General features: G+C 70.6%; 43 protein-coding genes (2 of these 43 cut by a window edge). 13 read left to right on the forward strand and 30 right to left on the reverse strand.

All coding sequences use genetic code 11. From position 1 onward, the window contains the following. Both ABZ345_RS08470 and ABZ345_RS08475 read right to left on the reverse strand, forming a co-directional pair. Positions 1-1083, reverse strand: the 5' portion of a protein-coding gene (locus tag ABZ345_RS08470; protein WP_359844335.1) for a histidine kinase. Its footprint begins 60 nt before the window's first position; only the first 1083 of its 1143 coding nucleotides appear in the window; it begins with the start codon at positions 1081-1083; the stop codon falls past the left edge of the window. Between the two features lie 246 nt (positions 1084-1329). Beyond that, entirely contained in the window at positions 1330-1686 is a 357-nt protein-coding gene (locus tag ABZ345_RS08475; protein WP_359844337.1) for a hypothetical protein, read from the reverse strand. Positions 1687-1725: 39 nt separating this feature from the next. On the opposite strand from ABZ345_RS08475, the gene ABZ345_RS08480 reads away from it, so the two are divergent. Then, positions 1726-3216: a tetratricopeptide repeat protein gene (locus tag ABZ345_RS08480; protein ID WP_359844339.1), complete on the forward strand. Its 1491-nt coding sequence runs from the start codon at positions 1726-1728 to the stop codon at positions 3214-3216. Here the strand turns inward: ABZ345_RS08480 and ABZ345_RS08485 are convergent. Continuing rightward, on the reverse strand, positions 3213-3905 hold the full coding sequence (locus ABZ345_RS08485) for a hypothetical protein (protein ID WP_359844341.1): 693 nt from the start codon (positions 3903-3905) through the stop codon (positions 3213-3215). The two genes, ABZ345_RS08480 and ABZ345_RS08485, sit on opposite strands and share 4 nt — an antisense overlap. Before the next feature lie 64 nt (positions 3906-3969). Here ABZ345_RS08485 and ABZ345_RS08490 point away from each other — a divergent pair, with 64 nt between their 5' ends. Genes ABZ345_RS08490 through ABZ345_RS08500 form a run of 3 tightly spaced genes read left to right on the forward strand, consistent with a single transcriptional unit; the run spans position 3970 to position 6475 of the window. Beyond that, positions 3970-4536 (forward strand): hypothetical protein, encoded by a 567-nt coding sequence (locus ABZ345_RS08490; RefSeq protein WP_359844343.1) that lies wholly within the window; start codon positions 3970-3972, stop codon positions 4534-4536. Beyond that, positions 4533-5327 (forward strand): alpha/beta hydrolase, encoded by a 795-nt coding sequence (locus tag ABZ345_RS08495; protein WP_359844345.1) that lies wholly within the window; start codon positions 4533-4535, stop codon positions 5325-5327. Before ABZ345_RS08490 ends, ABZ345_RS08495 begins: the two co-directional genes overlap by 4 nt. Next, a complete protein-coding gene (locus tag ABZ345_RS08500) occupies positions 5324-6475 on the forward strand; it encodes a SpoIIE family protein phosphatase (protein ID WP_359844346.1) in 1152 nt (383 codons plus the stop codon). Before ABZ345_RS08495 ends, ABZ345_RS08500 begins: the two co-directional genes overlap by 4 nt. Here the strand turns inward: ABZ345_RS08500 and ABZ345_RS08505 are convergent. Together ABZ345_RS08505 and ABZ345_RS08510 are read right to left on the reverse strand one after the other, a co-directional pair. Beyond that, positions 6442-7101, reverse strand: a complete 660-nt coding sequence (locus tag ABZ345_RS08505) for a response regulator transcription factor (RefSeq protein ID WP_359844348.1) — start codon at positions 7099-7101, stop codon at positions 6442-6444. The genes ABZ345_RS08500 and ABZ345_RS08505 overlap by 34 nt on opposite strands. Then, on the reverse strand, positions 7098-7910 hold the full coding sequence (locus ABZ345_RS08510; RefSeq protein WP_359844350.1) for a histidine kinase: 813 nt from the start codon (positions 7908-7910) through the stop codon (positions 7098-7100). Before ABZ345_RS08510 ends, ABZ345_RS08505 begins: the two co-directional genes overlap by 4 nt. A 103-nt stretch (positions 7911-8013) precedes the next feature. On the opposite strand from ABZ345_RS08510, the gene ABZ345_RS08515 reads away from it, so the two are divergent. Genes ABZ345_RS08515 through ABZ345_RS08525 form a run of 3 tightly spaced genes read left to right on the forward strand, consistent with a single transcriptional unit; the run spans position 8014 to position 13250 of the window. Then, positions 8014-8706, forward strand: a complete 693-nt coding sequence (locus ABZ345_RS08515) for an ABC transporter ATP-binding protein (protein ID WP_359844352.1) — start codon at positions 8014-8016, stop codon at positions 8704-8706. After that, a complete protein-coding gene (locus ABZ345_RS08520) occupies positions 8703-11027 on the forward strand; it encodes an ABC transporter permease (RefSeq protein WP_359844354.1) in 2325 nt (774 codons plus the stop codon). The genes ABZ345_RS08515 and ABZ345_RS08520 overlap by 4 nt, the downstream gene beginning before the upstream one ends. A gap of 9 nt (positions 11028-11036) precedes the next feature. Next, positions 11037-13250, forward strand: coding sequence for a penicillin acylase family protein (locus tag ABZ345_RS08525; RefSeq protein WP_359844356.1), 2214 nt, complete (start codon positions 11037-11039; stop codon positions 13248-13250). On the opposite strand, the gene ABZ345_RS08530 is transcribed toward ABZ345_RS08525, so the two are convergent. Beyond that, positions 13247-13999: an SDR family NAD(P)-dependent oxidoreductase gene (locus ABZ345_RS08530; RefSeq protein WP_359844358.1), complete on the reverse strand. Its 753-nt coding sequence runs from the start codon at positions 13997-13999 to the stop codon at positions 13247-13249. The two genes, ABZ345_RS08525 and ABZ345_RS08530, sit on opposite strands and share 4 nt — an antisense overlap. Before the next feature lie 99 nt (positions 14000-14098). On the opposite strand from ABZ345_RS08530, the gene ABZ345_RS08535 reads away from it, so the two are divergent. Then, complete coding sequence (locus ABZ345_RS08535) at positions 14099-14938, forward strand: helix-turn-helix transcriptional regulator (protein ID WP_359844360.1); 840 nt, start codon at positions 14099-14101, stop codon at positions 14936-14938. 386 nt (positions 14939-15324) lie between these two features. Here ABZ345_RS08535 and ABZ345_RS08540 read toward each other — a convergent pair whose 3' ends face one another. Together ABZ345_RS08540 and ABZ345_RS08545 are read right to left on the reverse strand one after the other, a co-directional pair. After that, the gene (locus ABZ345_RS08540) at positions 15325-15798 is read right to left on the reverse strand and encodes a GNAT family N-acetyltransferase (RefSeq protein ID WP_359844362.1); all 474 of its coding nucleotides are present in this window, start codon (positions 15796-15798) and stop codon (positions 15325-15327) included. Then, positions 15798-16820, reverse strand: a complete 1023-nt coding sequence (locus ABZ345_RS08545; protein WP_359844364.1) for an alpha/beta hydrolase-fold protein — start codon at positions 16818-16820, stop codon at positions 15798-15800. The genes ABZ345_RS08540 and ABZ345_RS08545 overlap by 1 nt, the downstream gene beginning before the upstream one ends. A 53-nt stretch (positions 16821-16873) precedes the next feature. Here ABZ345_RS08545 and ABZ345_RS08550 point away from each other — a divergent pair, with 53 nt between their 5' ends. The 5 genes from ABZ345_RS08550 to lnt all read left to right on the forward strand — a co-directional run bounded on the left by ABZ345_RS08550 (position 16874) and on the right by lnt (position 22918). Further along, positions 16874-17455: a TetR/AcrR family transcriptional regulator gene (locus ABZ345_RS08550; protein WP_359844366.1), complete on the forward strand. Its 582-nt coding sequence runs from the start codon at positions 16874-16876 to the stop codon at positions 17453-17455. Between the two features lie 47 nt (positions 17456-17502). Further along, complete coding sequence (locus ABZ345_RS08555) at positions 17503-18270, forward strand: SDR family oxidoreductase (protein ID WP_359844368.1); 768 nt, start codon at positions 17503-17505, stop codon at positions 18268-18270. 98 nt (positions 18271-18368) lie between these two features. Beyond that, entirely contained in the window at positions 18369-19955 is a 1587-nt protein-coding gene (locus ABZ345_RS08560) for a sigma-70 family RNA polymerase sigma factor (protein WP_359844370.1), read from the forward strand. Between the two features lie 103 nt (positions 19956-20058). Next, a complete protein-coding gene (gene mptB / locus ABZ345_RS08565; RefSeq protein WP_359844476.1) occupies positions 20059-21462 on the forward strand; it encodes a polyprenol phosphomannose-dependent alpha 1,6 mannosyltransferase MptB in 1404 nt (467 codons plus the stop codon). Continuing rightward, positions 21449-22918 carry an apolipoprotein N-acyltransferase gene (gene lnt, locus ABZ345_RS08570; RefSeq protein WP_359844372.1) on the forward strand — a complete coding sequence of 490 codons (1470 nt, stop codon included), beginning with the start codon at positions 21449-21451 and terminating at the stop codon, positions 22916-22918. The genes mptB and lnt overlap by 14 nt, the downstream gene beginning before the upstream one ends. A gap of 88 nt (positions 22919-23006) precedes the next feature. Here lnt and ABZ345_RS08575 read toward each other — a convergent pair whose 3' ends face one another. The 22 genes from ABZ345_RS08575 to ABZ345_RS08680 all read right to left on the reverse strand — a co-directional run. Beyond that, complete coding sequence (locus ABZ345_RS08575; protein ID WP_359844373.1) at positions 23007-23984, reverse strand: helix-turn-helix domain-containing protein; 978 nt, start codon at positions 23982-23984, stop codon at positions 23007-23009. A gap of 46 nt (positions 23985-24030) precedes the next feature. Further along, positions 24031-24468 (reverse strand): peptidase inhibitor family I36 protein, encoded by a 438-nt coding sequence (locus ABZ345_RS08580; RefSeq protein ID WP_359844375.1) that lies wholly within the window; start codon positions 24466-24468, stop codon positions 24031-24033. Between the two features lie 99 nt (positions 24469-24567). After that, complete coding sequence (locus ABZ345_RS08585) at positions 24568-26004, reverse strand: phenylacetate--CoA ligase family protein (protein WP_359844377.1); 1437 nt, start codon at positions 26002-26004, stop codon at positions 24568-24570. Next, entirely contained in the window at positions 26004-32924 is a 6921-nt protein-coding gene (locus ABZ345_RS08590) for a type I polyketide synthase (RefSeq protein WP_359844379.1), read from the reverse strand. The genes ABZ345_RS08585 and ABZ345_RS08590 overlap by 1 nt, the downstream gene beginning before the upstream one ends. Positions 32925-33136: 212 nt before the next feature. After that, positions 33137-33385, reverse strand: coding sequence for a hypothetical protein (locus ABZ345_RS08595; protein ID WP_359844381.1), 249 nt, complete (start codon positions 33383-33385; stop codon positions 33137-33139). Between the two features lie 10 nt (positions 33386-33395). Further along, entirely contained in the window at positions 33396-35819 is a 2424-nt protein-coding gene (locus ABZ345_RS08600) for a caspase family protein (protein WP_359844383.1), read from the reverse strand. A 28-nt stretch (positions 35820-35847) separates the two neighbouring features. After that, positions 35848-38697 (reverse strand): AAA family ATPase, encoded by a 2850-nt coding sequence (locus ABZ345_RS08605; RefSeq protein ID WP_359844385.1) that lies wholly within the window; start codon positions 38695-38697, stop codon positions 35848-35850. A gap of 1 nt (position 38698) precedes the next feature. Continuing rightward, on the reverse strand, positions 38699-40141 hold the full coding sequence (locus ABZ345_RS08610) for a hypothetical protein (RefSeq protein ID WP_359844387.1): 1443 nt from the start codon (positions 40139-40141) through the stop codon (positions 38699-38701). A 29-nt stretch (positions 40142-40170) separates the two neighbouring features. Beyond that, on the reverse strand, positions 40171-42849 hold the full coding sequence (locus tag ABZ345_RS08615) for a CHAT domain-containing protein (RefSeq protein ID WP_359844389.1): 2679 nt from the start codon (positions 42847-42849) through the stop codon (positions 40171-40173). Positions 42850-42886: 37 nt separating this feature from the next. Further along, positions 42887-43843: a hypothetical protein gene (locus ABZ345_RS08620; protein ID WP_359844390.1), complete on the reverse strand. Its 957-nt coding sequence runs from the start codon at positions 43841-43843 to the stop codon at positions 42887-42889. Positions 43844-44124: 281 nt separating this feature from the next. Beyond that, on the reverse strand, positions 44125-44757 hold the full coding sequence (locus ABZ345_RS08625) for a 4Fe-4S single cluster domain-containing protein (protein WP_359844392.1): 633 nt from the start codon (positions 44755-44757) through the stop codon (positions 44125-44127). Between the two features lie 88 nt (positions 44758-44845). Further along, the gene (locus tag ABZ345_RS08630) at positions 44846-46006 is read right to left on the reverse strand and encodes a hypothetical protein (protein WP_359844394.1); all 1161 of its coding nucleotides are present in this window, start codon (positions 46004-46006) and stop codon (positions 44846-44848) included. Positions 46007-46033: 27 nt separating this feature from the next. Beyond that, positions 46034-46627: an FHA domain-containing protein gene (locus ABZ345_RS08635; protein ID WP_359844396.1), complete on the reverse strand. Its 594-nt coding sequence runs from the start codon at positions 46625-46627 to the stop codon at positions 46034-46036. Further along, a complete protein-coding gene (locus tag ABZ345_RS08640; RefSeq protein WP_359844398.1) occupies positions 46624-48546 on the reverse strand; it encodes an AAA family ATPase in 1923 nt (640 codons plus the stop codon). The genes ABZ345_RS08635 and ABZ345_RS08640 overlap by 4 nt, the downstream gene beginning before the upstream one ends. A gap of 1 nt (position 48547) precedes the next feature. Continuing rightward, entirely contained in the window at positions 48548-49867 is a 1320-nt protein-coding gene (locus ABZ345_RS08645) for a hypothetical protein (RefSeq protein WP_359844400.1), read from the reverse strand. 35 nt (positions 49868-49902) lie between these two features. Beyond that, positions 49903-52197 (reverse strand): protein kinase, encoded by a 2295-nt coding sequence (locus ABZ345_RS08650; RefSeq protein ID WP_359844402.1) that lies wholly within the window; start codon positions 52195-52197, stop codon positions 49903-49905. 4 nt (positions 52198-52201) lie between these two features. Further along, positions 52202-53389, reverse strand: coding sequence for an OmpA family protein (locus ABZ345_RS08655; RefSeq protein ID WP_359844404.1), 1188 nt, complete (start codon positions 53387-53389; stop codon positions 52202-52204). Continuing rightward, positions 53386-54252, reverse strand: coding sequence for a hypothetical protein (locus tag ABZ345_RS08660; protein WP_359844406.1), 867 nt, complete (start codon positions 54250-54252; stop codon positions 53386-53388). The genes ABZ345_RS08655 and ABZ345_RS08660 overlap by 4 nt, the downstream gene beginning before the upstream one ends. Continuing rightward, complete coding sequence (locus ABZ345_RS08665; RefSeq protein ID WP_359844407.1) at positions 54249-54686, reverse strand: hypothetical protein; 438 nt, start codon at positions 54684-54686, stop codon at positions 54249-54251. Before ABZ345_RS08665 ends, ABZ345_RS08660 begins: the two co-directional genes overlap by 4 nt. Next, complete coding sequence (locus tag ABZ345_RS08670) at positions 54683-55471, reverse strand: hypothetical protein (protein WP_359844409.1); 789 nt, start codon at positions 55469-55471, stop codon at positions 54683-54685. The genes ABZ345_RS08665 and ABZ345_RS08670 overlap by 4 nt, the downstream gene beginning before the upstream one ends. Then, positions 55468-56250 carry a hypothetical protein gene (locus ABZ345_RS08675; RefSeq protein WP_359844411.1) on the reverse strand — a complete coding sequence of 261 codons (783 nt, stop codon included), beginning with the start codon at positions 56248-56250 and terminating at the stop codon, positions 55468-55470. Before ABZ345_RS08675 ends, ABZ345_RS08670 begins: the two co-directional genes overlap by 4 nt. Before the next feature lie 47 nt (positions 56251-56297). Then, positions 56298-57671, reverse strand: the final stretch of a protein-coding gene (locus ABZ345_RS08680; protein WP_359844413.1) for a CHAT domain-containing protein. 1860 nt of this gene lie beyond the right edge of the window; 1374 of the gene's 3234 nt are visible here — the last part of the coding sequence; the start codon falls outside the window, past its right edge; its stop codon occupies positions 56298-56300.

Raw genomic sequence — 57671 nt, forward strand, 5'->3', positions numbered from 1 at the left:
CGGCCGTGCCCCCGCTACCAGTGTGCCGCCGTAGAGCGCCGCGCGTTCCTGCATCGAGGTGTGACCGTGCCCCGGCGCCGTTTCCCGGTGGACCTGACCGTCGTTCTCCACCACGACCGTGAGCTGACGGACGTCGCCGCGGACGAGCACCCGCGCACGGCTCCACGGCGAGTGTTTCAGCACGTTCGTCAGCGCTTCCTGGACCACCCGGTACGCGCACAGCTGCAGTCCGGGTGTGAACGCGTCCGGGTCGGGCACGCTCATCCCCAGCGTCACCTTCACCCCGGTGGTGCGGACCCGGTCGACGAGCTGCGGCAGATCTGAGAGGCCCGGCGCCGGGTCGTGGCCGGGACCCTCGTAGTCGGGAGCGTCCGAGTCGACCCGCAGCAGCACGAGCAACCGCCGCAGTTCGTGCAGCGCCTCTCTGCTGATGGTCGAGATCGTGTCGACGGCGGCGCGGGACGTCGGCGGGTCCGCGTCGAACACGTACCCGGCGAGCCCGGCCTGCACGGAGATCACCGACAGGTGGTGCGCGATGACGTCGTGCAGCTCGCGGGCGATGTGTACCCGTTCCTGCGCCACGGCGAGCGCCGCCCGTGCCTCCTGCTCCGCGCGCAACCGGTCCGCCACGTCGGCGAGCTCGCCGTTGCGCTGGGACAGCTTGTAGGTGACCGCGCCGAAGAAGCACGCGAGGCTCGGGAACAGCACGGACTCCACCAGCCCGAGCCCGACCGACATGCCGGGCACCAGCCGTGACGACCAGAACATCGCGACGACCGTGATCGCCCAGCACGCGACGACCGCCCGGCGCGGCCGCAGGGACGCCGCCGAGTACAGGGCTAGCAGCGGGCCCCAGTAGTTGAGGTTCAGCTGGTCGTAGCCCGCCGCCAGGTACACCAGCAGCGCGAGCGAGCTGGTCAGCGACACCAGGACCGGCCACCGGCGGCGCACCGCGAGCGGCAGGAAGATCAACGCGGTCAGCGCGTACGCGAGTGGCGAGAAACCCCAGCCGTGCGGGAAGTGCTCGCTGCCGACCCAGAGCGCGGCGACGGTGAGCAGCACGGCGACCGCGGGCTCGGTCATCCGCGGATTCCACATCCGGTGCATCACGACACCGTATTGATCACTGGGCCGTGCGGCGTCAACCGAGTGGTGTATTCGCCGCTGCCACAAGGGTCTACCCGGACTTCAACTCCGCGCCCGACGACGCGCGCAGGCTGCGTTCGTACCGTTTTCCGTGCCGGGCAACGGTTCCGGCGAACGAGGGAGAAGGTGGCCCTGGGGGGAGCCTGTTGGCCAGGACCTGGTCAACAGGCTCCACACGTGTTGCTAGACCACGATCTTCTGGTACTGCTCGCGATCCATGTCGTGCACCTCGAGCGTGAGCTGGGTGGGCAGGCCCTCGACCGGCTTGAGGTGTTCCCGGACGAGCCCGATGCTCACCCGCCCCACCTCCTGCTTCAGCTCGGCCGGACGTCCCGACAGCAGGCCGACCCGCACGTGGATCATCGCGCCGGGAACCCCTTCCCCGATCACGGACTCCTCGATCTGCCTGAACCGCGTCTTGAACGCGGCCACGTCCGAGCTGACCAACGGCGAGAGCGTCTGGTGCAGCGCGAGGGCGAAGGCGCGGCGGTCGAACGCGTCGCTGAGCTCGCCGGAGTACTCGACGGTGATCTGTGGCATGCGCCCACGCTACCGCCGATCTCCTGCGACAGTGGGGGTGTGGACTTCGAAGAGCTGGTGGCGACGCAGGAACGGGCCAGGGCGCACCACCGCGCCGGCGACTACCTCGACGCGTTCCGGTTGCACGACGAGGTCCTCGCGGCCGTCGTCGAACTCGTGGGCCCTGACCACCACGTCACCGTCTCCGCGCTGACCGCGCTCACCGAGGCGTGGTTCGCCGGCTGGTCCGCGGACAAGCGCCCGGACCTGGCGGTCAGGCTCTGGGAGCTCACCGCCGCCGAGTGGCAGCGGGTCGTGGGTCCCGAAGACGCGAACTCGCTCATCGCGCGCAACGACCTGGCGTTGGTCTACCTGAGCGCCGGCCAGCAGGTGCGCGCGATGAAGATGCTGGACCAGTTGCTGGTCGACGCCCGCACGGTCCTGGGGGCTGACCACGACGTCACGCGGCTGGTCCAGGAGAACGTCGGCGACCTCGCGCCGTTGCGGTCGCTGAGCCCGGACGCGGTGTCCGCGGAGACGATCGCCTCCGCCTTCGCCGACGTGCTGGGGCTGGAAGCGGTGGTGGCGGGCGGGCGGGTCAGCGTCGAGATCGCGGCGATCGGCGAGACGTTGCACGTGCCGGTCTGCGACGTCAAGCGCGTCACGAAGAGCTTCACGCCGATGGGAGACCCGGCGCTGGAGTTCGTGATGGTCGAGAACGACGACGTCCTGCCGTTGATCGTGATGGCCGACAACGTCGTGTTCGCCCCCGAGGACCCGGTCGCGCTCCTGCACTCGCCGATCCCCGTGGTGATCTCCGACGCGCAACCGCTGACCAGCTACGCCGAGATGCTCACGGCGGCCGACCGGTTCGCGGTCGAGCCCGCGCCCGGCATGTGCGTGTACCTGCGTTGCGTGATCGCGGGCGCGCTGCGGTTCGGGCTGCGGTCACTGCCCGCCGTCGCGCGCTGGAACCAGGGCTGGCAGGCGCTCGAACCGGTGTGGGACCTGCCGCCGTTCCCGATGGACCCGGTGTGGGATCACCTGTCCCGGTGCGCGCCCGTCCTGCCGTTGCCGGTCGCGGTGGCAGACGATCCGGTCGCGGAGGTGACGGCCGCGGACTTCGCGCGGCTGTCGATCGCCCAGCTGGACGCCGAGTTCGTCGCGCTGTGGAAAGCGCTGATCCCGTTGCACCCGGCCGAGTTCGCCGACGTGCTGCTGTTCCGCCTGGACGGCCGTCCCGACGTCACCCTCTACCCGGACGGCACGGGCAGCGTCGACCTGGTGATCCGCGACGGCGACGAGTTCCGCGCGTTGCTGCAGCTGCGGTTCGACCTGCGAGCGCGCGTGATGGACATCGACGAGCTCCGCATCGCCGAGACCGCCAGGGGAGCCGGCCTGTTCCAACGCCTGCAGTACAACGCCGAACAGCTGGCCCGCGCGCTGGGCCTGGGCAGCGTGAACATCCTGGCCACCGGTATCGGCAGCTACGCCTTCGCCAAGGCGCGCTTCCCGCAGGACCCGGAGCTGCACGCGAAGATCTTCCCCTAGGACACCAGCTTCCGACGAAGGCTCGCCATCGCCTCGGGACCCACGGCCTCGCGGGTGGCGTCCAGCAGCTGCCCGCAGATCTCCCCGACCTTGCGCAGGTCGTCCCTGGCCGCCGCGATCTCGGCTTTCACGACCGGCACGTGACGCGGATCGACCGCGGCGCTGAGATCCCGCACCTCGGTGGCCCTGGCGGAGCGCACGCCGTCGGACACGGCGAGCACGAACTCGGTGGGGTCGTCGTCCAGCCCGACCCCGATCACGCGGTCCAGCGTGCCGCCGGGCAGGAAGAACAACGTCGTGGTCGACAACGTGCTCAGCGCGGCCTGCTGGCCCCACCGCGTCATCAGGCCTGACTTGCGGTCCAGGAACGGCATCAGCTCCAGGTAGACGCCCGCGTCCACGGTCGCCAGCAGCTCCCTGCCGGACTCGAGCGACGACTGCAGCTCCTCGATCTTCCTGGCCTGCAGCCTCACGAGACCTGTGAACTCGTCCGCGTCGCCCGCCCCGTCGACGAGCTGCCCGGCCAGGACCAGCAGGCGTTCGCCGCGCACGCACAGGTCCTGCAGCGCGGTGACGCCGCGGATCAGGACAGTCGCCACGTCGGTGTCCTTGGCCGAGCGCTGGAAGGACACGAACAGGCCGCCGAACTTGGCGAGGATCTCCGCCAGCTGGGTGAGCATCGCGAACACGACGACCAGTATGCCGTCAACGCATCGGTTGACGAATACAACGTCAACGGATACGTTGACGAGTGTGAGCGAGCCGAACGAGTCGTTGAGCGCGTTGCGGATGATGCCGTGGGCGAGAGAAGCCGTCGAACAGGCCGAACGGGTCCTGATCGAGTCCGTCATGGACAGCGGCTGGACCTGGGAACAGCTGGGCGCGGACTACGGCGAACGCTCCAAGCAGGCCATGCAGCAGCACTACAAGCGGCGAGGCGGGCAGCGCACCTGGTCGAGGCGGACCGGCGCGGTCCGGCCGGACGTGGCGGCGGTCCGGGACGCGATCACCAGGCTGCTGTTGAACTTCCGCGCCACCGACGAGGCGCTGACCCGCACGATGCGCGACGCGTCGTGGAACGAGAAGGACCCGGTGCAGGAGGCGAAGCGGCGCCAGTCGTGGGTCCAGCGGCTCAACGACAGCCTGGACAGCCTGCACGACTTCGTGAACAACAGGGTCCAGGGCGAAGAGCAGGAGACCGCGATCGACAAGGTCCTCGAACGGATGCGGCGGCACCGCGCCGAGGTGGACGTGGCGATCGAGGAGCTGCACCGCCGCAGAACAGAGCTGAGCGGATCCGGCCTAGGATCCTCGAAGTGAGCGTGCGGAGCAGGAACAACGTCGTCGTCACCGGGTCCGGTCCGACCGTGCTCCTCGCCCACGGCTTCGGCTGCGACCAGAACCTGTGGAGCCGCGTCGTCCCGATGCTCGCCGAACGGTGCCAGGTCGTGCTGTTCGACCACACCGGGTGCGGACTGTCGGACAAGACCGAGTGGGACGCCGTCCGCTACAGCGAGCTCGACGGGTACGCCGACGACGTCCTGGCCATCTGCCGCGAGCTCGACCTGCGCGACGTCGTGCTGGTCGGGCACTCGGTCAGCGCCATGATCGCGGTGCTGGCGGCCAACAAGGAGCCGGAGCGGTTCGCGCGGCTGGTGTTGCTCACGCCGTCACCGCGTTACGTGGACGACGACGGCTACCGCGGCGGGTTCAGCCGGGACGACATCGACGAGCTGCTCGCCGCGCTGGAGTCCAACTACCTCGGCTGGTCCGCGGCGATGGCACCGGTCATCGCGGGCAACCCCGACCGGCCGGAGCTGGGCGAGGAGCTGCGCAACAGCTTCTGCCGCACGGATCCGGAGATCGCGCGGGTGTTCGCCAGGACCACGTTCCTGTCGGACAACCGGGACGACCTGCGGCGCGTGACCGTGCCGACGCTGGTGGTCCAGTGCAGGGTCGACGCCATCGCACCGCCCGAGGTCGGTCAGTTCACACACGAGCAGATCGACGGCAGCCGGCTCGTGACGCTGGACGCGATCGGGCACTGTCCGCAGCTCAGCGCGCCGGAGATCACCGCGGAGGCGATCCTGGAGTTCGTGGGCAGCCGATGAGGCCCGCACTCGAGGAGACCGCCGAGGACCTCTACGACAACGCCCCGTGCGGCTACGTGTCGACGTTGCTGGACGGCACGATCGCGAAGATCAACGCGACGCTGCTGGGCTGGCTCGGTTACTCCGCCCGCGATGTCGTCGGCAAGAAGCGTTTTCCCGACCTGCTCACGGTCGGCGGGCGCATCTACTACGACACGCACTTCGCGCCGTTGCTGCACATGCAGGGCGAACTCGGCGGGGTCGCGCTGGAGATGAAGGCCGCGGACGGCACGCGACTGCCGGTGTTGCTGACGTCGAAGGTCCGCGACGGGCTGCTCATCCGCACCACGGTGTTCGACGCCCGCGACCGGCGTGCGTACGAGGAGGAGCTGTTGCGGGCCCGGCAGCAGGCCGAACAGGAACGCGACAAGGCTCAGCGGCTGGCCCGGACGTTGCAGCAAACGCTGCTGCCGCCGGTGCTGCCCGACGTGCCCGGCGTGGAGGTGGCGGCCTACTACCACCCCGCGTCGCTCGACCTGGTCGGCGGCGACTTCTACGACCTGTTCCCGCTGCCCGGCACCAGGTGGGGATTCTTCCTCGGCGACGTGTCCGGCAAGGGCGCGGACGCGGCGGTGGTGACGTCGCTGGCGCGCTACACCCTGCGGTCGGCGGCGATCGACGACCAGGAGCCAGCCGGCGTGCTCCAGCACCTCAACGCCATGCTCAACCAGGCGCACCCACGGCTGTGCACCGTGATCTACGGCCGCATCCGGCCCGACAGCACCGGTGCGACCATCACGATGGCGACCGGCGGCCACACCCCGCCGTTGCTGATCCGCGCGTCCGGCGCCGCGGAGTTCGTGCGCATGCCGGGCGGGCAACTCGTCGGTGTGCTGCCGAACGCGCGTTTCACCACCACGACCGTCCATCTTGGACCGGGTGACACGCTGCTGTTCTACACCGACGGGCTGACCGAGGCGCGCGTCGACGCGGACACCCGTTACAGCGAGGAAGAGCTGCTGGACGACCTGAGCGGCCCGGCGACCGCGCGGTCCGTGATCGCCGCAGCGGCCGCGCTGCTCGCGGGCTTCGGTGACGGCGTCGAGGACGACACGGCGTTGTTGGCGTTGAGTGTTCAGCTGCCCGGCGCGACCAGCCCGGTCTCGTAGGCCAGCACGACGGCCTGGGCCCGGTCGCGCAGCTCCAGCTTGGCGAAGATCCGCGCCACGTGGGTCTTCACGGTCGCCTCGCTGAGCGTCAGGTCGTCGGCGATCTCCGCGTTGGAACGCCCCTGCCCGACCAGCGTCAGCACCTCCCGTTCCCTCGGGGTCAGCGCCGCGATGTCCCCGTGCACGACCGGGCCCCGCGCCACCGGGGAAGCGAACTGTTCGACCAGCCGGCGGGTGATCGACGGCGCCAGCAGAGCGTCACCCGTCTCGACGAGGCGCACGGCGGCCACGAGGTGCTCGGCCGTCACGTCCTTGAGGAGGAACCCGCTGGCACCGGCCGAGAGGGCGTCGTAGACGTAGCGGTCGAGGTCGAACGTCGTCAGCATCAGCACCCGGCAGCCGGGCGACTCGCGCACGATGCGGCGGGTGGCTTCGAGACCGTCCATGGTGGGCATGCGGATGTCCATCAGCACGACGTCCGGCTTCAGGTCGCGCACGGCCGTCACCGCCTCGGCGCCGTCCGCCGCCTCGCCCACGACGTCGATGCCGCCCGAGGTCAGGATCATGCGGAACCCGATGCGCACGTACGCCTGGTCGTCGGCGATCACCACCCGTGGCGCGGTCACAGCGGAATCCTCGCCCGGACGCGGAACCCGCCGCCGAGCCGCCGGCGCGCGTCGAGGTCGCCACCGAGCACGGCCACGCGCTGACGCAACCCGAGCAGCCCGCGGCCCTCGCCGTCCTTTGTGGACACCGGCTCGCCGGACAGCACGCTGGGACCGGTGTTGAGCACCTCGACGCGCAGGTAGTGGTCGGCGTAGCGCACCGTCACGTCCGCTTTGCCCCCGTCGCCGTGCTTGAGCGCGTTCGTCAGGGCTTCCTGGACGATCCGGTACGCCGTGAGGTCCACTCCGGACGGCAACGGGCGCGGCTCGCCCGAGATGCGGACCTCGACCGGCAGGCCCGCGAAGCACATCCGGTCGACCAGCGAGCTGAGTCTGCTCAGACCCGGTTGCGGCGACAGCAGGTCCTCGCCGTCGGCCGACGGCGCGAGCAGGCCGAGCATGTGCCGCAGTTCGGTCATCGTGTCGCGCCCGGCAGACTCCACGGCCAGCAACGCGCCGGCGGCGTCCGCGGCCTCGGTGGCGAGCACCCGGCGCGCGGCTCCGGCCTGCACCACCATGACGCTGACGTTGTGGCTGACGATGTCGTGCAGCTCCCTCGCGATCCGGGCGCGTTCGGCGTCCACGGCTCCACGCGCGGCGCTGTCCCGTTCGCGTTCGAGCAGCCAGCCGCGTTCCTCCATCGCACGGGTGTACGCGTGCTTCGCCATCGCCAGCCGCACCGCGAAGAACACGGCGACCAGGCAGGCTGCGACGGCCACGATCAGCTCCCACACACGATCACCCTCCCAGAGCGCGAGGTGTGCGCGCATCACACCCGGGATGCAGCCGCTACATCCCCAGGATGACCCCGTCCGGCAGGTTACCTCCCGGGACTGATGTCCGGCCCGGCGTCAGGCGAACAGGATGGCCGCCATGAACAACGACGTCGTCGTCGAAATAACGGACCTGCGCAAGGAGTACAGCGACTCGACCGCACTGGACGGGTTGTCGCTGACCGTGCGGGCAGGCGAAGCGGTCGCGGTGATGGGACCGTCCGGCAGCGGCAAGTCCACGCTGCTCAACATGATCGCGGGCCTCGACCGGCCGACCTCGGGCTCGGTCGTCGTGCAGGGCACGGACCTGGGGGCGCTGGACGAGACCGGCCTCGCCCTGTTCCGACGGCGGGGGATCGGCATGATCTTCCAGTTCTTCAACCTGCTCGACGACCTGTCAGCGCTGGACAACGTGGCGCTGGCCGCCCAGCTCACCGGTACCGCGGCGGGGCAGGCGCGTAAACGAGCGCTGGAGCTGTTCGGCGAGCTCGGCATCGAGAACCGCAAGGACATCTACCCGGCCCGGCTCAGCGGCGGCGAACGGCAGCGCGTTGCGGTCGCACGGGCGTTGATGAACCGGCCCGCGCTGCTGCTCGCCGACGAACCGACCGGCGCGCTCGACAGCAGGTCCGGCGAGCAGGTCATGGACCTTCTGCTCGACCTCAACCAGTTCGGCCAGACGTTGCTGCTGGTCACGCACGACGAACGGCTCGCGACCCGGTGTGCCAGCAGGGTGGTCGAGGTCGTCGACGGCCGGATCGCGCGCGAGCAGAGCCTGGAGCGCACCCCGTGAGCGCGGTCTGGACCGCGGCGTGGGCTGCGGTGCGGCGGCGGATGCTGCAGACGATTGTGATCGGCGTTGTCGTGTGCGCCTCCACCGCGACCATCGTCATGGCCCTGGGGCTGCTCGAATCCTCCGCGGCACCATTCGACAAGGCCTTCGCCACCCAGCGCGGCGCACACCTCGCCACGGCGTTCGACTCCGCCAGAACCACCGCGGACCAGGTGAAGCAGGCGGCGGGGCAGACCGAGTACGCGGGCCCGTTCGCACAGGCCACAGTGGACACATCGACCAGCCCGGTCTTCCTGGGCACGCTCACCGTGGCGGGCCGGCAGGATCCGGGCGGCCCGGTCGACCGCCTGACCGTCTGGCAGGGCCGCTGGGCCACCGCACCCGGCGAGATCGTCCTGAACCGCGCGCCGGGCGAAGAGGGCCCGAACGGCCACGGCCTGGAGATCACCGCCGCCGGACTGCCCAAGCTGACTGTTGTCGGGTTCGCGCACTCCGTCACCGGCTCTGCCGACGCGTGGGTGACTCCCGAGCAGGTCAAAGCGTTGCACCCGACCGCGTGGCAGATGCTCTACCGGTTCCCGGACGCCGGCACCGCGGCCAAGGTGGCCGAGGACCAGAAGACGGTCACCCAGGGCCTTCCCGAGGGCGCGGTGCTGGGCAGCCTGTCGCACCTCACGGTCAAGGACAAGGTCACGTCCGAGCTGGGCGTGTTCATCCCGTTCCTGATGATCTTCGGAATTCTCGGTCTCGTCGTGGCCGTGCTGATCGTCGCCAACGTCGTGAGCGGCGCGGTGGTCGCGGGCTTCCGGCACACCGGCATGCTCAAGGCACTCGGGTTCACACCGGGCCAGGTCATGGCGGTGTACCTGGTGATGGTCTCGATCCCGGCGGTCGCGGGCTGCGTGCTCGGGACGCTCGCGGGCAACTTCTTCGCCAAACCGATCGTGCAGGACGCGGTCCAGGGATTCGGTGTGACCGAGATGAGCTTCGCGCCGTGGGTGAACGCGGTGGCAATGCTGGGAATGCCCGCACTCGTGATCTCGGCCGCGTTCGTCCCGGCACTGCGAGCCCGCAGGCTTCCGGCCGCCAGGGCGATCAGCGCGGGCACCACCACGCACACCGGTCGCGCGCTGAGGATCCAGCGGTGGCTCACCGGAACGCCGTTGCCGCGCTCGGTCAGCCTCGGCCTCGGCGTGCCGTTCGCCCGCGTGGGCCGCAGCGCGCTCACCCTGGCGTCGGTCGTGCTGGGCGTCATGACCGTGACGCTCGCCGCGGGCGTGATGATGTCGGTGACGGGCTACAACAACGCGGTCCGCCCGTCCTACGCCGACCGCGTCGAGGTCCTGGCCGGACGGACACAAGGGCTTCCGCCCATGATGAACCCGGCAGTGAGCGAGCCGCCCAACGCGACGTTGAGCGACGCCGACGACGAGAAGATGTTGCGCTCGTTGCCCGGCACGGACGCGGTGCTGGCGATCTCCCAGCTGGAGACCGAGGTCGCGGGCGGCACCCAGAACGCCACGATCTTCTTCTACCGCGGCGACACCGGCGCGCTAGGCCCGCGCGTGCTGACCGGGCACTGGCCGGACGCACCCGGCCAGGTCGTCGTGCCGTCGAGGTTCCTCAACCAGCGCGGACTCGCCGTCGGCGACACGATCACCGTGCAGGCCAAGGAGAACCGGACGGCGCTGAAGATCGTCGGGGTCGTGCTCACCAACAACGACGACCAGATCTTCGCCGACTGGAGCGCCCTGAGCGTTCTCGCACCGGGGACCCGCGCGCACTCCTACCAGGCCAGGTTCACGAACAGCACGGACCGGGCGACCTACACGGCCGCGATCACGAAGGGAGACTCGGGCCTGCGCGTCATGCCACCGCGCGACGGCTCGTCGTCGACCGGCGTGATCATCGTCAGCGCCTCGATCACGCTGACGCTGGTCCTGGGGGCGGTGGCGGCGCTCGGCGTGTTCAACACGGTCGTCCTCAACGCCCGCGAGCGCCGCCGCGACCTCGGGATGCTCAAGTCGATCGGCATGACCCCGCGCCAGGTCACGGCGATGCTGGTGACCTCCATGGGCGCGCTGGGCGTGGTCGGCGGACTGGCCGGGGTGCCTCTCGGCGTGGCGGCACACCAGCTCGTCGTGCCCGCCATGGCGCACGCGGGCCAGGCCGACGCCGTCGACGTCCTCATGGAGGTCTACCACGCGCCCGCGCTCGCCCTGCTGGCTCTCGCGGGAGTCGTGATCGCCGTGCTCGGCGCGCTCGTGCCGGCCAGGGGAGCCGCACGCCTGTCGATCGCCACCGTGCTGCACAACGAATGAGGGGGAAGCATGTTCAGGCTGATCGCTTTATGCCTCACGCTTTTGCTCACCGGTCCTGCCGTGAGCCACGCCGGAGCCGGCGTCACGATCCGGCGGACGTCCTACGGAATCCCGCACATCCGCGCGGCCGACTACCAGGGTTTGGGGCTGGGCCTCGGTTTCGCGTTCGCCGAGGACAACGTCTGCATGATGGCGGACATCGTCGTGACGACGTCGGCGCAGCGCTCGCGGTGGTTCGGGCCGGACGCGCCCGCGGAGTCCGGTGACAGGAACCTCGTCAGCGATCTCTACCACCAGCGGCTCAACCAGTCAGGCGTGATCGAACGCGCGGTGCCGCAACAGTCGCGGCAAGCCCGTGACCTCGTGCGCGGTTATGCCACGGGCTTCAACCGCTACCTGGCGAAGACCGGTGTGGCCCACCTGCCCGACGATCGGTGCCGGGGCGCGGGCTGGGTGCGGCCGATCACCGAGATCGACGTGTGGCGGCGCGTCCACCAGGTCGCGGGTCTCACCGGCGGCGAAGGACTGCAGGAACCCGTTGCGTCCGCTCAACCTTCCGGCTCTCCTGCGCCGACTCAGCTCGTGCGGCGGCCTGAACAACGACCGGGCAGCAACGGCATCGCGCTCGGCCGCGAGGCGTCCACGGGCAGCGGAATCGTTCTCGGCAACCCGCACTTCTACTGGGCCGACGACTGGCGCTTCTACCAGCACCAGCTCACGATTCCCGGCGAATTGAACGTGAGCGGCGCGGGCCTGTACGGGATTCCGCTGGTCAACATCGGCCACAACGACCGGCTCGGCTGGACCCACACCGCGTCCGAGGCGCAGACCGTCACGCTCACCAAGCTCACCCTCGTGCCCGGCGACCCCACCAGTTATGTCGTCGACGGCAAGACGCACCGGATGATCGCCGAGAACGTCACCGTGTCCGATGGCACCAAGCCGGTGACCAGGACGCTGTACCGGACGCCGGACGGCCCGGTGATCGCCGACCCCGGTGCGCTGCAATGGACTGACACGACGGCGTACGTGCTGCGCGACGCCAACTCCGGCAACCTCGCGGTCGTCGACCAGTGGCTCGCCATCGCCCGCGCCCGCAGCGTTCCGGACCTGCAGAAGGCACTTGTCCGATATCAGGCGCTGCCGTGGGTGAACACACTCGCCTCCGACTCGACCGGCACCGCCTACTACGCCGACATCCAGGTCATCCCGCACGTCACCGACGACCAGCGCGCCCGGTGCGGCACCGGTCCGGACATCGGTTTCGTGATCCTCGACGGCAGCCGTTCGTCGTGCGGCTGGGGGTCCGATCCCGACGCGGTGCGGCCGGGCGTGCTCGGCCCTCGCTGGTTGCCGAGGCTCGTTCGCGACGACCACGTGAGCAACATGAACGACAGTCCGTGGCTGACGAACCCGGCCGCCCCGCTGACCGGGTACCCCTCGATCGTCGGTGACTCCGGCGGCGAACGGTCACCGCGCACCCGCCTCGGCCTCGACATGATCACCGATCGCACCTTCACCCTGTCCACTGTGGAATCGGCGATGTTCGGCAACCGGAACCTGAGCGCGGAACAGGGCCTGAAGGCCGTTGTCGCGCTGTGCCAGGCTAATCCGACGCTGAACGGGGTGGACGTCCGTGCGGCTTGCGCGACGTTGGCGAAGTGGAGCGGAACCGGCGACATCGGCGAGCAGAGCAGGGGAGCGTTCTTCTGGCGGACCTTCATCGGCCTGACCCAGCGACCCGGTGTCAACCGGTGGCTGGTGCCGTACGACCCGGCGGATCCCGTCCACACCCCGCGCGGCCTCAACACCGCGGACCCCGGTATCGGGCGAGCTTTTGCCGACGCGGTAACGGCTTTCGCCAACGCGGGTGTGCCGGTCGACGTGAAGCTCGACGACGTCCAGCACTACGAGGGCATCCCGATCCACGGCTGTCGCGGCCCGGAAGGCTGCTTCAACGTCGTCTCGGTGCCCGGTGTGCCCCGGCCGCTGGACCAGATTCCCGACATCCCGCACGGAACCAGCTTCGTGATGGCCGTGGAACTGACGGCGAGCGGGCCGCGCATGAGCTCGTTGATGGTGTACGGCCAGTCGGCCAACCACGCTTCGCCGCACCACCACGACCAGGCGTACCTGTACGTGGAGAAGAAGTGGGTCAGCGGGCGGTTCTCCGAACAGGAGGTCGCCCGCGATCCCAACCTGACAGTTCGTTACGTGAGCTAGTGCGGGTCGGAGGCGTTGAGCGCGGCGACAACCTGGTCGTAGTCGCCGCGTGCTTCGCCGTAGCGCAGGAACTTCACGCGCTCGACCTGGATCTCCTTGGCGTCGGGCTGCGTCTCGATGATGTTCATGACCTCGGCGACGTACTCGTCGAGCGGCATGGCGTGGTCGTTCTCGGCGTGGCCCGGCAGGAGGTCCGTCTGCACCGCCGGCGGCTCCAGCTCGACGATCCGCACGGACGTGCCGGCCAGTTGGAGCCTGAGTGACTCGCTGAGCATGTGGATCGCGGCCTTGGAGGCGTTGTAGCTCGGAGTCACCTTCAGCGGCGCGAAGGCCAGGCCGGACGAGACGGTCATGATCGTGGCGTCCGGCCGGGTCTGGAGGTGCTCGACGAACGCGGCGATCAGGCGGATCGGGCCCAGCACGTTGGTCGTCACGACACTCTCGGCGGACTCGAGGAACTTCGACGGGTCGCGCCAGTCCTCGACCCGCATGACGCCCGCCATGGTGACCAGCACGTTCAGCGCCGGGAAGCGGGCGAGGACGTCCTTGGCCGCGGCCTGGACGCTGTCGGCGTCGGTGGTGTCGATCCGGACGGTCTCCAGGCCGTCGACCGCGATCTTCTCGAGCAGCTCGGTGCGGCGGCCGCCGACGATGACGGTGTTGCCGCGCTCCCGCAGCGCGTGGGCGAGCGCCAGGCCGATGCCGCTCGTGCCGCCGGGGATGAAGATGGTGTTTCCGCTGATGTCCATGCACTGAGCTTCGGGCAGCTTGATCGGCGGCGGCAGAGAGCGCTTGTCGGGGGATCGGCGATCCCTGGTTAGTTCGGGGAAGCCCTCCATACTGGGCTTATGGATCGTGTAGAACTCGCGGCCTTCCTGCGCCGTCGCCGGGAAGAGCTCAGGCCTGAGGACGTCGGCCTGCCCGCGGGTGCGCGCAGGCGTGCGGCAGGACTGAGGCGCGAAGAGGTCGCATCGCTCGCGGCGATGTCCACGGACTACTACACGCGCCTGGAGCAGCAACGCGGCCCACAGCCGAGCGAGCAGATGCTGGCGTCGCTGGCCCGCGCGCTGAGGCTGAACGACGACGAGCGCGACTACCTGTTCCTGGTCGCCGGCCGCAACGCCCCGTCGCCCCGGATGACCGGCACGCACGTCGCACCGGCGCTGCAACGGGTGCTGGACCGGCTGAGCGACACACCCGCGCTGATCCTGTCGAACCTCGGCGAGATCCTCGTGCAGAACCGGTTCGCCGAGGCGTTGTACGGCGACTCGTCCCGGTTCACAGGCCTCGCCCGCAGCGGGATCTACCGGTGGTTCTCCGACCCGGACGAGCGCCTGATCTACCCCGAGCACGACCGCGACCGGCAGAGCCGCGCACAGGTCGCGAACCTGCGCGCCGCCTACGCCGCGATGGGCCCGAGCTCACGAGCCGGCGAGCTGGTTCGCGTGCTGCAGAAGGAAAGCGCCGAGTTCGCTTCGATCTGGGAGCGGCACGAGGTCGCGAAACGCTTCGAGGACCACAAGGTGCTCGTCCACCCGCAGCTCGGCGAGATCGAGGTCGACTGCCAGGCGTTGTTCACCGAGGACCAGTCGCAGATGCTGCTGGTGCTCACCGCGCCGCCGCGCACCGAGGCGTTCGACAAGATCCAGCTGCTCGGCGTGCTGGGCACGGAGAAGTTCGTGGGTTGAGTGGTGGGGCTGGAAGCGGCGAGGTTTGTGGGTTGAGTTGCGGGGCTGTGCGGGCGCGCACCGGGACGTTGGGCAAGGTCGAGCTGCTCGGCCTGCTGGGGGAGGTTCGCGGGTTGGGCGGCGGGCCATGTGGGCGCGCATCGGGGCGTTCGACGGGATCGGGTTGCTTGGCGCGCTGGGTGCGGAGAAGTCTGTGGCTGAGTCGCGGGGCCGGAGAGGCTTGCGCGCTGAGCGGCGGAGCACTGTGGGCGGGTATCGGGGCGTTCGGCGGATCCGGCTGCTCGGCCTGCTGGGGTGCGGAGGGGTTCGCGGGCTGAGTCGCGTGGCCCGTGTCGCCGCCCATCGGGGCGTCCGGCCTTTCGGCGTGCAGGGGACCGGGAAGTTCTTCAGCTGAGGCGCAGGATCGTCTCCTCGATCTCCTCCTTCCGGGCGTTCGCGTAGCCGGTGTCGGTGCCGACCTTCTCGAAGCCCGCCTTGGTCAGCACCCGCATCGAGCCCGCGTTGTCGCTGGCACAGCGGCCGTAGATCGGCCGGACCGTGACTTCCTCCAGCAGCAACGCCAGCGCCCGCCCCGCCACGCCCTGGCCCCACACCGAGCGGTCGATCCAGTACGTGACCTCGGTGTCGCCTTCCATCACGAAGGCGGCGATGGTGCCCACGACGCGGCCGTCGCCGACGATCACGCGGTTGGTGACGTCGGTACGTGCCCGCACCTTGCGCCAGTGCGCGTCGAACGCCTCGCGGTCGTCGGGGTCTGCCGCGGTGAAGGCGGCCATTCGCACCGACTCCGGGTCGCGCATGAACTCGAACACCGTGTCCAGGTCGCTGTCCTCGATCGGACGCAGCGTCACCTCGCGCATCAACGAGCCAGCCTTTCCGCCAACCACCCCAGTGAGAGCGGGTAACGGTAGTCGATGCCGCCGTGGCCCGCGTCGAAAAGCTCGAAGTGCACGCGCTCGTCAGGAAGTCCGGCCTGGGCGATCTCCTTCCGGAACGCCTCGGCGCCCAGATCGAGGAAGTACTCGTCGCTGCGGCCCGCGTCGATCCACACCGCTCGCAGCGACCGGATCGCCTCGGTGTGCTGGGGGACCATCCGCACCGGGTCCCAGTCGAGCCAGCGTTGCCACACGTCCGGCAGCAGCACCCCGGTCACGGGGTCGAACGGCAGCTCCGGCGTGCCGTCCTCTTGAGCTGAAAAGCAGGCCGCGACACCTAGAGTGCCGATCAGGTCCATGTCCTCCGGCCTGGTGAAGGCGGTGCGGCCCTGGAAATCCGACCACCACTGGAAGATGTCGTGGTCGTAGCCGCGCAGAGCCCGCACGGCCTTGCCGAAGTCAGGGACGTAGCAGAGCTCGTAGAGCGCGTCGCCCGCGTGCGTGGCCAGCGCGCCGAACAGGTCGGGGCGCAGCATCGGGGTGATCATCGCGCCGAACCCGCCGGACGACTTGCCAGCGATCGCCCGTGACTCGCGGTCCGGGATCGTGCGGTAGTGCTCGTCCACCCACGGCACGATCTCGTCGCACAGGTAGGAGTGGTAGCGGCCGGTGCCGGGGGAGTCGACGAACTGCGAGCCGCCGTACGTGGTCCACGCGTCGACGTAGACGACGATGCAGCCTGGTGCGCCGCCTGCGAACACCGCGTCAGCCGTCTCCACGAACGGTTGGCGGAACGGCATCCGGTTGGCCCACATGCCCAGATGGCCCGTGTATCCCTGAATGACGTACACGGCCGGATAGCGCTCATCACTCTCGTCGTAGCCCGGCGGCACGTACACCCACAACGGCCGCTCGTGCGGATCGCCAAGGACGTTGCCGCGCAGCAGCGAGGACACGACGGTGTGCCGGTCGAGCCGGCCTGCGAGTTCGCCTTCCCAGGGGAGCATGATCCCAGTCAACCACAGTGGACCCGGCGGTCCAGAAAATCTAGAATGGCCGGGTGGCACTCACGGCGAAGGGGCGCGCGACCCGGCAGCGCATCATCGAGGGCGCGGCGGCGTACCTGCGCAGCGACGACCCGGCGGGCGTGACACTGGACGACATCCGCGCGATCACCGGCACGAGCAAGGGTCAGATCTTCCACTACTTCCCGGACGGCAAGGAGGAGCTCTTCCTCGCCGTCGCGCGGTTCGAGGCCGATCGCGTGCTCGACGACCAGCAGCCGCACCTCGGCGCGCTGACCTCGTGGGCCGCCTGGGACCGCTGGCGTGACTCGGTGATCGCGCGGTATCACGCGCAGGGCCGCAACTGCCCTCTCGGCGCGCTCATGAGCCAGGTCGGCAGCACGCCGGGAGCGGCGGAGGTGGTCAGTTCGCTGCTCAACCGCTGGCAGTTCCACGTGCGGGAAGGAATCGAGGAGATGCAGGAGGCCGGGCTGGTGCGGCCGGGCGTGGACGCCGGCCGGGTGGCGGCGGCGTTCATCGCGGGCATCCAGGGCGGGGTCCAGGTGCTCCGGTCGACCGGGAGCATCGACCACCTGGAGGCTGCCCTGGACACCCTCATCGACCATCTCCGCAGCTGACACGTTTGGACTTGCCGGTCCAAAAATGCGTGCCTAACTTCGAGGGCATGGCACAACGACTGCAGGGCAGGACCGCCCTCATCACCGGTTCCACCAGCAACATCGGCCGTGCGATCGCCGTCGCGCTCGCGGCGGAAGGCGCGCACGTCGTCGTCTCCGGCCGTGACGAGGTCCGTGGCGCGGCCGTCGTCGACCAGATTCTCAACGACGGGGGACAGGCCCACTTCGTGCAGGCCGACCTCGACGGCACCGCCGCGGCGAGTCACCAGCTCGCGGCCGAGGTGGCAGCGGTGCTCGGCCGCGTCGACATCCTCGTGAACAACGCCGGCATCTACCCGCCGTCCACGACCGCGACGACCGACGAGCGGACGTTCGACCGCGTGTACGGGGTCAACGTGAAGGCGCCGTTCTTCCTCACCCAGGCGCTCGTCCCGGAGATGATCAGCGCGGGCGGCGGTGTCGTGATCAACTTAGGCTCGTGGATCGCCAGGCTCGCCGTCCCGGTCAGCTCCCCGTACAGCTCGAGCAAGGGTGCGATGGAGACGCTGACCCGCGCGTGGGCGGCGGAGTTCGGGCCGAGCGGCGTGCGGGTCAACGCGATCTCGCCCGGCGTCATCGTGTCGCCCGACTGGGACAGCACGACCGACCACCCCGGCGAGGTGATGATGCGGGGCACCCCGGCGGGGCGTTCCGGGCATCCGGGCGCGATCGCCGCCGCCGCCGTCTACCTGGCCTCGGACGACGCGCAGTTCGTGCACGGCACCGTGCTCGATGTCGACGGCGGCCGGACCGGGGTGGCCGTGATCGCAGTGTGACCTGACTCACTTGTTGGCCCGGTTTCTGTGACCTGAGGTGAGACTGCCCGGTCTCCCATCGCGTACGGAATTCGTCGGCGACAGTGAGGGTGTTGGACGTGACGGAGTGGCTGGGCCATTTGGACGAGGAGCAGGTGATCGCCGCAAGCGCCGGTGATCGTGCGGCGCTCGACGCGGTCGTCGAGTCCTCTCTACCTCTGGTCTACAACATCGTCGGAAGAGCCCTGTCCACCGACGCCGACGTCGACGACGTCGTGCAGGACACGATGTTCCGGGTCATCCGGGGCATCGACGCGCTGCGGGAGCCGGAGCGGTTCCGGTCGTGGCTGGTCGCGGTGACGATCAACCAGATCCGCGAGCACTACCGCCGCCGGGACCTGGCTCCGGCGCCGCTGGAGGAGTACGACCGCGCGGATCCGGGCGCCGAGTTCGTCGAGGTGGCGTTGTCGCGTCTGCACTTCGCCCAGCAACGGCGCGAGGTCGACGAGGCCGCGCGCTGGCTGGACCCGGCCGACCGCGAGCTGCTCGCGTTGTGGACGCTGGAGCGCGTCGGGCAGCTGACCCGCGCCGAGGTGACCGACGCGCTCGACCTCGGCGCCCACGCCGTGACCGTGCGGCTCAGCCGGTTGAAGGGCCGCCTCGAGACCGTCCGGCACCTGGTTCGGGCGTTGTCGGCCGAGCCGCGGTGTCCCGGGCTGGTCCAGGCGGCGCAGGGCTGGTCAGGGCAGCCGACCCCGTTGTGGCGCAAGCGGCTCCTGCGGCACGTCGACGAGTGCTCGCGGTGCAGTCGCGGTGTGGACGACGCGATGCCCGTCGAACGGATCCTGACCGGTGCCGCGCTGCTCACCGTGCCCGCCAGCTACCTGCCGCGGCTGATGGAGAACCTCGCCGACCCCGCGCTGGAACCAGTCGCGCACACCACCGATCTCAGCGACTTCGCACCCGACGCCGCCCACCTCGCCGAAGCCTCCGGCCCGTTCTCCCGGCTCGCGGGTTTCGCCTCGGGCAAACCGGTTCTCGCGATCACGGGTGCGGCGGCCGTGTGCGCGCTGGCCGGCGTGGTGGGAACCATGGCGTTGTTCCCGTCCGATCCTCCCACCGCCATTGCGATCCCGAACACGCCGCCACCCACCGTGGTCACCACGTCGGTTGCGGAGACCTCGGTTTCGTCGAGCAGCAGCGCACCAACGTCCACAACCACCACGACCACTACTACGACGACGACCACGACGACCCAGGCGCCGGAGCCTGTGCGCGTGGCCACGCCGGAGGAACGCGTCCTCGCGCTGATCAACCAGACCAGGGCGGCGGCGGGCCTGCCCGCGCTGACGGTCGATCCGGCGCTGGTCGCGGCCGCCGACCGGCACACCAGGGCGATGACGAGCAACGGCTGCGGGCTCTCGCACCAGTGCGACGGGGAGAGCGGACTGGGAGAGCGGGCCTCGGACGCGGACGTCAAGTGGAGCACCGTCGGCGAGAACGTCGGCATGGGCGGACCGGTGAAGGACGCAGTCGACCCGATCTCCAAGATGGCGCTCAACCTGACGCAGGGCATGATCGACGAGAAGCCGCCGAACGACGGTCACCGCAAGAACATTCTCAGCAAGTCCTTCACGCGCATCGGGATCGTCGTGGTCCGCGACGCCAAGGGAACCGTGTGGATGACCCACGACTTCGCGGGTTGACCGACTCAGGGCTGGAAAAGGTCATCCTCTGGTCGTAGGCGGGAACGCGACCGCAGTCGGACGCGTGACGATCTGTCCGGAAAGCACTGTCTCTTCCGTGCAGATGCCGTCGACCCTCGCCCGCCGCTGGTCCGCACCCGTCACCACCCGCACCCCGGAGCTGTTGCGCTGGACGGGTCTCGGTGGCGCGGTGCTGCTCACCGCGGGGGCGTGGGCGACGAGAGCGGTGCCGTTCGCGCTCGCTGCGGCGATCGCGGGCGCCGGACTCGTCGTGCTGGCGTGGGGACTGCTCGGCCGTTCGAGCCCGGACGTCGTGTGGTTGCGGCGGACGCTGGCCTGGTGGTGTGCGCCGCTGCTGGTCGCTCCGCCGCTGTTCAGCGGCGACGTCTTCAGCTACCTCGCCCAGGGTGAGGTAGCGGCACGCGGTCTCGATCCGAACGTCGTGAGCCCGGCCGTCGGTGCGAGCGCGGAGGCCGTCTCGCGGGTCGGGGTCTACTGGCGTGAGACCCCTTCGCCGTACGGGCCGCTGTTCAGCACGGTCGAACGGACGATCACCCAGGTCACCGGCGGCGATCCCGTCGTGGGCATCGTGTTGTACCGGCTGGTCGCGGTGCTGGGCCTGCTCCTCGTCGTGTGGGCGGTACCGAGGCTCGCCACGATCGCCGGCACCTCCGCGCGCAACGCGATGTGGCTGGGCGTGCTGAACCCGTTGGTGCTGTGGCACCTCGTCGGCGGTATGCACAACGACGCGTTGATGCTCGGCCTCATGCTGTCCGGCACTGTCGTCGCGTTGCACGCACTGCCGGAGCTCCGCTGGTGGCAGTTCACGGCCGGTGTCGTGCTCATCGGGCTCGGCGCGCAGGTCAAGCTGCCCGCACTGGTCGCGCTCGCCGTGGTCGGAACCGCGCTGGCCCGCCGGCTGGGCGGCGGCTGGATCCGGTTCGCCGCAGCCGGTCTGAGCATGGTCGCGGCCGCTGCCGTGGTGTCGGTCGTGACATCGGCCGGAGGGTCTGGATTCGGCTGGGTGCAGGCGCTCGGGACGCCGTCGAAGGTCAACTCCTGGATGGCGCCGACGAACTGGCCGGGCTATCTGGCGGGTGCGGTGTCCGGGCCGGAAAGCGGTCAGGCGATGATTTCCTCGGCACGGATCGCGGGGCTCGTGCTGATCCTGTGCGGGATCGTGGTGGTGCTTCGGCGCCAGCTGCGGGGCGGGATCTCCGAGGTGACGGCGCTGGGGATGATGATGAGCCTGATCGTGGTGCTGGGGCCGGTGATCCAGCCGTGGTACCTGCTGTGGGCCGTGCTGCCGCTGGCCGCCTGCCTGCCGGAGGGTCCGTGGCGCACGAGGGTGGCCGCGCTGGCCGGCGTGTTCGCCCTGCTGGTGCCGCCGCTCGCGGGCAACTTCGCGGGCCGCGTGCCCGAGCTCGTGCTGGCCTATGCGCTCGGTGTCGCCCTGGTGGGTTGCTCCTACCTCGTCCTGCGCCGGGTGCCCGTTGCGCAGAACTGACCTCGCCCGCTACGGCGCGGCCGCCCTGGCCGGTGGCGCGCTGGCGTTGAGCTTCCCGCCCCGCACGCTCTGGTGGCTCGCGGTCCCGGCGTTCCTCGTGCTGTGGCTCGCGCTGCGCGGCGCGGGTACCCGTGGCGCGGCCGGTCTGGGCTTCGTGTTCGGGCTGGCGTTCTTCCTGCCGCACCTGCTGTGGATCCAGCACTTCCTGGGCAACGACTTCGGCCCGTCACCGTGGCTCGTGCTCTCCGCGCTCATGGCTCTGTTCGTGTGCGGTGCCTGCGCTCTGATGCCGCTCGTGTCCCGGCTGCCCGCGCCGCCGGTGTGGGCGGCGCTGCTGTTCGTGCTGCAGGAGACCGCGCGCGGCCTGGTGCCGTTCAACGGCTTCCCCTGGGGCCGCATCGCGTTCGGCCAGGTCGACGGCCCGTTCGGGCAGCTCGCGGTGGTCGGCGGCGCCCCGCTCGTGACGTTCGCGGTGGTCGTGACGGGCTTCGGCCTGGGCCACTGGTTGCCTCGCGTGCGGGCCGCCTGGGCTGTGCTGCCGTTCGCCGCGGCGCTCGCCGTCAGCCCGTTGGTGGAGGTCGGCGCGCAGAACGGCCAGCGCACCATCGCGGTCGTCCAGGGCGACGCCCCGGACATCGGTCTCGGCCTGCTCGACGCCCAGGACACGTTGCGCGCCAACCACTTGCGCAAGACCGCCGAGCTGGCGACGAAGATCCACAGCGGCTCGCTGCCCAAACCGGACCTCGTGGTGTGGCCGGAAAGCGCCACCAGGACCCGCGACCGCGACCCGGTGATCGACCGCGCCGTCGACTCGCTGGGCGTGCCGGTGCTGGTCAGCGCCCTGCGTGACGGCCAGAACGCCGTCATCGCCTGGCAGCCCGGCACCGGCCCCGGCGAGTCGTACGCCAAGCAGGAGCTCGTCCCGTTCGCCGAACACATCCCGCTGCGCCCGCTGGCCCGCCTCTTCACCCCGTTCGCGGACGCACCGGACCTCAAGCCCGGCACCGAGCCCGGCGTGATGACCGTCGCCGGCATCCGTGTCGGCCTCGGCATCTGCTACGAGGTCGCCTACGACTACGTGCTGCGCGAGAGCACGGCCGCGGGCGCCCAGGTCCTCGTCGTGCCCACCAACAACGCCTGGTACGGCCGCGGCGAGATGACCTACCAGCAGCTCGCCATGGCCCGCCTGCGCGCGATCGAACACGGCCGCGCCGTCGTGGTCGCGGCGATCAGCGGCGTGAGCGCCGTGGTCCGGCCGGACGGCAGCGTTGTGCAGTCCACCGGCATGTTCACCGACGCCCTGATGGTCGACTCCGTGCCGTTGCGGACGGACATCACATTCGCGACGAGGTTCGGCGCAGCGATCCACGTGCTGCTCACCGCGGGCGCGTTCGGTGCGTGTCTGGTGGGGTTGTGGTCGCGGCGCCGCACCTCAGTCGCTGCCGAGCAGAGCTGACCCCAGCACCGACTGAGGTTCGGCGGCGATATCCACGTGCTGCTCACCGCGGGGGCGTTCGGTGCGTGCCTGGTCGCGGCGCCGCACCTCAGTCGCTGCCGAGCAGAGCTGACCCCAGCACCGTCCGCTGGTGCAACACCGACACCCCCTGCCTCTCCGTCGTCAGCAACCCGGCTTCCCGCAGCACTGTCGTGTGGCGGCTGACCGCGGACGGCGAGGCCCCCAGCCGTTCCGCCAGTTCGGTGGTCGTGGCCCCGGCTCCCACCGCGGCCAGCACCGCCGACCGCGTGGACCCGAGCAACGCGGCCAGAGCACTCTGCTCCCGGCGTCCACTCGCGAGCTGCCGCTGCCACGTCCAGTCGTGATGCACCGGATAGACGACGGTCGGCGGCAACCCGGGATCCGCGAACGCGACGGGCGTCCGGCGGCAGAAGTACGACGGCACCAGCCGCAGCCCGCGCCCGTTCAGGTGCAGGTCGCGGTCGTAGGCGTACTGCACCTCCAGCACCGGCGGCCGCCAGTTCATCAGCGGCCACATCCCGTGCAGCACCCCCTCGGCCGAGCTCGCACCGGTCCGATGCAGACGGTCGGTCTCGACCGCCTCCTCGATCAGCGCGGTGTACGGCTCGATCACCGCGGCGTGGTACCGGGCCAGTGCCGAGGTCAGGTCCGCGAGCGCGCCGTCGCAGCCCTCCGCCAGCGGACGTGTCCACGACGGAGTCGGGTTCACGCCCGCGAGCAGCTTCAGCTCGTCGCGCAGCCGGTCACGCGGTGTCGCTCGGATGGCCTCCAGGGCCGCACCGAGACCGTCCGCACCTTCCGGCGGCGTCAGAAAATCCGGGAAGTACGGCCCGAGCGGTGAGAGCACCGCGAGCAGCCGCACACCCGAACGGATCACCTGTCTGTCGCCGTCGCGGCGCACCGAGCGCAGCCACGGCCCCAACAGGACACCGCTGTCCTCTTCGGTCAGCCTCAACCGGCTGAACACCATCTCCCAGAGCGGATCGACCCTTTCCGCTATCTGCGTACGCGCCAGATCACCAGTGGAAAAATGGATGCGCAACACAGCAACCTCCCCAGGCCCAGGTCACCGTGAAGAACATTACCCGCGATCAGCCGCAGGGGCCGCTGCTCCACTGGTGCGACCTCACCTGGTAAGTGCCCGCGAGGTCGCCCTTCTGCCCCTGCCGGGCGCAGCCCATGCGGTTGGTGTAGCCGGCGTTGCGGTAGAACACGACTCCTGTCACCGAGGACGTGCCGCGGTTGTAGACGGACCTGATCTCCGTGGTCGTCGACCACCTGCACTGGACGGAACCGGCTGTCCAGTCCGGGTCCGCCACGTCCCACATGCAGCGGCCGCCCGTGCCGCCGAAGCCGTTCCAGAAGCAGACGTTGCCGGTGTTGCACTCCCAGGCGGTCAGCGGCTGACCGGTCTCGGTGTCGTAGGCCGCGGTCACCGCCGCGGTTCGCGCGACCGGAGCCGCGACCCCGACGACCACGAGCAAAGCGACGGGAAGAGTTGTCAGGAATACACGTCGAACGAACTTCAAGGATTCATCCCACCCCGATGAAACGAGTTCGGCCGACCTCACTTTAGGCAGAGGGAGGAAGCCAGGAAAAGCTGTTGCTCCGAGGTGCAAAAGCCCATTTCACGACCGTCGGGTGTACCTGTGTTTCACGCCCACCGGGAAGTACTCGGGGTCGCCCGCGGCACGCAGCACCACCTCGGGCAGCTGCCGTTCGGCCGGGACGTAGTGCGCGAACTCGCTGTTGAGCCGCCGCAGCTCGTCCCGGATCGACGACGCGATGGCGTGCGGGTCGGCGGTCCGGCCGGGCGCTGTCTCGACGGTGATCCGCAGGACCCGGTCGCGGTCGGCGTCCTCGACCGACTCGATCACGAACTTCCCGGTCACCGTGTCGCTGATGCCCGGCTGTTCCAGCCCGACCGTCACGTTCTCCGGGTACACGTTCGCGCCGAAGAACGACACCGTGAACAGCGACCGTCCGAACAGGAACACGAACGGCAGCGACGGTCCCGGCGGAGGAGTGAAACCGTGCCCGGCGCAGTACTCCAGCAGCTCGTCGTGGCCGAGAACCCCGCCCTCGTCGGCGATCCGGTAGCGGATCAGCGGAATCCCGCCGTCCGCCGTGAACACCAGCGTCCCGTCGTGCACCTCGAAGAACCGGCTCGCCGGGTCGTACTGCACGAGCGTCGGCAGCCGTGAGTCGCCGAAGACCTCGCGCGCCAGGTCCGGGCGCAGCGCGAAGAACCGGCGGATGCCCACCGACAGCACGGTCTCGTTGCCCAGCACCCCGGAGTCCGCTGTGCCGTAAAGGGAAGCGACGTCCCGCAGCGGGTCCGCGATGGCCGCCCGCTGACACACCAGGTCACGCCACTGCTCGCTGAACACCTCGCCGGCCAGCACCAGCTTGATCGAGTACGCCGCCCAGTCGACGCCGGGAGAGTCGATGACGTCCTTGAGGAACGGCGGATACCCGAGCAGCACGACCTGGTCGAAGTGCGGTGCCAGCTCCGGCAGCACCCGCAGGATCTCGGCCTTGTTGTTGCCCGGCGCCACCACGGTGATCGGGCACCCCTTGGCCGCGAGATGCCGGACGCACGCCTGCGTGAACAGCCCGCCGACCCACGTGCCGAGCGGGAAGCACACGACGGCCAGCGTGGTCCGCTCGTCCGCCCCGAACCCGTCCACCATCACCTGCTCGAACCGCCGTGCCACGTGCAGTTCGTCCTCGAGCGCCCGCGGCCAGACCGTCGGCCGCCCGCTCGACCCGGACGACACCGCGATCATGTCGCAGCTCGCCAGCGACCCGTCCCGGCACAGCTCCGGCAGCGGGTACCGCTCGTGGTAGCTCGGCTTGTCGAGCAGCGGCAGCCGCTGGAAGTCCTCGAACGTCGTGATCGAGGACGGCTCGACGTCCTGCTCCCGCAACAGGGTCCGGTAGGCGGGCACGGTCGCGGCCGTGTGCTGGAACAGGTCGAGCACCCAGCTCGCCGACCGGGGTTCGGAGGGCGCGAAGAAGGAGTCGAACGCCTGGCGCACGCGGGTCTGCCGGCTGCTGTCCATCAGCCGAGCCTATCCATCCAGACGCGGATCGCCGCCGCTGTGGCGGCCGCGTGCTCGGTGAGCACCGTGTCGTGGTCGCCGGGGATCTCGACGGTGTCGTGGGGCAGTGGCCAGCGCGGCCGCCAGTCCCGGTCCGGGTCGATGTCGAGCATCTCGCGCGTCGGCCCGGCCTGCAGCAGCAACGTGGGCACCGGCGACGGTTCGGGCTGCCAGCCGTCGAAGATCCGCACGTAGCCGCCGCCCGCGAGGACGGCCGCGTCGCTGACCGCGTAGTCCTCCGCGCGGCCTTCGCCGGTCACCAGCGCCAGCGCGCGTTCGTCGTCGCGCCGGAGAACGCCTTCGTCGGTCTCGATGAGGACCACGCCGGTCGCGCCTGTCTTGCTGCCGACCGCATGGGCGACCACTCCGCCCAGGCAGTGTCCGATGAGGACGGTCGGTCTGCCCGCGGCGATCTTGCGCACCGCTTCGGCGTGCGACTCGACCAGCGTTTCCACGTCGGCCGGGATCGCCGCGCTCTCCCCGAACCCAGGGTAGGGGAGCAGGAACATCTCGTGCTCGAGCCGCTCCGCCAGTCGAAGCGGCGCCTGCTCGCCGGGGGTGAGATAGCTCGGCACGTACACCAGCAGCGGGTCTTCGCCTGTCGCGATCCTGCGCGGCGCAACGGGTTCCGGCGAGGTGGAGGCGGGCAGGGCGTACGAGGCCAGGAACCGCATGGCCATCGCCTCGTACGGGCCCTTCTCCGTGAGCACCCGGTGGTACAGCGCCGCGAACCCCTGCGGCCTCGGCGGCGCCGTCGTGGCCAGAGCCTCCTGGACGTGCGCGGTGAGCCGCGGCAACGTCGGGTGGTCGAAGACGACCGTGGCGCTCAGCTTCAGTCCGGTGGCCGCGTTGATCCGGTTGCGCAGCTGCAACACCGTGAGCGAGTCGAACCCGAGCTCGGTGAAGTCCTTGTCCCGCGGAAGGGACGCGGGATCCGGGTAGCCGAGCACTGCGGCGAGCTCGGCCTGGATGCCCTGGCCGATGTCGTCCCAGCTCGCTTTCTGTTGCGGGACAGGTGGTTCCAGCAGGATCGGCACCAGCACCGGTTCGCTGCCGCGCAACGCCCGGTCGAGCGCCGCGAGTCCGATCTCCGGACTCATCGGGATCACACCGTCGTGCGGCAGGTCCGATCCCATGCCGGACTCCGTGTCCCAGAGCCCCCAGGCCAGCGACTTCGCCGGCAGGCCGCGTTGTGCGCGGTGCCGTGCGAGGGCGTCGAGGAACGAGTTGGCGGCGGCGTAGTTCGACTGCCCCGGCCTGCCCAGCACGCCGGAAGCCGAGGAGTACAGCACGAACGCCGACAGGTCGAGGTCCGCTGTCGCCTCGTGGAGGTTCCAGGCGCCGTCGGCCTTGGGCGAGAAAACCCTGTCGATGCGTTCCGGTGTCATCGTGTGCAGCACGCCGTCGTCCAGCACTCCGGCGAGGTGGAACACCGCCCGCAGCGGCGGATCGCACTTCACCACCTGGTCGACGGCGGCCCGGTCGCTGACGTCGCACGCCACAGCGGTGACATCGCAGGTGAGGTCCTCCGCCCACGCGGGTTTCCGCCCGCTCCTGCTCGCCAGCACGATGTGCGGTGCCTCGAGGTGCTTGGCCAGGATCTCCGCGAGCGCGCTCGTGCCGCCGGTGATCAGCACGGTGCCGTCGAGCGTGGGCAGCTCCCCGTCAGGTTCCGGCGCCGGCGCCAGTTTCGGTGCGAGCAGGACGTGATCTTGTATTGCGACCCGCGGCTCGGTGGTGACGTGCAGCTTCGAATCCCCGCGCAGGTCGACGAGAGTGACGCTGTCCGGCTGTTCGGACTGGGCGCTGCTCACGAATCCCCACACCGCGGCGGCGGCGAGGTCGGGGTCGTCGCTCGTGGCGTTGTGCGTGACCACGACCAGACGTTCCTGGGCGGTGGTGAGCCGGTCGAGCGTGGCGGCGAGCAGAGCCCGCACATCGCCTTCGACGGTGGCGGTGTCGAAGACCTCGTACGCCCCGGGAAGTGGCGGCGGGGTGACCGGGGCCCACTCGATGCGCTGCACCGCGTTCGCCTGGATTCCGAGCGGACGCGTCACCAGTGACTCGACGCGGGCCACCGCCCGTCCGCCGAGATCGGTGACAACGACCCGCAGCTCGTCCTCGGCGAGCCGGGTGAGGTGCACCCGAACCGCGTCGGCGTGCCGGTACAGCTCAACCCCGTTGAACGCGAACGGAACCCGCACAGTGCCCCTTGGTTCGGCCAGCAACGCCGAGTGCAACGCGGCATCGAGCACGCACGGCATCGCCCCATCGGGCAGGTGCACGTCGGCGAACACCTCGTCCCCGCGCCGCCACAACGCCGTCACGCCCTGAAACGCCGGCCCGTAGTGATGACCGAGCGCGGCAAGACCCTCGTAGCTGACCGGAACAGGTTCAGCTCCCACCGGTGGCCACGGCACGAGCTCGCTCTTCGGCTCGGTGGACGCGACAGCGGACGCGCTGACGTGCCGCGTCCACGGCCCTATGCCCGAACGTGCCCAGATGGTGACCTCGCGGTCCTGGTCGACGAGCACCTGCACCTGTGCGTCGCCGTTGAGCACCAACGGTTCGTGCACGACCAGGTCGTCGAGCCGATCACCGGTCGCCTGCCACGCCAGCTCGATGAACGCCGTCGCGGGAACGATCACGTTCTCGCCGATGCGGTGGTCCGCGAGCCAGGGCTGGTGCGCTGTAGAAAGAACAGGCTCGGACGACCTGGTGCCCGGCCGCAGCCAGTAGCGTTCCCGCTGGAACGGGTACGTGGGCAGGTCGATCCGCCGACCGCCCGTGAACGCCGCCTTCCAGTCGACGTTCACGCCGTGCACGTGCAACGTGGCCAGCCCGTCCAGTACGCCACGAGACATCGGCACGAACACCCCGTCCGCGGACTGCTGGGCGAGCGCGGTGAGCGTGGCGGCCGGTCCGACCTCGACGAACACCGTCGTGCCCGCACCACGCACGGCATCGGCGAACAGCACGGTCTCCCTGGCCTGGCGCACCCAGTACTCGGGCCGGATGAGCGCCTCGGACTCCTGCCGCCCGGTCAGCGTCGAAACGAACGGAATGTCCGGCAGCCGGTAGGTGATGGACTCCGCGACCTCCCGGAACTCCGCCAGCACGTCGTCGAGCAGTTCGGAGTGGAACGCGTAAGTTCCGGGCAGCCGGGTGCCTTCGATCGCCGCCACGGCTTCCTCGGTGCCGGAGAACACGATCGACCTGGGTCCGTTGACCGCCGCGATCGACAACCCCTTGTGCGCGGCTTCCTCCAGGGACATCCGGGCGGCGACCATCGCGCCGGGCGGCATCGAGGCCATGGCCTTGCCGCGGGCGGTCACCAGCCGGACCGCGTCGGGCAGGGACAGCACGCCGGCGACGTGCGCGGCGGCCAGTTCGCCGATGGAGTGGCCGATGACGTTCGCCGGCCTGATGCCTTGGGACGCGAGCAATGCGCACATCGCGACCTCGTAGGCGAAGAGCGCGGGCTGGGTGTACTCGGTGCGGTGGACCAGTGGCCCGGCGATGGCCTCCGCCAGCGGGACTTCCAGCGCGAACTCGGCACAGACCGCGTCGAACGTCTCGCGGAACACCGGGAACGCCTGCGCGAGCTCGGCGCCCATGCCGGGTTTCTGGGAGCCCTGGCCGGTGAAGAGGAAAGTGGTCTGAGGGTCGCGGAGTGCGGACGCCTGGACGACGGCGGGGTTGTCGACGCCGCGCGCGAGGTCCCGCAATCCAGCGAGCATGTCCCCGCCGGTCAGAACTGCCGCTCTCCGCCCGAGATGAGCCCTTGTCGTGGCCAGCGACCAGGCGACGTCCAACCCGGACTCGTCCGTCACCGCGTCGACGAGTGCTGCGGCGTGAGCCCGCAGGCCCTCCTCGTCATCACCACTGACCAGCCAAGGAGCCGCGAAATCCGCACCAGCCAGGCGTTCCTCCGCCGGTGGCTCCTCCACGATGATGTGCGCGTTGGTCCCGCTGATCCCGAACGACGAGATCCCCGCCCGGCGCGGTCCGTCCGAGCTCCACGGCATCGCGTCCGCCAGCAGCCGCACCCCGGTCCACTCGACGTGTGGCGACGGTTCGTTGGCGTACAACGACTTCGGCAGCATCCCGTGCCGCATCGCCCACATCACCTTGATCAGCGACGCGACGCCCGCGGCCGCCTGCGTGTGCCCGATGTTCGACTTGACCGACCCGAGTAGCAGCGGCCGTTCGCGGTCAGCGCCATAGGTGGCGGCCAGCGCGGAGGCCTCGATCGGATCGCCCAGCGTCGTCCCCGTGCCGTGTCCCTCCACAACGTCCACATCAGACGCTCGAAGCCCCGCATCGGCCAGCGCCCGCCGGATCACGTCCTGCTGCGCCAGGCCGTTGGGCGCGGTGAGGCCGTTCGACGCGCCATCCGAATTCACCGCCGATCCGCGCAACACCCCGAGCACCGGATGCCCGTTGCGCCGGGCGTCGGACAGCCGCTCCAGCAACACCAGCCCCGCACCCTCGCCCCAGCCGGTGCCGTCGGCGCCCGCGGAGAACGATCGGCACCGGCCGTCCGGCGAGAGCGCCCGCTGCTGGCTGAACGCCACGAACGGCCCCGGCGTGGCCATCACCGTCACGCCACCCGCCAGTGCCAGCGCGCATTCCCCGTCCCGCAGCGACTTCGCGGCCAGATGCATCGCCACCAGCGACGACGAGCAGGCCGTGTCGATCGTCAGCGACGGTCCGCGAAGCCCCAGCACGTACGAGATCCGCCCGGACGCCACGCTGCCCGTCGACCCCAGCGCCAGCTGCGACTCGATGCCGTGCCCGTCGACCCGTGCCGCGTGGTCGTTGTGCATCAGCCCGACGACCACGGCGGTGTCGCTGCCGTGCAACGAGGTCGGCGCGATCCCGGCCCGTTCGACCGTCTCCCACGCGACCTCCAGCAACAGCCGTTGCTGCGGGTCCATCGTGATCGCCTCGCGCGGCGAGATCCCGAAGAACCCGGCGTCGAAGTCCGCCGCGTCGTGCAGGAACCCACCGCGCCGCACGTAGGTCTTGCCCGCCCGGTCCGGCTCCGGGTCGTACAACGAGTCCGTGTGCCAGTCCCGGTTCACCGGGAAGTCGCTGGTCGCGTCCACCCCGTCCGCCACGAGCCGCCACAGCTGCTCGGGCGACTGCACGCCACCGGGAAATCGGCAGCCCACAGCGACGATCGCGATCGGCTCGGTTTCGGGCAGCGCCGCGGCAACGGACGCCGTGGAGCCGTGCGACAGCGACGAGATGTACCGGGCGACCGCGGCCGGTGTGGGGTGGTCCCACACCAGCGTCGCGGGCAGTCGCAGCCCCGTCTTCACGCTCAGCCGGTGCCGCAACGTGGTGCCGTCCAACGACGTCATGCCGGTGTCGGCGAAGGCGGCGGTGGCGTTGATGCGCGAGCCGCGCAGGACGGCGACCTCGTCGAGAACGAGTGCCTCCAGGGCCGCGACGGACATCCCGGCGACCGCCGGCTCCTCGGAGAGCGACTCCCGGAGCACGTTGCGCCGCGCCTTGCCCGAAGCGGTGCGCGGAATCGCCTCGACGAACCGCACCTCGTCCGGAACCTTGTACGGCGACAACACCTCCGCACATGTGCGGAGCAGCGCCCGTTCGTCCGCCGAGCCGACCACGAAGGCCACCGGCACCTCGCCGAGCACCGAGTCCGGCTGCGCGACGACGGCCGCGTCCCGCACGCCGGGAAGCCCGAGCAGCACCGCCTCGACCTCGACCGGGTCGACGTTCTGACCGCCGCGAATGATCAGGTCGCCGACCCGTCCGGTGATCGTGAGCAGCCCGTCGTCGAGCCGGCCGAGATCGCCCGTCCGGTACCAGCCGTCCTGCAACGCCCTGGCCGTCGCCTCGGGCCGCGAGTGGTAGCCGGAGAACAGCCCGGGACTGCTGACCTGGACCTCGCCCTCGACGATCCGCACGGACACCCCGGGAACCGGCGGCCCGTTGGTTCCCAGTTCGCCGTCAGGCAGTTCGACGCTGATCGCGCCACACGTCTCCGTCGAGCCGTAGAGGTCGAGCAGGGGAGCACCGAGCGCCGCTCGCACATCGGTTCGCAGCTGGACATCGCTGGGCGCACCGGCGGTCAGGCAGAAGCGCAACGACGGCGCCGGAGCAGGCGAGGTCTCCAGCAGCATCCGGTAGGTCGTCGGCACACCGGCGAGCACGGTCGGCTCGTACTCGCTGATCAACCGCTTCAGCTCACCGGGCTCGACCCGGCCGCAGATGCGCGCGTGCGCTCCCAGCGTGAGCACGCCGAGAATGCACATCGTGTGCGCCCAGCTGTGGGACACGGGCAAGGGCCACAACAGCCTGTCCTCATGAGACATCCCCAGCACGGGCCCGTAACAGGCCGCGGGCGACCACAGGGCCGCGCCCAACGTGGACACCGCACCCTTGGGCGCGCCGGTGGTGCCGGACGTGTAGAGCATCCACGCGGGCTCATCGAGCCCGAGGTCGTCGCGCGGCGGCCCCGCGTCGGCGGTGGCCAGCGCCTCGAAGGACTCCTCCGTGACGATCCGGGGCACCTGGCCGCGCAGTTTCGGGAGCTGACGGCGGTTGGTGATCAGCAACTCGGGCGCGCAGTCGTCCAGCAGGTACCGCAGTTCGGCCTCGGTCGCGGAAGGGCTCAGCAGAACCCCGACAGCCGATGCCCGTGCCACCGCCAGCACCGCCTCGACCAGCTCGACGCTGTCGTCGAGCAACAACGCCACCCGCGCGCCACGCCGGACGCCGAACCCGGCCGCGAGCCGGGCGGTCCGATCCGCGAGTGCGGCCCAGGTGACGCTACGACGGCTGTCGCTGTAGGCGTCCCGGTCCCCGCGCAGACGTGCGTTCTCCCCCAGCAATGCGGAAATGCTCACCGAAATACCTCCCCGCATTCGACCGTAGCGCAACGAACGTCGCTATAGCTTCAGTGTTGACTGAAATCAGGCCGAAACCGGAGAGTGAGGCACGCGATCACCACACCGTCACGAACTACTGCAGCTGTGGACGGTGCTCGCTGGCCGCAGAAATCCTTGGCACAAACGAAGAGCGGACCGGGCGTACCGGTCCGCTCTTCGCAGCGAGGCTCTCACCCGGCGATCTCGGTTGGCTTCGGCCCACCGACGTTGTCCACGACGACGCTCTTCACGAGTTTGCCGTTGAAGAACACCGTCGCGGAGCCGTTGTCCCTGGTCTCCAGGGACAACCGGGCCACGGTGCCCTTGGTCATGGCGAGCTCGATGTCCTCGAGGACCTGGGCGGTGCTCGCGGCGTCGACGATCCAGGTGTAGCCGTCGATGGTGACGTACCAGTTGGTGCTCTCGGTGCTGGCGGTCATGGTCTCGTCCTCACGGTCGGGGGTTCTGCCCTGTTCCTGACGGACCGCTGTCGACGGTGACGGCGCAGCGGAAGGTGAAGTCCTGGGCGCGGACGACGAACGAGCCGGGCATCCGGTCGGTGACGGTGTTGCGGTAGACGCCGGTCGCCTTGTCCAGCACCTCGCCGAGGGCCTGGTGCGCGCTGTCGACCATTGTGGACACCTCCGCGCCGGTCGGTGCCGCGTGCCGGAGCAGGGTGCCGAGGTCGGGGAGGTCCTGGCCGTTGGCGGAGATCCAGACGGCGATGTCGAGCTGGTCGTGGGCGTCGCCGCGGAAGACCGGGATGCCGGACAACGCGAGGCCGGCGCCGTCGGTGATGCCGCTGAAATGTTCGGTGCGGGTGTGCAGGGTGGGCCGGCCGGTCGAGTCGCTGGTGATGACGAGCGCGTCGAGGCGCACGTCGGTGTCGCGTGAGGATCGGTTGTGGTGCGCGACGAGTTCGGAGAGCGACAGCGTCACGGGGGTTCTGCCGATCGGCTTCACCGCGCCGTCCACGGGCCGGTCGTCCACCTGGAACTCCGCCCGTTCCGGTGTGGCGGAGTCCGGGGCGAGGTCGAAGTCGATGGAGTGGACGGCGAACCGCACGGGCCGCCCGATCGGCGGGGTGATGTCGCGCTTGTGGTCGGGGGACAGGCCGAGCAGCGAGAGGTGGTGTTCCAGCTGGGACGGGTCGTCGGCGCGGCAGCCCCGGAATCCGCGTTGCTCCAGCATCCTGGTCTCGGTCGGTTCCTCGGTGACGAGCACGAGGATCGTCTCCTGGCGCGGGCCGCCGCCGGGCACGGTGTCCGGCCAGCCCACCCGCAGGCCGGGCAGGCCGGCGAACATGTCGTCGGCGCCGAAGACGTACTTGACGCCGGGGTCCAGCCGCACGCCGAACGGTGAGGCCGTGTGCAGGACGGAGATCTTCGCGGAGACGCCGATGTCCAGCAGTGACACGTACACCGTGTCGTGGCCGTCGTTGCGGACCTCGACGCAGATCGACTGTCCGCTGTGGATGGTCGCGCCGGACAGGGGGAGCCGGGTCGTGACTCCGCGCACCACACGGGAGAACGCGATCGACACCGGTGTGGTCAGGGCGAGTCCGGCGGGCTCGGTGAGCCGTTTCAACGCGTGGGCCCGGCCCAGCCTGGTCAGGTCGCTGACGAGCTCGGTGGTTCCGGCGGCGTCCTGGGTGCGCGGGGCGTGCAGCGGGCCGAGGTCGTCGTGCACGGTCAGGCCGTCGTCATTCGCCTCCACGCGGACGGCCTGCGCCGAGTCAGGAGTCGCGAGCTGGACGTAGGGAACGGCGTCGACGACCGAGGCGAGCTCGTCGGGCAGGTGCACCGGAAGCGCGGGGAGGGCGGTGCGGACGAGATGCGCGCGAGCCCCCATTGGCAGTTCGGTGGCGGGGACCAGTCGCCCGTACGCGGCCTGGGCGTCCACGCGGTCGACGAGGACGTCGCCGAGCTTGCGGCGGTCGTCGGGGACGGGGGAGTCGTCGGGCATCACGGCGAACTGGTCGCCGCGGCGCACGCCGGTGAGGGTGGCGCCGGTGATCCGGGCGATGCCGTCGCGGCCCAGGGAGACCGGGAACGCGACGAGCGGTTCGAGCTCGTCGGTGCTGAACACGATCCGCTGGGCGGGGCCTTCCACCTCGGGCCGTTGTCCCGTCCAGACCGCGAGAACCCGTTGCCGGACGCGGTCTGCGACGGTGGCCCAGGACGCGTTCAGGCCGCTGTCGCGCAGTTCGTCGAGAGTGCGGGTGAGCGCGTCGGTGAGGTAGCCCATCTGCTCGCCGTCGGCGTTCGGTGCCTCGAAGGCGCGTTGTTCTGGCGCGCAGGCGACCATGCGGACGGCGTGGGGGTTGCCGGGCGAGCTCCACAGCTCGACGGCGAGCCCTTCGGCGCGCAGGTTGTCGAGGTGGGTCTGGACGAGGTGGGCGTTCACCGCGCGGGGCAGGCCGCGCACCTTCTGGCCCTCGACGCGGGACATGTGGCCGGCGTGGCAGCAGTCGAGCACGACGGTGACGTTGGTCGTGCGTTCGGTGAGCCTGGCCAGCAGGACGGACAGTTCGGGCGCGGTGATGTAGCGGAAGTCGGTCTCGGTCGTCTCGTCGTGGTCGGTGGGCACGATGAGCTGCAGGGATCCGGGTCCCGGGGTGCCGTGGCCCAGTTCGGGGTCGGGTGCGTAGCCGCCGTGCCCGCTGTAGAAGATGACGATCGCGTCGTCGGGCTGGGCCTGGCTGATGAGCTTTTCGTAGGCGTCCAGGATCTCGGCTCTGGTGGCCTTCTCCCGTTCGCATCGGACGGACGTGAAACGCCAGCGCGCCAACGCTTTCTCCATCGCGTTGACGTCGTTCTCGACGCCGATCAGACCGTCTGTGGCCGAGCCTATGAGCAACGCTTTGCGCGCCATGATTCCTCCCAGTGGGCGTGCCGGGGTCTCAGTCGTCGAACAGGCCGATGGCGCGCACCTTGGCGATCGCCTGGTACTTGTTGTCGACGCTGAGCTTCCGGTACGCGTTGTGCAGATGTGTGCCAACGGTGTTCTTGGTGATGTAGAGCCGGTTGGCGATCTCGTTGTTGGTGAGCCCTTCGCAGAGCCACCGCAGGACGTCGAGCTCGCGTTCGGTGAGGCGGAACGCGTGGCGCTCGGACGGGGCGGTGCGCGGCTGCAGCCGGTGGGTGCGGCGCAGCTTGACGATCTCGGTGGCCAGCGGTGCCGCGCCGAGCTGTTCGGCGACGTCGGCGGCTTCCTCTGAGGCTTGTGCGGCAAGCTCTTTCTCGCCTGCCCGCACGGCGGCGGCCGCGAGCCGGGCGAGGGCCTGGGCCATCGGGTACGGGCGGGCCAGCGCGCGCCATCCCTCGGCGACGGCGTGCCAGGTGGCCGGGGTGTCGACGCCCTTGTACCGGTCGCCTTCGGCCGCGCACCAGGCCGCGAGGACGGAGGACTCGTCGTCCTCGGCGCCGGCGGAGGCGGCTCGTGCCAGCAGGTCCTCGACGATCAGCGGCAGGTCGGGGACATCGCTCCCGTCGGCCGCGATGCCGAGGCCGGACGCGCACAGCTGCAGGACGAGGAGGTCGTCCTCGCGTCCGGCGATGGCCTCGATGCCGTGCCGCACGGTCTCCAGCGCGGCGGCGGTGTTGCCCTGGCGGGCAGCGAGTTCGGCAAGACACCGGTACAGCGGGCTGAGGAACTTCGGTTGCGCGCTCGGGTGGTTGCGGACGCTTTCGAGCAGATGCCCGGCCTCGGCGAACCGGCCGGTCGCGATGTCCATCTCGGCCTTGGTCAGCCGCTGGAACGTGGTCTCGCGCGCCGGGTGGTACCGCAGGACCTCCCTGATCAGCTGGTCCGCCTCGTCCCAGCCGCCGGTGAGGAAGAGGGTGGCGCAGGCGTTGTTCGCGAGCAGGCCGGCGTGCCGCGAGCCGAGCACGCCGAGTTCGCGGCTGCGGTCCAGGGCGGCGCGGAAGATCTCGACGGCCTCGGCGACGTGCCCGGCGCGTTCCAGGCACACGCCGAGGTTCGCGCTGGCTCGCAGCATGTCCTCGAGGTGGTCGGTCTCCTCGGCGATCTGCTTGGCCTGGCGCAGTTCGGTGACGCCTTCGTCGTGCTCGCCGAGCAGGACCCGCGCGAGTCCCGAGCTGTTGCGGGCGCGGCCGACCTCGGCGGCGGCGCCTGCTTCGTGCGCCTCCTGCTCGGCCCGGCGGGCCATCGCGAGCGCCTCGGTGTAGTTGCCGATCTTGACCTGCGCGGTCGCGAGGGCCGACCGCGCGCGGGACCCGGACGCGCTGGCCGGGCCGGTGCTCAGCAACCGGTGCGCTTCCTGGTACGCCGCAACGCTTTGCGCGTCGAACCCGGCTTCCCACCGGTAGTTGCCGAGCCGTTCGTGCAGGACGCCGTCGAGGGGTGAGTGCGCGACGGCCTCTTCCATCCACGCCACCGCGGGGCCGAGGTGTCCTGCCCAGCGCGCGGCATCGGCCGCGGCGGTGAGGATCCGGACCTTGCCGACCCTGGCGACCGTTTCGGCGTCGGGTTGCCGTGACCACAGGTCCAGCGCCCGCGCGTACTGGGCTTCCGCGTCCTGGAACGCCCGCACGCGCATCGCCAGGTCGCCCGCGACGACGGCGGCCCGCAGCGCCTCGGGTGTGCGGTCCGCGGCCGACCAGTGGTAGGCGAGCTCGGAGAGCACGTACGGGTTGTAGGCGACCTCTTCGGTGAGTGCCTCGGCCAGCGCGGCATGCAACCTCTTGCGTTCACGGGAACGCACTGTGTTGTAAGCGGTTTCGCGTAGCAGGGCGTGCTGGAAGCGGTAGGAGTCGTCGACTCGTTCTTCGACCAGGATGCCGTTGTCCAGGCACTCGGTGAGCGCCGCGTCGATCACGGCGTCCTCCAGCCCGGCGATCCTGGCGAGCAGCTCGTCGCTGACCCGGCGGCCCGCGACGGCGGCCACCCGCACGACGCTCATCGCGTTGTCGCCGAGCCGCATCAGCCGCGCGAGCATGAGGTCCGACAACGACTCCGGCACCTGCGAGTCTCCTCCGGCGGCCAGCAGCTGCTCGGTGAAGTACGGGTTTCCCTCTGCCAGCTCGAAGAAGTGGTCGGCCTGCTCCGGGCTCACCTGGCCGTCGCTGAGCGCGGCGACGAAGACGCGCGACTCCCAGGCGGTGAACGGTTCCAGGCCGATCTTGTGCGCCTTGCGGGTGAGCTCGGGTTTCGCGAGCTTGGTGCGCAACGGGTGGCCCGCGGGCAGCTTGGAACGGTGGCTGCACAACAACATCATGCGCTGGTCGGACGACGTGAGTGCGAGGTAGGCGAGCAGGTCGAGGGTCGCGGTGTCAGCCCACTGCACGTCCTCGAACACGAGCACGAGCGGAGCCTGCACCCCGATGTGGTCCAGCAACCGCGACACAGCACCGAAAACGCGGGTCTGCGCGCCCATCATGGACGCGGTGGGCTCGGCGTCGGTGAAGTCGGCGATCAGCGCGCCCAGTTCGTTCCACGCCGGTCCGGCCAGCTGCTGGGCCTCGTTCTCGCCGCGCTGCCGCACGAGCAGCCGCAGCGCCTCGACGAGCGGGCCGTAGGGGATCACGCCGCCGTCGAGCTCCAGGCACCCGCCCGACAGCACGACGGCCCCGGACGCCCGTGCCCGGTCGCAGAACTCGCCGACCAGCCGCGACTTGCCGACCCCGGCGTCCCCGCTGACCACGACGAACGCGGGCGTGCCGTTCTCCACCTCACCCAGCAGGCCGGTCAGCCGGGTGATCTCGTAGTCGCGTCCGACGAGCCCTGCCACGTCATTCCGCCGTTCGCGCCGCGGCCCTCAGCGCGTCGGGCCACGGGTAGCGCGACGACACGTTCGCGACCGCCTTGCTCGCGTCCGCCACCGCCCACGCCGCCCGGCACACAGCGCGCAACGCCGTGAGATCCGCCCGGTCCTCGTCGTCGGTCACGGAGGCCAGCACCGCGTCGAACCTGCCCGCGAGCCCGGCGGCGACCCGCTCCAGCACACGGGCGTCCGCGTCGAGGAACGCGCCCAGCGAGCGCACGATCACCACTGCGGCCGCGTGGTCGGGTGGCACCAGCCGTGCCGCCGTGAGCAACGCGTCCGCCGCCGCGTGCAGGTCCGTCCCGTCGCCACCGCTGTCCAGCCGGTGGCGCAGGAACAACAGCACCGCCAGCAGGAACTGGTCCACCGCCTCGTCTTCCGGCGCGCAGTCCTCCTCGGTGTCGAGCACGGTCGCGGCGAGTGCGACCGCGTCGTCGACCACGGCCACCTCGGGTGTGGACGCTCCCGGCAGCAGCAACGCGCCCGCCGACTCCCACACAGGCGCGGCCAGCGTCAGCCGTTCCCGCAACGCCTTGCGCAGCGCGGGACGGCCGGGCGCCGGTTCCTCCTCCACCACGACCGGAGCCGCGGATTCGTCGTCCTGGACGTCGTCGGCGGTCATCACCATCACCGGGCGCACGGCCTGCGGCGAATGGAAGATCTTCTGCGTGTTGGCGTTGCTGACCTCGAACATGTCGTTGAGGTTGAACGCGCCGAAGCCCGGCTGGCTCGTCGCTGCCACCCTGGCCTGCATCTGCTGCAGCCGGGTGATGAAGTCGGTCATGCTGCCGATGTTGAGCACACCGGACGAGGAACCGAACATCACCCGGAACGCCTCGGCCATGTCGAGCATGAGCTGGCAGTGCTCGCGGGCGCTGAGGTTGGTCGACGGCTCGTCCAGCACGGCCCGGAAGCACGCTTCAGCGCGCTCGACGTCGGCCAGGAGGGCGGAGTTGGACTGTCCGCCGCCCAGTCCGATCATCATCACGGCCGTGAGCGCCGACGGGTTCATCGCCCGGCGGATGTACTGCGTGCCGAGGAGCATTCGCGCCATGTCGGTCTTGTGCTTCGCCAGGTGCTGGTTGCCGAGCACCTCCTCCAGGCATTCGATCGCGGAGCTCTCGTCCTTGCCGTCGTTGACGTAGTTGGCGCGATAGCCGTAAGCCATCCCGAGCATCACGCTCGCGCTGGCCCTGATCATGTCGTTCTCCGCCAGGTACCCGCGACCTTCCTCGAGCGCGGCAACGGCCTCGTTGAGGTCGGGCAGGGCACCCGGCGCGTGCAGTCCGTTGGCGCTGAAGCGTTGCAGCAGCGCCTGGCCGAGGCGGCACAGCGGGGAGGCGCGGACGGAGCCGGACGCTCTGGCGACCTCCGCGCGCAGCTGGTCGATGAGGGTGTCCACCGGCGACATGGGTTCCTCCTGTTCGTCGTGGTGTGAGTTCAGTGGCCGCCGTGGACGAAGCCCGCCCACGCGACGACGTCGTGGTGGTTCGCCTCCCGCGACGCCAGGGTGTCGGGCATGAGCGGGGGGCGTTCGCGCTTCGGGTCGAGCATCCAGAGCTGTGCCTTGCGCAGCGCGTCCCACGGCGGGAGGCCTTCCGCGCGCAGGTAGTGGTGGAAGACGAACATCAGCGCGGACGTCTCCTCGTCGGGAATCGCCCAGTGCGTCGACAACACCGTTCGCGCGCCTGCCGCGAGGAACGCCGTGCCGAGGCTGTAGGCCTCGTCGTAGCCGTGGATGGAGCGTCCGGTGTTGCAGGCCGCCATCACGACGAGGCCGATGCGTCGTTCCGGGACGGCCGCGAGGACCCGCATGATCTCGGCTGCGTCCAGTTCGCCCGGTCCGGGACCGGCAGGGTCGTCGGGTGCGAGCAGCAGCTCCGCCGTACCGCTGGACTCCCCGCCGCGGAAACGGCCGTGGCACGCGAGGTGCAGTGTGGTGCCCGCCTGGGGCGCGGTGTCCGCCAGCCACTCGCGGACCTCGGTGAACGTTCCTCTGCCCGACGGGCTCGTCGAGTTGTCGGGCCGGCGTCCCACGTAGCGGCCAGCCCGGTAGAACGCGTTGCGCACCGCGTAAGCCTCTTCGCGCGCCGCTGTGAGCGGGACGGCCGGGCTCTCCGTGTTCGGGTCGCCGACGACGAGAGCGGTCGACGTCGCCTTGATGCGGGACTTCTTGGCGTTCTCGCAGAACAGCCGCGCCGACACGGCCTGGGAGAACGCGGCCAGCTCGACGGCGTGCGTTCCGTCGGCCCGGCGCGCCGCCTGCCACGGGATGCGGGCGAGGTCGCCCATCGGGACCAGGACGATTCTCGGCTCGGTGCCGGGGATCGTGCGGGCGAAGTAGGTCTCCAGCAACGGCCCGATCGCGGCGTTCCACGCCCACTCGCACAGCGTCTCGACGCTCTCCCGCAGACCGGTGCCGGGCGGAGGCTCGATCTCGCGTGACCGGTCGGCCAGGGCGACCAGGTACCGCTCGACCTCGGAACCCTTGCCCACCTGGAGTTCCGGCAACGCCATCATCGCCGCCGGACCCTGCTTCGGCAGGACCACCAAGGCACCCGGCCTCATGTGGTCACCTGGGACGAGGTAGACGAGCGCGTCCGCACCGGCCGACGCGAGCGCGGTGCGCATCTCGCCGTGCGACGGCGGGTCCAGCAGGCCCGCCATCGACTCCGGGTTGCCCAGCACCGCGGTCAGCACCTCGCGGCGCAACCCCGCCGAGTCACGGCCCTCGCGTTGCCAGCGTTCCGCGAGATCGGGACGTCCCACGGCTTTCAGCCGCGCGGGCATGGCGCGCAGCTCGGTCTCCGCGAACAGCAGGAGCCCGCGGCCGGTGTCCAGCGCGCGCACGGCGTCGGTGAGATTGTTGGTCGACATGCACCGGCGTGCCGTCTCGACGGCGCTCATGGCGGCGTCCTTGATGGAGTGCCGCGTCTCGGCCGGGTCGGAATCGAGCAGTGCCCGCCACACGTAGCTGCGTTGCGCCGACAGGCCGAAGGTCACCGAGGCGCCCATGTCACCGAGGCGGTGCCCGACCGACGCCGCGACCTCGTTCGCCAGCGCCCACTGCGGATGGCGCGGCCCGTCCATCAGGGGCAGGCTGTGGGCGAGGAGCTCTCTCACCTCCTCCAGACCCTCGGTCGAGCCCGCCAGCTCCGAGCGCCGGAACAGGGCTATCGCGAGACCGTTGACGGCGAGCACGTGCAGCTCGCCGTCCTGGCTGAGCGCGACCGCCTCCCGGAAGTGGCCGATGCCCTCGTCGACGCGGGCGAGGTCGGTCTCCTCACCGCCGGCGAAGCACCCCGTGGCGGCCATCAGGTGCATCCTGGCCCGGTCGTTGGCCGAACCGTCGCCCGGCGTGGCGCGCGCCGTGTCCAGCGCGGCGTCGCGAGCGGCAGAGGTCGATGCCGGGTCGACCAGGTCGAGCAGCGAGGCGAACTCGTCCGTGGCCTTCGTGAAGCTCTCCAGGGTGCCCGTGTCGAACGGCAACGCGTCGGTCGTCTCCTGGAGCCTCTGCAGCAGCCCTCGCATCTCGACGGGGTCGAAGTCCCTCGACGCGACGGTCATGTCCTTCAGGAGGTCGCCGAACTCCCGGAGCTGAGAGGTGGCCGGGTGGTTCTCGGGCAGAGCGTTCACCTTCGTGCGGAGGGCGTCCGCGATGCGGGACATGCCCGCGGGTCCGTCCTCGGTCGCGGTGATCGTGTCCTGGGCGAAGGTGATCATCGACGTCACGGTGGGGAAGTCGCGGCCCACCTCGAGGAGGTCGGTGAGCTCCCGTTCCGCCGCCACGGGGTCGCGGAGCTCGTTGGAGGCCGCGGCGTGCATCAGCGACTGCGCCCGCACCGAGGCGCGCACCTGTGGCCAGATCACCAGCGACGACGGGACGTGGCCGACCATCCCCAGCAACTGGTCGAAGTGGGCCATGACGTCGGTCGGCGCGGGCCCGCCGCCGTTGGTCAGCGCGATGAGCATCGTGACGGCGAGCCGGCTGCGTTCCGGGTGGTCCTCGGGGAGCAGCGCCAGATCGGCGACGAACGCGGCCAGGTCCTTCTCGCGCAACGCCCGCGCGCCCGCGATGGCGGTTTCGCCGCGCGAAAGGATCTCGTCCAACTCGGTCATCCGGCGCTCTCCCCGGTGGTGCGACAGGTCCTGTCCACTACTGACGGACGGTGGCCACGACCCGGTCCACGGTCGCGTCGTCGGCGAGACCCGCGGCCACGAGCTCGTCGAAAGCGGGCAGGTCGAGCCCGGCGGTGCTGGTGCCGTTCGTGAACACCTGCAGCACGACGTCGACGGCGGCGGTGCGCGGGTTCTCGCCCTCGGCGATGCGGCTGCCGAGGGTGCGCACGGCGATGCTGGCCAGTTCGAACAGCAGCACCTCGTCGGAGGCGGTGGGCTGTGGGAGGTCGTCCGCGTCGGAGGAGGTCCGCTGGATCGGCACGGCCGGGTGCGGTTTGTGGCCCAGGGGACGCTCGACGTACGCCTCGTACCAGTTGGGGCGGGCGCGCATCGCGGCGAGCACGATCTCGATGTCGCGCACCACCTCCCGGCGCGCGGACTCGAAGTCACCGGTCAGCAGCGCGCGGCGTTCGGCCCAGCTGTCCACCGGCCACACCGAGGTGCTCGCGACGCCGTCGCTGCCCACGAACTCCAGCAGGTCGGTCGCGAGCGCGGTCAGCCGCGGGACCTCACCGAGCCGGGTCGCGAGCCAGCGCGGAATCCTGGGCCGCTGCAACGCACCCCGCTCACCACGCCGGCGCCGGTAGCCGTTCACCGTGGCGATCGTCAGCCGCCGGCGCACCCAGCCCTCCAGGTTGTGCACGGGCATGGTGGCGTTGCGGAACACGTCCTCCAACACGGCGTCCATGTCGTCGTGGAAGCGGTCGAGGCAGGCGTCGTCGAGGCGGAACACCGACCCCGCGCACCCGCGGTGGCCACGCGCCAGCTCGAACTTCCGCGTCAGGCACTGGAAGACGACGGGCTGCACGATCTCGTACAATCCCGCCCGCAACGCCCGCAGCTCGTCGCCCGACGCCTCGGCGGCGACCACGGCCAGCTCACCGGTGGCCGCGAGGTCCCGCACGAAAGCAGGACTGATTCCACTTCTGGTCATGAGATTCCACTCCCTGCACCATTGGGCATTTCGGCGTCGGGGAGTGAATGAACCTCCGACGCCGCGAGCCGGATTCGATCCGGTACTCGCGACGCTATGGATCTCGGTGCCAGACAAGCCATCAACCAGGCTTGATATCGTCAACAACCACTAGTCGAGAGAGGCTTCTGGCCGGTGATCTCAACCGCCTTTCGGACCCAACTAAACCGGTCGCCGACGATCTTCTCAACCTATGTCAGGTTTTTGGCACGGAATTGGAAAGCGACAAACGCGGGAATGCGTCAGGGACGCCAGCTGACGTCCTCGGGCCGCAGCCCCAGTGCCCGCAGCCGGCGTTCCAGAGCGGTCAGCGCACCCCGCCGGGGCACCCCGATCAGCCACACGCCGTCGGCGTCGGACCGCGTCTGCATCGGCGGGTGCTCCGGCTCGTGGTCGACGAACTGCTCGTAGCGCCGCCGCCCCAGGTCGGTCCGCAGCACCATCCGCTGGTTCGCCGACCCGCGCCAGATCAACGATGTCGGGCTCGTGACGTCGTAGCGACCGGTGACCAGCACGTCGGCGAGCGCGGCCGCGGCCAGCTGCGTCTCGTCCAGCTCGGACTCCTCGTACCCGGTGTAGAGCAGAACGTCCTTGCCCGGACTCGTCTCCCGCACCGCGAGGAGGAACTCCCGCAACGCTTCGGGCTGTTGCAACGGCTCGCCGCCGCTCACCGTCAGCCCGTCGGCGTCCAGTTCGGTCCACAACGCCACCAGGTCCGCGACCTCGACCTCGGTGCCGCCCGACGGGTTCCAGGTGTCCTGCGACATGCATCCCCGGCACGCCAGCGGACATCCCTGCGCCCACACGCCGAGCCGGGTACCGGGTCCCAGCGCGGTCACCGGGAAGTGCGTGCGGCTGATCCGCAGCGTGCTCATGGGAAGACCTCGCGTCGCAGGCCGCGTCGGTGCTCTACGGCTTCGGTGAAGCTGGGGACGCCGACGGTGTGGGTGATCCTCAGCGTGCTCACGGCACGACCTCGCGCCGCAGACCCCGCCGGTGCTGCACGGCCTCGGTGAAGCTCGGGTCGCCGACGGTCTGGGTGAGCGCGGTGAAGTAGGCCTCCTCGGCCGCCGCGTACGCCGCCCGCACGGCCTCCACCAGCGGCCGGGTGCCCTGGTCCTCGTCGCCCGCGTGCTCGGGGCAGATCCGGTCGATCAGCTCCTGGCGCTGCGCCTCGAACACCTCGCGCCGGCCCCGGTTCAGCGCGTAGGCCTCCTGGAACGGATGCCGCCGCGACAGCCCGAGCATGTACGCCATCGCGCCCGCGATCACCAGCCCGCCCGCGAACATCAGCACCACGGTCAACGGCGTGATGTGCAACGGTTCCAGGCGTTCCCGGTGCAGGCTCAGCACCGCCCCGCACAGGATCGCGAGCAGCGTCACCACCGCGATCCAGAACAGCGCGGTGATGATCACGACCAGCGGCAGCCGTCGTTCGGTGCCGGTCGCCTCCCGCGCCCGGACCAGCAGCGCGGCCAGGTGCGGCGCGGCCACCAGGAACACCGCCATCGCCGCCGACAGCGTCCAGATCGCCGCCGGGGCGACCTGGTCGATCAGGAAGTGCTCGAACACCAGGTGGTGCAACGGGGTCTGCGCCGCCACGAGCAGCAGCATGATCAGCAACCGCCACACCAGCCGCAGCGCGACGGTCTCGCCCTCCCACACCGGGTCGTCGTCGGGGATCTCGTCGATGCCGCGCGGCTCGGCGAGAGGCTGGTCGGGCATTGGTTCCCGCGCACGGGCCGTGGTCCTCGCGATCCTGTCCATCATGGACCGCGCCGAGCGCATGAATCGGCCCGCTTCCTCACTGCGCTCGCTCAGGTACCGCACGCGGGCGCTCGCGATGGTGTGGCGTTCCAGCGCCGACTGCACCGCCGCCTCCCGCAGATGCCGCAGGCTGAGCACGTAGGTCGGGTCGAACTCGGCGGAGCGGTCCTGCGCCGCGTCACCGAACGACCAGCTGTCCCGCACGTGCTCCCGCGCGTCCGCCACGCCCTGGGCCTGCGCCTGGGCGATCAGCACCGACGCGGGCGTGCGGGGGTCGACGACGGGCGCGGGCAACGGCGTGGCGTCCGGTGCCGGGCGCCGCCGGAACCAGCCGGGCGGTCCAGTGAGAGTGGTCAAGACGAAAGTCCTTGTCCGGTCAGGGGATCAGCGTTCGTAGAGCGTGATCGCGCCGACGGCGGCGCTCGCGGCGAAGCGGATCCGGTCGCCGCTGGCCAGGGTCCGGTTGAGCGAGTCGGGGAGCTCCTGATCGTTGAGGAAGGTCCCGTTCGACACCGCGAACGGCACGATCCACGCCCTCCCGTCGTGGTCGACGCCGACCGTGGCGTGCCGGCGGGAGACGTTCGGGTAGTCGCGGAACACCTGCCCGTGCGGGCCCTGCCTGCCGAGGCTCACGTTCTCGCCCGGCTGCACCTCCACCTCGCCCTGCGGGAAGCGGATGTGCATCGCGGGCGGGGTGAGCGAGCGGCGGCACTCCGCTTTGAGGCACTCGACGTTGGTCGAGTTCGGCGACTCCGTGCCACACCGCCAGCACACCGCGAGGGACCACGTCACCCGCTCCGGTCTGGTGCCACCAGGAGCGGGACTCGCCGTGGCTGTTGTGCCCGGAGCCGGTCCAGCGGTGGTGATCGGCTCGGGTGTCGTCTCCTCGGCCGTGACGAGCGGGCGGAAGTGGTTCTTGCAGATCGACTCGTCGTCGCTGAAGACCTCGGTGGGGTCCTGCGGGCATTGGCGGGTCATGACGTGCCCTTCTCGAACGACGTCCACAGCTGGGGCGGATGGCTGTCGTCTCCGGTCTGCAGCCCGGTGACCCTGACGCGGTCTCCTGGCTGGGCGTCGTTCTCGAACAGCTGCCGCGCCAACGGGTTGATGAGGTTGCTCTCGAGCGCGTTGCCGATGCCGCGGCCGCCGTTGTCCGGGTCGGCCGTGCACGCCGCCTCCAGCACCCGCGCGCCCTGGTCGGTGATCTCCAGCTCGACGCCCAGCTCGGTGTGCACCTTGCGCACGACGTTGCGCAGCTGGTTCGCGAAGATGCCGTTCGCGGTGCCGGGGCTGATGAAGTCGAACACGACGATGTTGTCCCCGAACCGGTTGAGCAGCTCGGGACGGCTCAGCACGGTGGTGAAGTGCTCGCGGATCGCGTCCTTGACCTTCTTCTCCAGCTCCGGGTACGGCATGCCGGGATCCACGATCCGGTCTCGGCGCCGGGTCTCCGGGTTCTCGACCATGATGCCGAGGTTGGACGTGAAGATCAGCACGCACTCCGAGAAGTACGTCGTCGTGCCCTGCCCGTCGGTGAGCCTGCCGTCCTCCAGGATCTGCAGGAACTTGTCCATCACCAGCGGGTGCGCCTTCTCGATCTCGTCGAACAGCACCACCTGGAACGGCTTGCGCCGCACCGCCCCCGTCAGCTCGCCGCCCGCCTCGAACCCGACGTAGCCGGGAGGCGCGCCGGTCAACCGGTCCGCGGCGTGCTGGGCGGAGAACTCGCTCATGTCGAACCGCAGATATGCCTGCGCGTCACCGAAGAGCAGCTCCGCCACCTGTTTCGCGAGCTCGGTCTTGCCGACACCGGTGGGGCCCGCGAAGAACAGCACGCCGCGCGGCCGCGAGTCCGACGTGTTCGCCTGCGCCCCGGACAACCCGAGCGCCGCGCGTTTGAGGATGTCCAGCGTCTTCGTGATCGCCCGGTCCTGGCCCTTGACCCGTTCGGCGATCACCGCCTCGCCCTTGATGATCTGGTCGCGCACACTGCTGCGCCGCCAGGGGTTGTCGTCGACGCCGAGCTGGTAGATCCGGACCGCGTCGGAGATGCGGTCCGCACCGAGACAGCGGTCCCGCGCCAGCAGGGTGATCCGCCGCATCGACTGCAACGTCATGCCGTCGGTGCGGTTCGCGAACACCTCGGCCGGGTCGACGAGCGTGCGCTCCTCGGTCCGGGCCTCGGGCAGCAGGGGCACGAGCAGCCGCGCCATGGCGAGCCGGTCCGCCAGCGCGGGCATGCCGACCGCGACCGTCCTGATCTGCTCCACCGACGCGGTGAACCACGCCGGCAGGTCGCGTTCACCGTCGACGAGCCACAGCACCGGGTTGTGCAGGGCGACCGTGCGAGGGCCGGGGAACGAGTGGGCGTTGGCGGTGCAGGCGAGCTTCTGGCAGTACAGGAAGAAGTCCCGCTCCTCGACGTCGAGCTGACCGGGCACGCGCACCATGCGGGCCGCGTAGTCGACGACGACGGCCACCCGTGCGGCCGGTGGCTGGGCGGCCGGTGCGGGCTGGGAGTTCTTGCCCCCGGTCTCGGCCGGAGGCTGCTCCGGGACACCGACGACCTTCGCGAGGTGGGTGCGCAGTCGTTCGAGAGTCGGGCGGCGGCCGACGACGTGGCCGCCCAGCACCCGTTCCGCGGCCATCAGCGCCGCCGGGTCGTTCGGCGGGTACACCCCGATGCCGTCGACCGGGTCGTAGGTGATGAGCGCCTCGAACCCGCTGGGGCGCAAGGCGTTCCACAACACGCGGTGCAACGACATGATCTCCGGCGCGCCCGACTCGCCGGCCACCAGGAACTCGTCGCGGAGGTTGCCGTGCAGCACGTACTGCGAGTGCACGGCCAACGTCCCGGCGACCTCCGAGGCGAACGAGGGCGCGGTGGGCTGCGTCATGTCAGTTCCCCTTCGGCATTTCTCTGGCCTGAGCGTTCGGGGCGTGGACCCGCGTGCTGTCCTGGCGGCTCTCGGACTTCGCCTGCACCGGCGCGTTGCGGTCCATCACGACCTTCACCCGGCTGCCCTCGATGACGAGCTTCTCGCCCGCCTGCTCGAGCGCGGTGGCGAACTCCGCGCACCGGGTCTCGTCGGTCAGCCGCGCGTCGGCACTGCGCGCACCGCTGGCCCGGACGACCCTGGCGTGCATGAGCCCGTTGCGGTCGACCCACACGTCGGCGGAGTGCTGACCGTTCCAGTCCTCTTTGGACAGCCGCAGGCCGACGGTGTTCTGCACGTCGAACGTCTCGTCGACGTGGTACCCGTCCTCCTCGAGGCAGTGGCTCACCAGTTCGCGCACGAGCTGCTGGCGCCGCGTCTCCTCGACCCACGCGAGCATCCGCAGCCCGCGGGTGCGGTCCTCGGGGCCGAGGTCGGCGGAACCGGCCACCACCTGCCGCAGGCGGTCCACGGTCTCGGCCATGTCGGCCGGAGGGTGGGGGAGCGGACCGTCCTCCAGGGACTCGAGCCAGCTCGCCGCGACCCTGCGCCTGGCCACCTTCGGGTTGATCACGTTGATGCGGGTTCGCATCTCGGAGACGTACATGTCGGCGTTGTGCGGCTGCAGCTCGGCCATTTCGGCCGCCTCCAGCACCGAGTTCCGCTCGGCCGTCGTCGCGTCCGGGTCGAGCAGCGCGAGCACCGAGTCCACGTCCTGCTGCGAGACGTCGGGCGGCGACACCGGTGCGGTGACGGCGACCTCGTAACGGCGGCGCAGCGCCTGTTCGTACCCCGCGAGCGCCTTCGAGGTCCGGTCGTCGATCTCCCGCGCGCTCACCAGCCCGAGCCGCAGCGGTGGCAGCTTGCCGTCGAGCTCGGCCTGCGCCTTCGCCAGCGCGATCTGGGCGACACGCGCCATGCGGGACAGCTCGGCGGGCTCGCAGCTCGACGACAGCTTGACCGGCGGCGGCACCGCGACGGGCACCCCGGCCTCCGCGACGCGTTCGCGCAGCAACCGGATGCGGGCGTTGACGGAGACGACGTCGGCCGCGGCGACCTCCCAGCGCAACGCCGCCTCGGCGCTGGCCTCGATCGCCGCGACCCTGGCCTCCACCAGCTCGCCCTGCTCGCCGATGATCCGCACCGAGCCCTCGATGGCCGCGCTCGCCGCCCGTGCCACCAGGATCGCGCCGCCGACGACCACGGCCGCGCCGATCACGATCGCCCCCGCGGCCACCGCGGGAACCACCGCCGGCGCCAGCACCAACCCACCTGCACTCATGTCCAACCTCCCTGCCGCATACCTGACGGACGACGTCACCCCTGGTTGACGATGTCCCTTTCCCGCTGCTCCTGCGCCCGCCACGCCAGGTACCGCTGAACCGTCCACACCACGACCAGAGCCGCGAGCACGAACGGTGTGAACACCGGCTGGAACACCGTCAGCGCGGCCAGAATCGCCAGCGCCACCAGCACCACCGGCACCGCGATCCCCCTGATGATCAGCTGCCGTGCCACCCGGCCGAGCACGATCCGGCCCGCCCCCAGCAACGAGTACGCGGGGTGGAACCGGTCGCTCGCGTCCCACGCGAGCAGCGACTCGGCCGTCAGCGTCACGGCCAGCGCCACCACCGTCGCGAGCCACGTGTCCACGATCTGCGCGTCGGTCGCCATCCAGGCGACATCGGCCACGGCCACCAGCGCGAACAACCCGACCGCGACCACCGCCGCCCCCGCGGCCGCGTACCCCAGCGCCATCGGCCGGTTCAGCCGCCGCGACGACTCGCGGTGCCACGCCGTCCGCCGCAGCCACTCCTCACGCGCACGCCGAGCCGCTTGTTCGGACTCGATCCGGTGCACCTCACGGGTCGCGTACGGGATGAGCGCGAGAGCGAGCCACTCGTGCTCGGGCCGGTTCGCGAGATCGGCGTACCAGGGCAGCCGCAGTGCCTGCCCGGAGCCGAGCTCCGCGGCGATCCTGCGGCGCGTCGGCTCGTTCGCCGTCGCCGCCAGCAACGCGAGCGCCAGAGCGTACTCGCGGCGTTCGCGCAGGATCAGGTGAATCTCGTGGCGCGCACCGAGGTCCGGCACCGCGCGGGCGAGCACGGTCAACCGCTCGAACTCGGCGTGCCACCGCGTCTGGACGCCGGGGAGTCCGTCACCGCCGCCGAGGCCGTCGCTGCCTGATCCCGTGGCGAGCAACAGCAGCAGGTCCCCGGCCCACAGCTCGCTCACGATCTCGCGCTCGGGCCCGTCGTCCTCCATCGCCTGCGCGGCGAGCTCGGGCAGCCGGCTGTGGGTGATGTTGCGTTCGCGGTAGACCGGCGGATGCGTGGGATCGATGTGCCGCAACAGATGCAGCAACCGGGCGTCGTCCGTCTCGCGCCTGCCCGCCCTGGTCTGCTGCGCGGAGGAACCGGGGAACTGCTCCAGCCAGGCGGTCAGCTCCCCGCGCCGGGTCCCGGAACCCTTCCCGTACAACAGTTCCCGCGAGACGTTCCACTGCCGGGTCATCACGGCCGCGAGCAGGTCCCGCTCGTAGTACTCCTCGCTGAGGAACACGTACGGGTTCCGCACGGCTTGCGCGCTCGCAGTCGGCGCAGGGTTCGCCGCGACCTGTGGCGACTCGCCGCCCAGCCAGGCGGCCACCTCCCGCGCACCCCACCGGGAGTCGTCGTCGTAGGTGAGCAAACCCTGGCACAGCAACGCGATCCGGCCGTCCTCGACACCCGTGACCGTCACCGGCCTGCGTGGGATGTAGGACCGCATGTTCTGCGCGCTCATCCCTTTGTACAACGGTTCGCCGGTCACCAGTTCCAGAACCGTGACGCCCAGCGCCCACCAGTCGATCGCCGGCGTGACAGTGCGGCCGCCGAGATACTCCGGCGCCATGTACCGCATCGTGCCGACAAGCGTTTCGGTCTCCTCGACGTGCATCAGTCCGGTCGGGACGTGGCAGCTCACGCCGAGGTCACCGATCACCACGTCCAGCGGTTCCAGCGCGCGGATCAGCAGGTTCGACGGCTTGATGTCGCGGTGCACGACCTGCGCGCCGTGCAATGCGGTCAGTCCCTCGGCGACCTGGCGCACGAGCTCGGTCAGCACCGGTCCGTCCACACCGGACTCCCGCTGCTCCCGCCAGCGCGCCACCGTGCCGCCCAGCAGGTGCTCCATCACCTCGTACGGCCGGCCGTCCTCGATCCCCGTCTCGTACAGGGCGACGACGTGCCGCGAAGTGCGTTGCTGAAGGAACTGTGCCGTGTGCCCGTCGAGCCCGGGACCGCCGTGGTGGACCTTGAGCACGCGCTGGTCACCGGAGTCGCGGTCGCGGACGAGGTAGACGTGCCCCTGCTGAGCCTCTTCTCCCGTCAGGTCCTCCAGGACCTCGAACCGCGCCTCCAGGCCCGGCGGCAGGGGCCGGCCGAGGCCGGACGTGAGGCGCGTCCGGCCGGGATCCAGCACGGTGACCGGCTCGTCGCGCGGCCGTCGTCTGCCGGGGTCGAGCGCGGTCTCCGCGTCCGCGAGCTCACCCGCCGCCCCGCCCGCCCGGCCGCGTCCGGGGTCGACCACCGTGACGTTCCGGGAGGTGTCCACGGCCTGCGGTGCTGTCATCGGCTCAGCTCTGGCAGGAGAGGTTGACGACGACGGACCTGTTGCGCGCGGCCGGTCCGGGCAGCAGCACACCGCCGGGACCCTGGTCGTTCTCGTGGTACTGACCGGAGAAACCGTCGCCGCGGGTCGTGATCCGGCCGGCGGCGACGCCCTTGGCCACCAGAATCGACTTCACCGTCTCGGTGCGGGCCTTCGACAGGTCTCGCGCCCCCTGCTCCGGCCCCACGGTCGCGGTGTTGCCGACCAGCAGGACCTTCTGCTGTCCCTTGGCGACCTGGTCCACGATCAGCTGCAGCGTGCTCTCCGCGGCACTCCGATCACGCAGCTCCGCCTTCTCCGGCACGAAACCGACGGAGTCGGCGTCGCGCAGCACCGTCGTGCCGCACGGCGGGGGCGGCTCCTCCTTCGGCAGCGGGATCTTGGCCACCGGCACGGTGGTGTCGAAGGCGTTGCGCCGCGACGCGATGTCCACCGAGTCGACGCACGCCGTGCCCGCCGCGGCCACAACGGCCTTCCACAGCTCGACCACGCGTGCGCGCAAGGCGTTGTCCAGCTCCGCCTGCGGTTCCGCGGTGCTGCCGAGACCGACGAGCACCACCGAGCGGCCCTTCAGATCAGGCAGCTGCGCCTGGGCCTTCAGGTACGCGGCCTCGTCGGCCGGCAGCACGTCGAACATGGACTCGTCCTGATAGGACAGTGGCCCCGCGGTCGCGAGACCGGAGTCCATCAGGACGATGGTGCCGCCCTCCGGCGTGACCCGGCCCGCCTCGGACAGCGCGCCGAGCACGTTCGCCTCCGGCTGCTTGGGCTTCATCCCCGCCACGAACGACGTGATGCCCTGGATGTGGGTCGCGATCTCGCGCTTGCGGCGTTCGTCGTTCTTGGAGCCGAGCTTCACGTCGGCGTTGAGCGCGACGGTCGGCTGGCCGTCGACCCGCACGACCTGCACCCGCTGGCTCTGCGTCACCGCCTGCTCGATCAGCCCGGTGATCTCCGCGGGCAACGACGGCGTGGGGCTGCCCATCCGCGCGCCGATGACCAGGGTGAGGGGCTTCGCGGTGTCCGAGGGACAGCCGGACGCGGGCGTGGTGCCGATCGGCGAGTCGGGTTCCTTCTCCGCGCCGCAGGCAGTCAGCGCGACCGCCGCGACGAGGCCGCAGGCGAACAGGCGACGGTGGCGGTGGTGAGTCATCTCTGGTCCTCTTCCTGCTTCTCCGGGTTGCCTTCCTCGGCTTCCGGCTCGGTGTCCGTGCCCGTCAGCTCCTGTGGCCGCTGGTCGGATGTCCCGATTTGGCCGTTCTTCTTGAACAGCTCGAACTCGATCTCCTTCTTCAGCCGCTCGGCCGCCGCCCTGCACCTCGCCTCCAGTGCCAGCCAGGCGCGTTCGTGGTCGTCCCTCGCGTCCTGCACCGACCGGCGGAGCTCGGCGACCGACTTGACCTTCGAGTCGAACCGGCCGAACTCGGCCGCCGCCTTGGTGCGGCGGGACAACGCGCGCAGGTACTGGCGTGCCTCGGGGTGGTGGCGCACGTACCCCGCGACCCCGGCGACGATCCCGGTGCCCAGGTACAGCGCCAGGAACAGGAAGGCGGACAGCTGGCGTTCCTGTGCGGCCGCTTCGGCCAGCGTGTTGGACGTCTGTCCCTCGACCTGGTAGGTCGTGCCACCGGTGAGATCTGAGCCGGCGTAGAACAGGCGGAACACGAACGCCGACGCGCCCAGCGCGAGCCAACCGGCGAAGCTGACGATCGCGGCGGCGCGAGCCCCGACGACGTGCCCGGTGACCGCGACCTTGGCCTGCGAGCCCGCGTTGTGCGACAACGCGAGGCACACGGCGGTGAAGCCCACCACCATGATCCACAGGATCACGTCGTCCTCGTTCACGGCGGAACCGAGGACCTGCTTGAACGTCACGAGGTCGACACCGGCGGCGGCGAGCAGCACGAAGTAGTGCAGTCCCGCGGTCCACGGCTGGCCCGCGATCAGCGCGAGGTTGCCGTTGATCACCGGACGGCGCCGGAACGGGTTCGGCGGATGTCCGCCCGTCATCGTCATGATTTCCTGCCTCTGCGCTTGCTCCGGGGCTCCGGGTCGAAGAACGGGACGTCGGGACTGGCCACCCGGTCCAGCGCGTGCGACACCGCGCCTTCGAGGTCGTGCAGGACGTTCTCCTGGTCCTCGTGGTGGGCGAGGTACAGCGCCTCGGCCTCGACGACCCTGGTGGCGATCAGGTCGAGCTGGGTGGCGACCTTGTCGTGGTGCGCCCTGGCGTCGGCGAGCCATTCGCCGACGTGCGTGTCGACGTAGCCGTACAGGATCGGCTCCGCGGCGCTCGCCTGCGCGGCGGTGACCTCGTTCGCCATGCCGAGCAGCTTGCGGCTCAACGCCTTCAGGTCGATGACCGGCACGGACTTGCCGCGCAGCCTCGGCAGCTGCAGCTTCACCTTGCGCAGCGACAGGGAGGTGCGCAGGAGGGGCAACGACTTCATGCGGACTCCTCGATGTCGGGGTCGGCCTCGTGGTAGTGGACCGGGGGCGCCGGCACGTCCAGGCTCCGCGTGACGACGCGGTGCTCGAGCCGTCCCCGCCCGAGGTCCAGCGGGTCGCCCTCGGGCGGGTCGGTCACCCACGTCGGCAGCTGCTGCGCGACGAAACGCAGCAGGGGAGCGAAGTACGTGCCTTCCGGGTGGACGTGCGCGTTGTGCTCCCAATAGGTGCTGATCCGGGTCGCGTAGTGCTCGCTCATCGCGGCGGCGTTCGCCTGCGCGGTGACGAACTGCGTCTTGATCTGTTCCTCGACGGCGGCGATGCGGGCCACGATCTCGTCGTGCGCCTTGATCCGCGCCATCTCGTGCGCCTGCGCTTTGGCGATGCGGTGACGCCGCAGCTCGTCGCGGCGGCCGCGCAGGGAGTCGGTGCCCGCGAACGCCGCTTCGGTGTGGTTGCGGGGTTTCAGCTCCTCCTCGGTGATCGGCAGCTCGGCGGTCGTGACCTCGGCCGCCGCCTTGAGCACCTCTTTCGCGGCGAGCTGCCGTTGCGCGCGGAGGGTCTGCAGCGAGGTGCGGTTGGCCGCCGCGGTTCGCTCGAAGTTCTCGCGGATTCCGGCGATCTGTTGCTGCGCCAACGCCAGCAGCTGGTCCGGGTACGGCGCGCTGACGGCTTGGCCGGACTCCGCGAGCTCGGCCTGCGCGCTGTAGGACGGGGTGCGCCTGCGACCGTCCCGGCGGCCGCGCCACCGGTCCTTGAGCTGCTCGCGCCTGAGGTAGCGGTTCACGGCCGCTCCTTGGGGATGATCACGGTGACCTCGCCGCGATGGGCGTTGAGAGCTTCGCGGTGCAGCAGTGCGAGCCGGGCCAGGGCGTTGGTCTGCTCCTTGAACTCGGCTGCGTCCGCCTGGCCGGGGACGCCGTCTTCCGGCACCGGCAGGTCGACGTGCGTGAGCATGGTGAGCGCTTCCAACGTGTCACCGGCCGCCGCTCGTTCGTCGACGTGCCGCAGGAGCTCCAGGCCGCGGTCGAGAGCCGCCTTGACGCGGGCGATCTCGGCCGGTGGCACGTCATCGATCTGCTTCGCCTGGGCCAGCACGAGCTGGGCGCGCGAGATCCGGTTCTCGGTGGTGCGGCGCAGCGCCGAGCAGAGCTGGGCGAGCGCGGGGTGGCCGGTGACCCGCGGCGCCCCGTCCGTCGCCTGCCACGGGTCGATCCTGTTCCCGGTGCGGGTCAACGGATGTGCCGCGGTGGAGGCGTCCGCCGCGACCAGCAGCGCCATGTCCTGGTCGCCGCCGACGAGCCGCTCGGCGTCCTGGTGCCGCCCGCTGTCCAGCAGCGCGGCACCCTTCTCCTGCCTCGCCAGCACGTCCACGACCTCCCGTCCGAGCCTCGCCACCCGTCCCGGCTGATCGGGCCGTTGCGCGCACATGGCGGCGACGGCGCCGCGGAGCAGTTCCGCGTGGGCACGGCGCCGTCGCCTGGTGGTGAACCACGCGGCCGCGGTTCCCAGCAGTGCCAGCACGAGCGCTGCCGAGAGCGCCCAGATCACGTTGTTCCAGACCACGTTTGTTCCCTGACGGACAGCTGGAGGGGTGGTGGTGCACATCGGACTCACCTGCCGTGGTGCGCGAGGACCGCCCAGTGCTCGATCGCCGCGGGGTCGTGCGGCAGATCCGCCGGTGTGCCTTCGGGCAGCACGCGGCCGGGGTCGATCAGCTGCAGCTGGGCGGCCCTGAGCGCCGCGCTCGGTTCCAGGCCCCGTGCGAGGTGGTGGTGCACGAGGTGGAGCAGCGCCCCGGACGGTCTCGGCCACTGCGCGGCCAGCACGGATCGCGTGCCGTTCGCGACGAGTTGGGCGGGTGCGGTCAGTGCGTCGTCGTGCGGGTGGTGCTTCGAGACGTGATCGGTGAGCGTGACGAGCCCGATGCCGTGCAGCTCCGCTACCGGAAGTTCGCCGCCGTGCAGCTGGATCGTCGAGCCGGCCGGGTCGGAGGTGGTGCGGCAGCCCAGGTGCAGGATGGCGAGGCCTTGCTGTGCGGCCGCGCGGATCTCGTCTGGCGTGCCGCGGCCCTGAGGCGACTCGCGCCATGGCCGCGGTGGCTGGCCGTGCCCGCCGAGGAACCTGCCCTGGGGGTGGAACGCGGTGCGCAGCTGCTCGGCGATCGTCGCGGCGTCGCCGTTGGTGCGGTCGGGGTTGCCGACGAACACCGCCGCGCCTTCCCGGACGGGCGCCTGGGGCGTGCTCGCGGCGGGGAGCAGCGTGATCTCGTTGTCCTGCACCAGGTATCGGCGTTCGCCGTCGATCTCGCGCCACGCGGCCGTCCACGGTACGAGGCCCAGGTCGCCCATCGGGACGAGGGCGAGCCGCTTGCCCGCCCACGGGGTGAACGCGTCTTCTGCGGCTTTCCAGACCCACGCGGTGATGCGGGCGAGCTCGGTCGTCCAGCCGCGCCACGACGGTGTCACGCGCGCCTTCTCCACGGCCTCGCGCCACGCCCTGATCGCGCGGGTTCTCAGTTCGGGCAACGCAATCACGCGCACGTCCTCGTCCGGGGCGATCGTGGCGGCGAACCCTTCGTGGGCGTCGCATCCCGGGACGAGGTAGATGAGCACGTCCTTGGTGGGTCCACTGTGGACTTCGAGTCCTAGCAGCGACCGTCGCCTCGCCTCCAGCACCTGGACGAGGTCGTCGTTCGCGCTGTCGTCGAGGCACCACGCCGTCACCTGGTCCCCGGCCGCGGCCAGCCCGGCGACGCGGCTCGCGGCCCGGTCACCCGGCCGGTCCCGCATCCGCAGCCGGGAGCCGAGCGCGAGCGCGTTGTCCGGTGAGGGATTTTTCGCGAAAGCCACCTCCAGTTCGGCGATGGCGGTGTCGAGCGCCTCCGGGTTGGTCGGGACGTCGGCGTCCAGGTGCGCGCGGTACACGCCGCGCAACATCCGCGCCATCATCGCGAGCCCGCTGTCGGAGGTGGCGCCGGATTCGGC

The sequence above is a fragment of the Lentzea sp. NPDC005914 genome, assembly GCF_040629405.1.
In the GTDB taxonomy this organism is placed as follows: domain Bacteria; phylum Actinomycetota; class Actinomycetes; order Mycobacteriales; family Pseudonocardiaceae; genus Lentzea.

Coding starts and splice junctions, on each gene's coding strand:
- ABZ345_RS08475 (WP_359844337.1), bottom strand. CDS start 1,686: ATGCCACAGATCACCGTCGAGTACTCCGGCGAGCTCAGCGACGCGTTC.
- ABZ345_RS08500 (WP_359844346.1), top strand. CDS start 5,324: ATGAGGCCCGCACTCGAGGAGACCGCCGAGGACCTCTACGACAACGCC.
- ABZ345_RS08510 (WP_359844350.1), bottom strand. CDS start 7,910: ATGCGCGCACACCTCGCGCTCTGGGAGGGTGATCGTGTGTGGGAGCTG.
- ABZ345_RS08515 (WP_359844352.1), top strand. CDS start 8,014: ATGAACAACGACGTCGTCGTCGAAATAACGGACCTGCGCAAGGAGTAC.
- ABZ345_RS08525 (WP_359844356.1), top strand. CDS start 11,037: ATGTTCAGGCTGATCGCTTTATGCCTCACGCTTTTGCTCACCGGTCCT.
- ABZ345_RS08530 (WP_359844358.1), bottom strand. CDS start 13,999: ATGGACATCAGCGGAAACACCATCTTCATCCCCGGCGGCACGAGCGGC.
- ABZ345_RS08535 (WP_359844360.1), top strand. CDS start 14,099: ATGGATCGTGTAGAACTCGCGGCCTTCCTGCGCCGTCGCCGGGAAGAG.
- ABZ345_RS08540 (WP_359844362.1), bottom strand. CDS start 15,798: ATGCGCGAGGTGACGCTGCGTCCGATCGAGGACAGCGACCTGGACACG.
- ABZ345_RS08545 (WP_359844364.1), bottom strand. CDS start 16,820: ATGCTCCCCTGGGAAGGCGAACTCGCAGGCCGGCTCGACCGGCACACC.
- ABZ345_RS08555 (WP_359844368.1), top strand. CDS start 17,503: ATGGCACAACGACTGCAGGGCAGGACCGCCCTCATCACCGGTTCCACC.
- mptB (WP_359844476.1), top strand. CDS start 20,059: ATGCCGTCGACCCTCGCCCGCCGCTGGTCCGCACCCGTCACCACCCGC.
- ABZ345_RS08585 (WP_359844377.1), bottom strand. CDS start 26,004: ATGGACAGCAGCCGGCAGACCCGCGTGCGCCAGGCGTTCGACTCCTTC.
- ABZ345_RS08595 (WP_359844381.1), bottom strand. CDS start 33,385: ATGACCGCCAGCACCGAGAGCACCAACTGGTACGTCACCATCGACGGC.
- ABZ345_RS08600 (WP_359844383.1), bottom strand. CDS start 35,819: ATGGCGCGCAAAGCGTTGCTCATAGGCTCGGCCACAGACGGTCTGATC.
- ABZ345_RS08610 (WP_359844387.1), bottom strand. CDS start 40,141: ATGTCGCCGGTGGACACCCTCATCGACCAGCTGCGCGCGGAGGTCGCC.
- ABZ345_RS08615 (WP_359844389.1), bottom strand. CDS start 42,849: ATGACCGAGTTGGACGAGATCCTTTCGCGCGGCGAAACCGCCATCGCG.
- ABZ345_RS08620 (WP_359844390.1), bottom strand. CDS start 43,843: ATGACCAGAAGTGGAATCAGTCCTGCTTTCGTGCGGGACCTCGCGGCC.
- ABZ345_RS08625 (WP_359844392.1), bottom strand. CDS start 44,757: ATGAGCACGCTGCGGATCAGCCGCACGCACTTCCCGGTGACCGCGCTG.
- ABZ345_RS08635 (WP_359844396.1), bottom strand. CDS start 46,627: ATGACCCGCCAATGCCCGCAGGACCCCACCGAGGTCTTCAGCGACGAC.
- ABZ345_RS08640 (WP_359844398.1), bottom strand. CDS start 48,546: ATGACGCAGCCCACCGCGCCCTCGTTCGCCTCGGAGGTCGCCGGGACG.
- ABZ345_RS08645 (WP_359844400.1), bottom strand. CDS start 49,867: ATGAGTGCAGGTGGGTTGGTGCTGGCGCCGGCGGTGGTTCCCGCGGTG.
- ABZ345_RS08650 (WP_359844402.1), bottom strand. CDS start 52,197: ATGACAGCACCGCAGGCCGTGGACACCTCCCGGAACGTCACGGTGGTC.
- ABZ345_RS08655 (WP_359844404.1), bottom strand. CDS start 53,389: ATGACTCACCACCGCCACCGTCGCCTGTTCGCCTGCGGCCTCGTCGCG.
- ABZ345_RS08660 (WP_359844406.1), bottom strand. CDS start 54,252: ATGACGATGACGGGCGGACATCCGCCGAACCCGTTCCGGCGCCGTCCG.
- ABZ345_RS08665 (WP_359844407.1), bottom strand. CDS start 54,686: ATGAAGTCGTTGCCCCTCCTGCGCACCTCCCTGTCGCTGCGCAAGGTG.